Here is a 57238-nt window from a genome sequence, read left to right as displayed (position 1 = left end):
CAGTGCAAGATCGGCGGATGCTCTATCGTTTTTTCATCGCCGCCTTGTTGTCGTTACCGCTCTTACTCAGTATGGTGTCGCACATTCCAAATAGTCCGGTCCATCTGACGTTCCTGATGAATCCGTGGCTCCAGTTCGCACTGGCTACACCCGTTCAATTCATTATCGGGGCGCCATTCTATGTCGGTGCCTATAAGAGTCTCCGGAGCGGTAGTGCCAACATGGATGTCCTCGTCGCACTTGGGACGTCTGCCGCTTACTTTTATTCGGTCGCAGAAATGCTCATCCATCCGGCAATGCCGAACCTTTATTTTGAAACAAGTGCCATCTTAATCACGCTCGTCCTTCTCGGTAAAGTACTCGAAGATCGGGCAAAACAACAAACAACCGGTGCAATCAAAAGTCTCTTGTCCCTGCAGGCAACGGATGCCGTCGTCCTCGACAATGGCACGGAACGAACTGTCGCGATTGATCAGATTCAACCAGGCATGCAGATCGTCGTCAAACCGGGACAGAAAATTCCGATGGACGGGATGATTTTATCCGGTGATGCCTATCTCGATGAATCGATGCTGACCGGTGAACCGCTTCCTGCGCATAAAGGTGCCGATGATACCGTCATTGGTGGAACCTTGAATACGAATGGGAATTTGTTGATTGAAGCAACGAAAGTCGGTCAGGAGACGATGCTTGCGAACATCATCCGCGTCGTTGAACAAGCGCAGACAGAAAAAGCGCCAATCCAACGACAAGCCGACCGGATTTCAGGCATCTTCGTGCCAATCGTCGTCGCCATCGCCCTCATCACACTTGGTGCCTGGTGGTTGACGACTGGATCATTCGCTGAAGCAATTCGTCCTGCAATCGCTGTTCTCGTCATCGCTTGTCCCTGTGCATTAGGACTCGCGACCCCGACATCGATCATGGTCGGAACGGGTAAAGGTGCTGAGCATGGTGTGCTTTTTAAAGGCGGTGCCCAGCTTGAATCGTTACAACATGTCGATGCCGTCGTTTTCGATAAAACAGGTACACTAACCGTCGGACGCCCTGTCGTCGTCGAGACGTTCGGGAACGAACAAGCACTCGACTTCGCAGCAGCCATCGAAAAAAAATCAGAGCATCCGCTCGCTCATGCCATCACGGAAGAACGTGATGTCGTGTTCGATATCGAACAGTTTCAAGTCGATGCCGGTCGTGGTGTCAGCGGGATGATTCTCGGTCGCAACATCCTGGTTGGTTCTGAACGAATGATGCGGGATCAACAGTTCGATGTCCCGGACTGGTCTTCTGCCGGCGCGACATTCGTCTATGTCGCCGTCGACGGGCACGTTGAAGCCGGTTATGCGATTCGCGACGAACTGAAGCCGACGACGAAACACGTCATCACTCAAATTCAACAGACAAAAGCAGTCTATCTCTTGACGGGTGACCGAAAAGACGTTGCCCTCAATCTAGCGACGGAACTCGGTATTCCAACAGACCATGTGTTTGCAGATGTCTTACCCATCGAAAAAGCCGATCACATCAAAGCCCTTCAAGATGCGGGACACCGCGTCGCCATGGTTGGTGACGGAATTAACGATGCGCCAGCGCTTGCGACGGCTGACGTCGGAATCGCTCTTGGTAGCGGGACGGATGTCGCCTTAGAAGCAGCTGACGTCACACTGCTTGGACACGATTTACAACAAGTCGCGACGGCGATTCGGTTGAGTGAACAGACGATGAAGAACATTCGCCAAAATCTCTTTTTCGCACTCGCCTATAATACGATCGGGATCCCCGTTGCTTTTCTCGGACTGCTCGCTCCGTGGCTCGCCGGAGCAGCGATGGCATTTAGCTCTGTTTCCGTCGTCACGAATGCGTTACGCTTAAAACGTACCCCACTCACTAAAGGAGGAACTCACTCATGAAAGAAACGACTTTAAACGTCATCGGTATGACATGTAACCACTGTAAAGCAAGTGTCGAATCGGCACTGAACGAACTGGACGGCGTCACAACGGCGACTGTTTCGCTCCCTGACAATTCAGTCACTGTCGTCCATGAGGATGTCACACAAGAACGTCTCGTCGAAACCATCGAAGAAATCGGCTATGACGTCGCGCCCGCTTAATTTTCTCAAGTCAAACTGTTGCTACCGCACAGTTTGGCTTTTTTAATTGCGGAAAAAGGGGAATGGACTAACAAGGAGGGGTTCGTATGGTACCGAAAATCGAATTCGTACAACACTTCGACGACAACAAAGGAAAACGATTTAAAATCGAACTTTGGAATCTCGGAACCTTCACATTTAGTGCCGAATCAGCCAAAGGCCCCGTCACGCGGTTTAGTTCGATTGATATCCAGTTCATTCAATCGTGCGTTAGCCGGATGCGGGCACTTAACGATGCAAAACAAGCCTTCCAAGAAGATCAACCGGTCTAACTTTCTTTCACTTTCTCTTTAAAAATACATGATGTACGATCGAACACGCTTCCGCTCATGATCCCGGATCATGAGCTTTTTTCGTTTAAGGTCAATATTTTTTAACTTCTAGAGAGTTTCCTTCTAAAAAAGATACTGTTTTTTCCTTTAGCAACCGATAAAGAATAAGACTATTACATTCTTAATTTGAAGAAAATCGGAGGCTTACTGTGCGCAACCCATTTAAAACTAAATCATCAAGCTCAACCTATCAGGCAAAAATCGGATTTCCCGATAAAAAATTCATTACAAAAACAAGTGATCCCACTTTAGCAGGACGCCTTGAATATATGGGCTACACTGAAGAACAATTGCAAACGTTAAAAGCGATGGCTCCTGTCGTCAATTCTGTATTAGACGAAGTCCTCGAACAAGTACTTGACCAACTCCTTCTCCACCCGGAAATGGTGCAGATTGCTGAAAATGCTTCGACACGTCAACGCCTGAAAAAAGTATTTGCCGACTATTTCGGTAGCCTCTTGACCGGAAATATGGACGAGAAGTTTCTTGCGATGCGAAAACGCATGGGTAAAACGCATAACCGGAATTTCGTCCCTGTTACGTGGTTCATCGCTTCTTACGCAGCATTCAACACCTTACTGATTCCTAAAGTCGTCGAGCATTTCCAGGAAGATCCGGAGCAACTTGCAACAGCAATCCTCGCGTTGACTCATGCGATGAACTTGGATGCGCAAATCGTTACAAGTCAGTATGTCGACGCACGATTAGAAGAAGTAGGTGCAGCCAATGAAGCACGCACACGACTTCTGCAAGACGTCGTCCGTGTCAGCCAGGAGGTCGCGAGTACGGTCGAACAAACAGAAGGGGCCATTCTCGAAACGAGTCAACGGGCGACACAAATCTTATCCGAGACGGATCAGACCGAGAAAACAAGTCGCAATCTCGTTGGCTTAACATCAGAAAATGAAGCACAGATGGACAAAATGGAACAACAATTCGTCCAATCGACGGGTCAAGTCAATACATCATTAACAAGCATCCAACAGTTAAAAACGACATCTGACGAAATCGTCAAGATGACACAAGGTATCGAAGACATCGCGAACCAAACGAATCTCTTAGCTTTAAACGCCTCAATCGAAGCAGCACGTGCCGGTGAGCATGGGAAAGGATTCTCTGTCGTCGCAATCGAAGTCCGTAACCTCGCTGAAAATGCGAAATTGTTAAGCAGCAGCATTAATACGCTCATCCAAAAAAATAATGTCAACATTACTCAACTCGTCTCACAGATGGAAGACATCACACGTTCGAACTCCGCCTCTCGGACAGAACTGCAACAAGTGAAGAGTGGGATTCACACAGTGAAAAAAGAGATGGAGAATTACTTGGAGATGTTCGGGCGCAATAAGAACGACTTAGGCCAAATCGTTCAGACGATTCAAGGAATCAGTCAAACGACACAAGGTCTCTCGGCTTTGACAACGAACCTCGTCGCAGCATCGGAATCGAACGCGTAAGTTTTTTTGATTTGTTCAGGTTGAGCTTCATCTAAAAAAAGACCAACCCATGACGGATTGGTCTTTTTTGATTCCGTATTGCTTGTTACTCTTCCACTTGATCGGCGGTTACGACTAACCGTTCATCATACCCTTTTGATTTCGTAAACGTTCCGATACACGAAATCAACGTCAGGCGTTTAGCGACCGTTGCCCCAAAAATCGAACCAACGGGTGCTTCATCTACAGGATAGGAGGTTACGTTTGTCACCACATAAGATATCGTCTGCCCTGCTTTTGATCGTAACTCGATTCGTTGTCCTTGTTTCATCTTTGCTAAATCGTAAAATACAGCGGGACCTTCCGTGTCATCTAAATGACCTGCGAGGATGACATTTCCGGTTTGGTTCGCCTCCGCGCCGTATCGGTACCAACCCACTTGATCGGTTTTTTTCGGAACATCCATCCGCCCTTGCTTGTCTTTCCCCACGATTTCAACCTTTGCTTGCACGTCAATCGCATCAATCGATAGTGTCGCCGGGATAAAACTAGCCGTTTCACGACTTTCTTGTACGGATTCAGGTATTGCTTGCTCGATTGCAGGTGTCGCTTGCTCGACTGGCTTCGAAGGAGGAACAGATTCTTCTGTTCCTCCACATCCAGCGAGAATGAGAAAGATCAGAAAGAAACTGTTACGCGTTTTGTTTACGGCGAATGACATAACTTGTTCCAACTAGGGCCGCTCCAGCAAGTGCTACAAGTGCCCAAGTCGTTGCCATTGAAGATGTGTCTGCTGATCCACCAAGTCCTGTGTCTGGCATCGCAGCCATTTCACCGCCATCTGGAATCAAGAGCACATCAAACGCGGGTTCTCCTTCAAGAAGACCGATTGCAAGCGCTGTATAGTTTTTACCGCTATCTAATTTAACACCGTCGAGTGCTTTGACAACATCCATCGCGCCCGCTGGTCGTACTTCAAGATCATACGTGCCGGCATCGAGTGTTCCATAGTCTGAGACTTTCGAGAATTCAAGGTCACTGAAGAGTGCGTCTCCACCTTTAGGGGCGACATCAACAGCTGGTGCGTCCGGTGCAAAGTGCGCGACACGAACCATTGATTTTCCATCTTCACCTTGACCATTGTCTTCCATGACAGCGAGTTCAATGTCTGCTAATTTACCGATTGCCGCGACTGAGTAAAATTTTCCGGCTTCAATGTTGAGTGTTTGAGAAAGTACAGGATCTTCTGTTGTTCCTGCAGCGAAGACTTCAACTTTATGTTCTCCTGCCGGAAGAGTGAGATAGTCTGTGACAGCTTTGAATTCCGCTCCTGAGACAGCTGTTTCGCCATCGACGGCAATATCAACTGCCGGAGCATCTGGTGAAGCGTGAATTACACGCACCATTGCGTCATCTGCTGCACCTACCGGTAGCACGAATAGTGCAAACAAAAACGCAGCGGTAACGAACGATATGAATTTCTTCATCATTTTTTCCACCTCTCGTGTCATAATGTATTTCGCTTCTCAAGCCAACCTTTCATTCTAGAATAAAATATTTCATTCGCGGTGACATCTTGAATTTAAACTAATTTGCAGTACTTTGTAAATATTCCGATGTGCTGAGAGTAACAGTTGTACGCTATCCCCTTTCGGAGTCTCCAGCATCTCACTACCGTATTCCATTCACCCCACCTTCTTTAACTGAAACTGATAAACTGTACAAATGAAGAAATGTACTGCCCATCCTATGTCTTTTTAGACGCATCATGTTTTTCAGCACCACATGGATCGGTTTATTGATCATATGATTCAAGCGGCAATCTTTCGGGATGTTGTAAAAAAAAACAGGCAGGCGTCTATATGATTACACTACCCTTTGCTAAGCATTTGTAACGTCCGAATGTAGATTCGAGACGGATTGCGCTCTAAACCATCTACATGCCCGGCTTTCCGTCACGATGTTACCTAAAAAGCGTCACGTTTCGTTGACTCCTACGGGAAAAAGTGCGTTTTTAACGCACTTGCAGAGGCAGGCAAGACCCTGCTCATTGTCCGCTAGGATCCAAGGAGCAGCGGCTTGCGCCTCGCCCGAGGAAAGCAACGAAAAAAGACGCTTTATCTCCCAATAGCACGTTGTCTACAGTCTGAAAAAAGTAGCGTACAAGGACAACCCCTTGTACGCTACTTTTTTACATATCCCGCAATCATTTCAGACAAATTTACTTAATGAAACCAATCATCATTTCACGTAAGACTTTCGCAGCGGCAATCGCTGTCATGTCAGACTGATCATATGCCGGGCAGACTTCAACGAGATCGGCTCCGATGACGTCGACGTCAGCACGTGAAATCATGTGGACGACTTCAAGTAACTCTTTTGTTGTCACGCCGCCGATTTCCTGTGTACCTGTTCCTGGTGCAGCAGACGGATCGAGGACGTCGATATCAATCGTCACATAAACTTTTTTACCGGCAAGCTTCGGCAAAACAGTCTTTAACGGTTCAACGATTTCATACTTGAACAAATTGTAACCGGACGTCTTCGCCCACTCGAATTCTTCTTTCATCCCTGAACGGATGCCGAATGAATAGCAGTTTTCCGGTCCAATCAAGTTGGCGATTTTTTTGAGTGGTGTCGAATGCGAGAGCGGTTCACCTTCATACTCGTCACGTAAATCCGTATGTGCGTCAAAATGTAAGACGACGAAATCATCGTAGTGTTTATCAAAGGCTTTAACGACCGGCCACGTCACGAGGTGTTCGCCCCCCATACCGAGCGGGAACTTACCTGCCGTCAGTAACGAATCGACATACTCTTCAATCATGTCGAGTGACTTTTGGGCATTGCCGAACGGCAACGGAATGTCACCCGCGTCAAACAATTTCGCATCGGCGATATCGCCGTCTAAATACGGACTATATTCTTCGAGACCAAGTGATACTTCACGAATCCGCGCCGGGCCAAAACGTGATCCCGGGCGGAAACTGACCGTCCAGTCCATCGGCATGCCGTATAACACACCTTTTGCATCTTCGTGAGTCGGTTGACTCGCGATAAAGACTTTACCTGAATATGCTTCATCAAAACGCATTTCTATTCCTCCAGTCATAGAAAGGAGTGTCCCTGAAAACGGAACACTCCTACTTTGAAATTAAATCGTTAAATCTTTGACGAACTTTGGCAACGCGAACGCTGCTGTATGAAGTTCCGGTGTATAGTACTTCGTTTCGATTTCATGGAAACGCTCTGGTGCGACAGCGAGTGGATCATGTTTTTTCGATCCAATCGTAAATGTCCACAGACCGCTCGGGTACGTCGGAACGTTCGCGATGTATAGTTTTGTGATTGGGAAGATTTCTTTGACGTCACGTTGTACATCACGGATCAAATCTGGTGTAAACCATGGGTTGTCCGATTGTGCGACGAAAATACCGTCTTCTTTTAATGCTTTCGAGATTCCAGAGTAGAATCCTTTTGTGAACAGGTTGACGGCAGGACCGACCGGCTCTGTCGAATCGACCATGATGACATCGTATTCGTTGACCGCTTCCGCGATGTGCATGAATCCGTCACCCACAATGACTTCGACGCGTGCGTCGTCTAAACCACCTGCGATGTTCGGAAGGTATTTCTTCGAGTACTCGATGACCTTGCCATCAATTTCGACGAGAACTGCTTTTTCGACCGATGGGTGTTTTAAGACTTCACGGATGACTCCGCCGTCTCCCCCACCTACGACGAGAACCGATTTCGGGTTCGGGTGTGTGAACAATGGGACGTGTGCGACCATTTCGTGATACACGAACTCATCTCTGTCCGTTGTCATGACCATCCCGTCAAGTAACAACATTGTACCGAACTCGTCCGTCTCAACCATCTCCAGGCGTTGAAACTCCGTTTGTTCGCTCTCATAAACGTGGTTGACACGGAATGTGATACCGTAATCTTCCGTTTGGTGTTCCGTGAACCATAACTTTAATTTTTGTTCCATTTGCGATAGAACCCCTTTCTTTCTCAAGACAAAAGTTGTTCGTATGCGAGTGGCGTTTACGGCGCTTCTTAATCATACAAATGCGAGTATACCGAATTTTGAAAGAAACTTCTATATAATTCGAAAAAAACTATCTGAGTGTTTACTCGACGAAAGTGACGATTTCATCCAAGTCACGGCGTTGTTTCGCACGTTTCGGTTCATCCGCCCGGTAACCGAACGCTACCATGACAGGAACCGTAAATACAGTCCGGTCGAGTAAATCATGGTCGACTAAGATTTTTTCAATCGCCTCTTGATCAAATCCTTCAATCGGACATGAATCGATTCCGATTTGTGCTGCCGTCGACATCATGTTTCCGAGCGCGATATAGGCCTGTTTCGCTGACCAGTCTTCCATCGCTTTTTCATTATTCCCGATTTTAAAGTCTTCTTCGAGGAAAAGACCATACCGCGTCGTCCGCCCTTGTTTTGCCTCGTCTGACAAACCGAGTGCGTCCATCATGTGCGTGACATGCGGACCATCTGGTTGCATTTGCGCACCTGTCCGTGCAAGGAAAATGACATAATGGCTCGCTGTCGGCAATTGTCCTTGGGCACCCCACGAGACGGCACGAAGTTCTTCACGCAATGCTTCATTTTGGATGACGAGCATGTTCCAAGGCTCATAACCAAATGAACTTGGGGAGAGACGCGCGGTTTCTAAAATAAATGCGAAGTCTGCTGGTGTGATCTTTTTCGAAGGATCAAATGCTTTCGTCGCATGACGTGATTGAAAGGCTGCTAAAATAGCTTGTTTTTTCTGTTCGTGACTCATTGTTCGATTCCTCCAGTGATTTTGATCGATTATTTCACAACGATAGCAAATCTGAAATGACCCGTCTGCTATTCTGCTTGATATTAAATGTTACAAATCAATCTTTTCGGGAAATACTAGAGAAACAAAAGAAAAATTAGATTTTTTCATTTTTTTTCAAAAATCGCTATGCAAAGCCAGTTCAAACGACTTTACCACCCTTTTTTTCTAGAAATCCCCATCTTTCATTACCCACAGCATTTGCCATCCTTACTATAAGTTTGTTACGGTAGTAACTTGCGTGATAAGGTTTTGTTTTTGAAGTTACGGGTATTACTAATCGTTGTATAGCAATTTTTCAGTATTTACAACATGAAACAAAACAAACATGTAAAATTCGAAAGAAGGTGTTGACCACGATGGAAAATAATCGAAAAAGCAAGATCACGAACGTCTTTATTGTATCCGTCATTTTCTGTGTGCTCTTTACCATATGGGGAATCTTACCTGAATCACTCATTGGTGCCGCAAATCTTGGCAACGTAACAGCAGTCGCACAAAACTTTGTTACAAATGGCTTCGGCTGGCTCTACTTATTCGGTATGAGCGTCTTTTTATTAGTTGCAATCTTCCTCGTCTTCTCGCGTTTCGGTTCTATCCGACTCGGAAAAGACTCTGATCGCCCTGAATATAACCTGATTTCTTGGTTCGCGATGCTCTTTAGCGCCGGTATGGGGATTGGGCTTGTCTTCTGGGGTGTTTCAGAGCCATTGACACACTTCCATACACCACCGGTTGCGACGAGTGACCCGACTGAAGCAGCACGTCTTGCGATGCGCTATTCATTCTTCCACTGGGGACTTCACCCATGGGCACTTTATGCAATCGTCGCTTTAGCAATCGCTTACTCGACATTCCGTAAAGGACGTCCTGCGACAATCGGCGATACTGTCGCTTCACTTATGAAACCGAAATATGAAGCTGCAGGTAAAGGGACAGTTGAAGTTCTCGCGATCGTCGCAACAGCATTCGGTGTTGCCACTTCACTTGGACTTGGCGCCCAGCAAATCTCGGGCGGTTTACATTTCCTCGTCGGAGGTATTCCAAACTCGTTCATGACCCAGCTCCTGATCATCCTTGTTGTTTCAGTCCTTTATATGATTAGTGCTGCTTCTGGTCTCGACAAAGGTATTGTACGCCTCAGCCACGCGAACCTTGTTCTCGCGGCGCTCTTGATGGTCGGCGTCTTGTTCCTCGGACCATTCAGTTTCATCATGGATTTATTCGTTCAAACAACAGGTGCCTATTTACAAAACCTGCCGATCATGAGTTTCCGTGCCTCAGCCTTCAATCCGGACGAACGTTCATGGATTAACGGCTGGACGATTTTCTACTGGGCATGGTGGATTTCTTGGTCACCATTCGTCGGTACGTTCATCGCACGTGTTTCAAAAGGACGGACGATTCGTGAATTCGTTCTCGGTATCTTGCTCGTCCCAACAATTTTCGGACTGCTCTGGTTCTCTGTTTTCGGTGGATCGGCAATCTGGAACGAACTTTTCAACAGCGTAAACTTAATTGATACAGTTAACGATAAAGGTGTCGAAACAGGTATGTTCGCCTTGTTCGAGACATTTGGTACACTTGGTACGATTCTTAGTATCGTAGCTGTCTTCTTGATTACGACATTCTTCATTACGTCAGCTGACTCAGCAACATACGTACTCGGAATGCTCTCTTCAGGCGGTAGCTTGATGCCAAGCCTTCGAATCAAATTGACATGGGGTGTCATCCAGTCTTCAATCGCAGCTGTTTTACTTTATGCCGGTGGGCTGAGTGCTCTCCAAGCTGCCGCGATTTTAGCCGCCTTCCCGTTCATCTTCGTTGTCGGGATGATGGTCATTGCCTTGTTCATTGATTTGTATAACGAACCTGAAGAAAAGAAAGCATCTGATGATTTAAAAAAAGAAGCATAATCATGTCAGGCACCTCTTCCGCGATGCGGACTGAGGTGCCTTTTTGGTATGCTTAGTGAAGAGAGGAGTGAGGTCTTGCGTGTCAGAAAACGCTGGTTCGTTTCATTAGGGGTTTTTGTCTTAGGCGGTTGGTTTTTATATCAAGAAAATAATGTGATTGAAACGACCGCAATCACGATTGAAACAGAACGACTGCCAAAAGCATTCGATGGCTATACAGTCGTCCAAATCGCTGACTTACATGGGAAATCCTTCGATCCAAAACAAACGAAGCTACTCAAAAAAATTACTCAAGCACAGCCTGACCTCATCGTGATGACCGGGGATTTAATCGACTCTCGCCGAAACGGAGAAGCCGCTGCGCTGACTTTGATGAAACAATTGACTGCGGACTATCCTGTCTATTTCGTCACGGGAAACCATGAAGTTCGTCGCAACTTGACCCTTTTACCGAAACTCGAAGCGATTGGTGTACAAATTTTACGGAATACGGCAGTCCCGCTCGAATATAACGGTGCAAACATTGCTCTACTCGGCATCGACGACCCAACGACGACACGCTGGAGCGAAGGTCTCCAAGAGTCTGACGGAACTCGGAAAAGCCTCGCCTCCGCACAAGAAGCTGTCGATCGATCGACGTTTCAAATCTTACTCGCCCATCGTCCGGAATATGTACCGCTCTATGCGGAGCGGCAAATTGATCTCGTTCTGTCCGGTCATGCTCACGGCGGTCAAATCCGACTTCCCTTCACAGATGGCTTGTATGCACCTGGACAAGGATTTTTCCCGAAACGGACGGCCGGTCAATATACAGTGGATACGACACAACTCATCGTCAGTCGCGGTCTTGGCAACAGTCTCTTCCCGTTTCGGTTGTTCAATCGTCCCGAAATCGTTGTCATCACTTTAAAATCATGATAAAAAATCGCCTCCTCCTAGGAGACGGCGATTTTTTTAGTTATGCGAGTGCATCATGTAACTCAGGCTCTGCGTTCGCCCACATTTCCGGTTTATGTGTCATCAGGAATTCACGAAGCAGTCCTTTTGACGTATCGTCCATCTGATCGACGACGATGCGTCCCTTGAGTGACTTGTCCATCTTATTGACGTGATCGGCTAAGATTTTAAACCCGCGCCGTGTTTCGACATCGACTAATAAATCGCATGCTGCGACGCCTCCATAATAAAACCCTTCTGACTTACGTCCTACCGTGACCCAAACGATCCAGTACAGTTTCCCATTCGGTGCGTCCGCTCGATCCGTCGTGAACTTAATCCGCTTCTCAATTGCTGCTTTCGCATGCATGGCACCCATATCGATGTATGCTTCGCCGTCCTCTGGCGAGATGATGACCGGTGACATACTGTTCAAACTGAGTGTCCCGACGCCAAATCCACCATGTCCGTCTGTTGAATTATCTGAAATGATATTGAAGTTAATCTTCTTTTCCATCTTTACTCGACCCCTTTTACAGCTGTTGCCTCTATCATACCGCATTCAACTGCTGACGCAAGTCCCGCTTAGCGTTTCACTTGTTCCAGCTGTTCTTTCGTCACACGCCGAATCGTCGGCAGACGGAGACATTCAAGTGAGGTCAATTCTTCATGCACAGGTGGATTTGATTCTTCCAAGCGTGTCAATGCCCGGTCGTAAAGTGTCTGTGCCGCACGACCAAACAAAATCACGCGTTCAAGCGACGAGCAACGAGACCGAATCGCCCGCAGTTGTTTAGCAAGCTCCCGGACACGCTCCTCGACTTCTGTTTCAATCTCAGGCGGTAACTTCCGATTTTGGAACAAGGGCTTAAAGCGGTCATCCTCTTCAAGCAACGTCACCATTCCATACCGTTTCGCTTCCGGCGTACCGACGAGTGCCGCTAATTCTTTATCCGTCACAAGTCGACCAAACGGAATGCTTTCATCAAAAATGACTTCTGCGACTTCCAAACCCTTCGTCCCCGATAGTGGATACGTCGTGTCCTCTGGTAATGCCCGGTCGAAAATAAGCAATGTATGAATCTTTTTTCGTATAACAGATTCCATTTCCATTGGTGTCACCTCTTCATCCTAAGTTTTCCTCTCGACTACTTCTCTTTTACATGCCCCCACTCCTGTCTTATACCCGTCTTTTCGTGTTTCGATGTCGCTGTTTGACGGCCCCCCTGCTCCATACGGTATACTGAGGGCGTATTGCCATTATGTTTTTAGGAGGAACGATTTATGCCTTACGTTACCGTTAAAATGCTTTCAGGACGGACTGTCGAACAAAAACGTGCACTGATCGAAAAAGTAACAGAAGCTGTTTCAGAAACAGTCAATGCTCCAAAAGAAAACATTACCGTCTTCATCGAAGAAATGGAAAAGACGGACTATGGACAAGCAGGCGTCATGTTTGCCGATAAATAAGGAACTAAAAAAGGATGGACGATGCGTGTTGCTCGACCATCCTTCCTTCTTATACCTATAACACCATGAACGAGAGAGGATGAATTATGATGGCAACGCTTAGCCTTTTAGGGGCAACGGGACGGACAGGGCGCCCATTGCTCGATTTATTGTTACAAGCCGGTCACAATGTCCGTGCGCTCGTCCGCTCGACCGATCACATGTTACCGGAGCACCCGCAATTGACGATCATTCAAGGAGATGCAACGGAAGTAACAGATTTAGAGAACGTCATTCAAGGTTCATCTGCCGTCTTCAGTTGTCTTGGTACGGATCAGCAACATGTTCTTTCAACAGCGATTCCCCATCTCGTCACGAAAATGAAGGAACAACAGATCGAACGGATCATCTTCATCGGGACGGCTGGCATTCTCGATGCCTCAGAAGAACCCGGGAAGTACCGCTTCCAGTCAAGCGAATCGCGCCGCCGTTCGACAGTGGCTGCTGAAGATCATTTGAAAGCTTATTTGACATTAAAGGATGCTGACGTTGACTTCACTGTCATCTGTCCGACTCAATTGACGGAAGACGATGAAATCAATGATCTCTTAATTGAAGCACCCCGCTTCACACAGGAGACAGGACCGATTCCTCGCCGCAACGTCGCCCGTTTTGCTTTTGAAGCCTATAACGAACATCTCTTCAGTCGTAAGCGCGTGGGGATTGCTTCCCATCAATGATTTCAAAAATCAACATGACGATGAATCCCGTGCGCCGTCAGGCATGCTGGATTCATCGTCATGTTTTAGTTTGCTTACTTTCAATCAAACACTTGTCGTAGTTCAATTTCCCCTTCACCGTGCCCTTGCGGATCCGGCATCCGTAGTGCCCAGTCGATTGCTTCTTTTCGTGACGCGACATCGATCAAAATAAATCCAGCAATCAATTCCTCTATTTGCATGAATGGTCCTTCCGTAACGATCGGTCGATCTCCAGGTCCACGATAAGAAAAGCGCATCCCGTTCGAGCTCGGATAGAGTCCTTTCGCCATCACATGTACCCCTGCATCGCGTAACGCTTGATTGTACTCGGACATCGCTTCCATAAGCTCAGGACTTGGACGCTCACCCGCTTCTGCACGCTTTGATCCTTTAACGATCAACATAAATAGCACGTTCAGCATCTCCCTTTCTCGAAAGTCGCTAAAATGATGTATTAACCAATTCCACCATCCCCTTCTCCGCAAACCAAGATGAGTCTAACCAAATCAATTCTTGTGGCGGATGTTTCCGACATCCTCGCTTTCCAGGTAAGCCTGGAGAGAGCAACGAAAATAGATGACGCTTGTCTGGTCCACAATTTTTTTCTACAATCTAAAATACCCGCCGACAAAAATGTCAGCGGGTAGAAAAACTCTTATGAAGCGCGAACATGCGATATCGAGACAGATTGTACTCTAAACCGTCTTTCCTGATTTCCCACATGGTATTCCCTAAAAAGCGTCACGGTTCGTTGACTCCTACGGGAAAAAGTGCGTTTTTAACGCACTTTCAGAGGCAGGCAAGACCGAGGAAAGCAACGAATAAAAACGCTTGCAGTTCCCAATATCGACTTTTTCCACAATCTAAAATACCCGCCGACAAAGATGTCAGCGGGCATGTTAAGTTCTCATTAGATGATGACACTGACGACGATTGCTGTCAGAACACTGACGAGCGTCGCACCGTACAATAATTTAAGACCGAAGCTCGCAGCGACACTGCCTTGGCGATCGTCGAGTCCTTTAACTGCACCCGCGATGATCCCGATTGACGAGAAGTTCGCGAATGAAATCAAGAAGACCGATACGATTCCGAGTGTACGCTCTGAGAATTCTTTCGTGTACTCAGGAAGACTGAGCATCGCGACGAATTCGTTCGTGATCAATTTCGTTGCCATGATGCTACCAGCACTGACTGCTTCTGCCCATGGAACACCCATGATAAAAGCGAATGGCGCAAAGATGTACCCGAGAATTTCTTGGAACGAGATACCAAGAACCATCAAGAAGATGTCGTTGACCATCCCAATCAATGCGTTGTATCCGATTAACATCGCACCGACGATGATTGCGACTTTAAATCCATCCAAGATGTATTCGCCGAGCATCTCGAAGAACGTTTGTTTCTCTTCGACGATTTCTAAGATATCTTCGTTTGGATCGACCGTATACGGATTGATGATTGAAACAATCATAAATCCACCAAAGAGGTTTAAGACGATGGCCGTAACGACATATTTCGGTTCCACCATTGTCATGTAAGCACCGACGATTGACATTGAAACGGTCGACATCGCCGAAGCACACAATGTATAGAGACGGTTTGCCGGTAATTTACCGATTTGTTTTTTGACTGTGATGAAGACTTCAGATTGACCGATCGCTGCCGAGGCGACGGCGTTGTATGATTCAAGTTGTCCCATGCCGTTAATCTTCGACAAGACAAATCCGATTCCGCGCATTAAGAGCGGGAGGATTTTCGTGAACTGTAAAATTCCGATTAATGCTGAGATAAAGACAATAGGAAGAAGAACGTTGATGAAGAATGGCTGTGCCCCTTCATTCGCAAGTCCACCAAAGACAAAGTTAATTCCGATTGCTGCATAACCAAGTAACTTTTCAAAGACACTCGCTACACCGCGGATGATAATATAACCGAACGACGTGTTCAATAAGATGAATCCGAGAACGAGCTGAAGCACTAGCATGACCGCAAGCGGTTTCAATTTGATACTTTTACGATTGCTGCTGACGAGTAGAGCTAGTCCAAAAACGACGACCAGTCCAAGTAACGCGATTAAATATTTCATGAAGTACCCCTCAATCTATTAGTTGTTTATCAGTTGTACATAAGTACGATGTCTGACGTTTAATCTCTGTCCCAAGTACTAGAATAATCAACATTCGTCAGAACTGCAATAGGTAAAGTTCATTTAGTAACCGCTTTCGTTATTTTCATAAACTTTCAAGACAAAGTTTTCCAGGCGTTTCCGAACATTGTCCTGACTGAGGTTTCGCTTTCCATATGCTTCCCACCCCGGATATACAGTAATTGTTTCGGGTCCAAAATCGAAAACAGCATTTAAGTCCCATCTCCGATCGTAAGTAAGCCCACTCATCGCCTGATAAAATTTTAAAAACCGGTCCGCAACTTCGACGGACTCGAGTAAAGCAAGGTTCAGCCGGCAATGCGCCACGTCTGCTTCAATCGGTCCAACACATGCACTCACCCAATCAACTACGTTATACTTTTCCCCTAAATCGTATAACACATTAACCGGATGGAAATCACGATGGATGAATCGAATCTGTTCACTAGGCGCTGGTGCTGTTGCACTTGCCCAGTCCCAGGCGGCGATTTCGGTTGCCCAGGTCGGAACGACACGGGTTTTACTATAGGGTTTATATACATACGAAGTTTTTGGGACCGGTAAGCGATGAATTGCGACTAACGTCCGTGCCAGTCGCTCCACATACAGATCGTCAAGTGGCGTAAGTTGCACCACCCCTTGGACATACGTCATCTGAAGCCAAGGTGGAATCTCGCCGATCCACGCTTCTTGATACTTGAGGACGCGCGGTGCAAGCGGCCCCGCCGTCTTTAGCGCAAAGACCTCGTGCGCGACGAGGTCCTGTTCTTGTTGCAACCAGTTTGGATTCGTATGGATTCGGATAACACTGTCGCCCGCCCGTACGACGAGCGACGAGGTCGCCCCGGGTAAAACTTCCGTCTCAATTCCGGACAACCCGACCTGTTCTAAAATCTGCTCAATGACTCGTTTCATTTGAGTATCCTCCGAGCAACAGTTGATCAATCTGCATCTTTTCATTAGCGAACTCACGTAAGTCATACAAGATTTCTTGCGGATAAAACAACTTTTCATCCGTCTGTCTTGAATTCGCGATCGCTTCGACGAGTGGGGAGACTTGTGAGATTTCTTTTTTCTGCCCGTCTTTCATTTGGAGCATGATCGGCTGTTTACTGATTTCTCCGTTCTCTCCATATAAATCATACGGAAGGCGACTTAATTTATCTTCTAACAAGTAATATGCCGGATCGAGTCCGATTTTATTGAACAGTTCTGCTAGTTTTTCATGGATTGCTTCCCGCTTTTCTGGTGGGTAGTCGACGTACTTAAATAATTTTCGATTGACGAACCGACGTGACAAGTCACTAAGAATCGCATCGTGTTCTTCCATCCATTGTTGGAAATAGAAATAAACAATCGTTTCATCAAGCGCGAGGTAATTCTTCAACGCCATCGTTTGGTCAAATAACGGAATCAAATGAACCGGATGGATGTCAAACACATAACCCGAGGTATACAGTTCCTTCGCCCGCTCGAGAATCGCTTTTAATAAGTAATCGCTCGATCGTGTGACCGGGTGCAGATAGACTTGCCAGTACATCTGATACCGGCGCATGATGTAGTCTTCAATCGAGTGCATGCCTGATTGTTTGACGACCATCTGATTGTGTGCGGGACGTAAGACACGCAACATGCGTTCTAAATCAAACTTCCCGTAACTGACACCGGCGAAATGGGCGTCACGCAATAAGTAATCCATCCGGTCGACGTCGAGTTGCGAACTGATCATCGTCACGAGCAACTGGTTCGGATGCGTCTTATTGATGACGGAGGCGACTTCTTCCGCAAAGCCTTCGCCAACTTGATCGAGGACTCGTTTGATTTCCGTATCCCCGAGAATGATTCGTTCCGTCCACTCCTCGTGATCGACACCAAAGACATTTTCGAAGGCATGGGAAAAGGGTCCGTGCCCGACGTCATGAAGCAAGGCTGCGACGAGCGTCAGCTCGCGGTATTGGTCATCCCAGTCAGCACGACCGTTAAAGACGTCAATCAGTTGGCGTGTAATCTCATACACACCAAGCGAATGATGAAACCGTGTATGCTCCGCTCCGTGAAACGTCAAAAAGGATGTCCCGAGTTGTTTGACCCTGCGAAGCCGTTGAAACTCCTTTGTTCCAATCAGTTGCCAAATCAATTGGTCGCTGACATAAATATAACGATGAACCGGATCTTTAAAGACCTTAGTTTCTCTTAATTGACCTAGTGACTGATACATGTCATTCTCCCCTTCATCTGGTCGTTCTCTTCGTTGTTTTCAATTTAGGGGCAGTCTGTTCCTGTCAGACTATCCGCTTCTTACATAAAGTTTACACTGGCTATGCTATAATGATGTCGCAAATCTACAAAAAAAGGAACGAGCCAATGGGAATCGAACTCTTAAAACAAGAACAATATCGTATTTTTGATCAAACGTCACTCGGAACGACATTTCATGCCACCCAATCGTTCGCGATGGACGACACGCTTTGTGCCTCCGTCGCAACAGAAGGTGCGGCACTTCGTTCTTGGGTGCACCACGAAACGGTCGTCCTCGGGATTCAAGATGCCCGTCTGCCTCACTTAACAGAAGGAATCGACGTCTTGAATACACACGGCTTTCACCCCGTCGTCCGAAATTCGGGCGGACTCGCGGTCGTCCTCGATGCAGGTGTCTTGAACATTTCGCTTGTCCTACCAGAACGGGGCGGCATTGATATCGACAGCGGCTACGAAGCGATGCTCGCCCTTGTGCAGCACATGTTCAGAGACGAAACCGATGCGATCGTCGCTGGCGAAGTCGTCGGCTCATATTGCCCCGGCTCTTACGACCTTTCGATATTCGGTAAAAAGTTCGCCGGGATTTCGCAACGACGTGTCCGCGGGGGGGTCGCCGTTCAGATTTATTTATGTGTCAACGGAAGCGGGAGTAAGCGCGCAGCACTCGTGCGCGACTTTTATGAAGCCGCCCTGCAAGGCGAGGAAACAAAATTCACGTATCCTGTCATCATTCCGGACACAATGGCCTCTCTTGAGGAGTTACTTCAACTTCCGCTTACGGTCGAACAGTGTTTACTCCGTGCTTACCGTGCCTTGATGGCACTCGGCACAAATTTAGTCCCGTCCGTCCTCGATGAAGTCGAAAATGAACGATTCGGTGTAAACCTGGGCCGGATGCTCGAACGAAACGAAAAAGCCCTAGGTAAGTAAAGGAGAGAACGCAATGGTACGATTCATTACCGATAGTGGTGCCGATGCACCGCAAGAATTATTAGATGCCCATGACATCACAATCATGCCGTTCGGTGTATTGATTGGAGACGACACGTATTTTGACGGCGAAACAATTTCGCCGGAGGAGCTCTATGCTAAAATGCGTGACGGTGCTGCGCCAAAAACTTTCCAAGTCGAGGTCACGCGGATCGCGGAAGTCTTCAAAGCACACTTCGAACAAGGGGAACCGTTCCTCTATCTCGCTTTTTCAAGTGATCTATCCGGCACCTATCAAACGGCAACGATGCTCGCAGAAGAACTCGCCGAACAATATCCCGATGTTCCGTACGCCGTCATTGATACGAAAACAGCATCGACCGGTCAAGGACTCTTCGTCCTCGATGTCGCGACCTTCGCGAAAACACATACGTTTGACGAAACAAAAGCCTATGCAGAACAAAAAGTGAATTCGATCCGTCACTTGTTCACGGTTGAATCACTCGAGTACCTGATGCGTGGTGGTCGTGTGTCACGTGCGAGTGCCTTCATCGGTGGATTATTATCGATTCTGCCGCTCTTGACGGTCGAAGACGGTAAGTTGATCCCGAAAGAAAAGATTCGTGGTCAGAAAAAGGTCATGAACCGGATCGTCGAATGGATGGAAGAAGCGCGTCCGATGATTGACGGACACCGCATCATCATCGGTCACGGTGACTCGATTGAACGGGCCGAGATGCTCAAACAATTGATTAAAGCCCAGTTCTCTCCAAGCGAAGTCTTGATTACGATTGCCGGAGCGGCCATCGGTTCGCACACCGGACCGGGACTGCTTGTCATCGGCTATGATTTGCCGGCCTGACAGCCGCTTGATTTTATCCACACTAAAAAATCCGAATGATTCCCCTCTTCTTTATCAGAAAAGGTTGGATCATCCGGATTTTTTTGTTTTTAAAACCTGTCATTTCACGGTTTCATCGTCTCGATGCATACGGTGTCCGCTCTGTTCTCGGTTCAAAAAGTCCGAGCAACAAAAAGCGGAACAATACATACACAAACAAAAGCAATGTCACCAGTTCAAAGAACAAATAGCCGACATCTTGCAAGGACAGTCCTGTCCGGATTCCGTTCCACAAGTAGGCCAGATCTATTGTCAACAGACCGATTAGACCGGCAGCGAGCGCTTCCGCCCGTGTCAGCGGATGGTGAAGCGAATAGGAAACCCGCTTGACGTTGAAGATGTTCTGGATTCCGTCCTCTGATGTATAGCCTTTATACAGCGCGAACGCCGAACCGATTGCTACGAGGAAAAGTGCCGAAAGCGGGGCAACCAGATTTACGATAACCAGCAGAAACAGCATCGGCAAGACAACGTTCGGTTTCATTCAGACTTCGTTCCCGACGCGACCGGTTCCCCTTGATTCAAGTTGACCGTCAACGGTTTGGCTGTCCCTTTTCCAGAAAAGTTCTCAATCAATTCTTTGACATCGATTCCGGAAGAAGCCTTCAACGTCTCTTGGAGTGACGCCATCAAGTCCGTCGCATAACCCGTCACACGGTTCGCACCGCCACCTTCACCGTTCCCTGTATCGACGACCGTGATCTTGTCGATGTTACCGAGTGGTGCTGCGATTTCTTTCGCATACTCCGGCATCATGCGAATGACCATGTCGAGAATCGCCGCTTGTCCGAATTGTTCGAAGGCTTGGGCAATCTTCTCTTTTGCTTCTGCTTCCGCAAGACCTTTCAGGCGGATGATGTCCGCCTCGGTTTCCCCTTGTGCCCGCTCGGCGTCGGCTTTTGCGAGACCATCAAGGCGAATCCGTTCCGCATCGGCCTTCGCTGACGCTTCAATCCGGTATTTCGTCGCATCGGCTTCTGCATATTGTTTCGCCCGGTCCGCTTGTGCTGCCTGTTCGATCGAGTACCGATCGGCATCGGCACGTTTTTTAACTTCTGCGTCGTACTGTTTCTCGCGACGGAGAATTTCACGTTCTTCGAGTTCGATTTGTTTTTGCCGTTCGATGATTTTGATTTGCATTTGTTGCTCTGTGACTTCTTGTTGCGCGCGTGCATTTTCTAAGTCGTAGGCTTGGTCGGCTTTCGCCTTCGCGATGTCTTGTTCGCGACGATAGTCTGCCATCTTCAGCTGGTTTTCTTTTTCCGCTTCCGCGATTTCAGTTGCGCGCTCGAGCTCTGCTTTTTTCGCATCTTTTGAAGCTTCCGCCCGCTTGATCCGCGTTTCTTTTTCAGCATCCGCCGTCGCGATATCAGCGTCACGGCGTACTTGCGCGATGCGTGGTTTCCCGAGTGATTCGAGATAACCGTTTTTATCGCGGACATCTTTAATCGTGAACGAGACGATGATCAGTCCCATTTTCGCGAGATCTTGTGACGCGACACGTTGCACTTCTTGCGAAAATTTATCGCGGTTCTTATAGATTTCTTCGACCGTCATCGATCCAAGAATCGACCGTAAGTGACCTTCGAGGACTTCCCGCGCCTCACTTTCACGGTCTTCCTTTGATTTCCCGAGGAATTGCTCGGCTGCCGTCGCGATTTCCGAAATCGAGCTGCCGATTTTAATGATTGCCGTTCCGTCCGCCATGACCGGAACACCTTGTTCCGTATAAACTTCAGGCGTTGTTACTTCGAGCTTACTCGACAGTAAACTGAGCGGTGTCGCCTGTTGGAAGACAGGCAAGATGAATGCCCCGCCACCGCGAATGATTTTAACGCGGTTACCGGATTCATCCGTATTGACACTTGGACTATTTCCGAGATAACTCCCCGACACGATTAACGCTTCTTCTGGCCCAACTGTCCGATACTTCGTGATAAATAGAGCAACAAGCGCTAAAATGAGCGCGCCGGCGATAATCGCCACAATAATAACTGGATTCACGTAAACATCTCCTCTTTCCATTGGTTCGGGTAGGTCATGACGTGCGCCACCCCTTGTTTGATTTCAATGATGATGACTTTCGTTCCTTGATCGAGTGGCGGTCCTTCAAATAAAACGGCTGATTTTGAAATCCGTCCGGATACGTCATCGACTAAAATTTCTCCATATCCGTCACTCGGAATCGGTAGGATGACTGTTGCACTTCTTCCTTCTAGCATCTGCTCGGAAAAACCCAGCGACTGCTCGGCTTCGGCAAGCGGTACAAAAATGAACAAGTGCACTAAGGTCGTCAAAATAAGACTGATGAATCCACTGAGCAATAAGATCATCAATGAGCTCATGGCTGTTAAATGCTCAAGTCCGAATCCGAAAGCCGACGTTAAAATGACGAATGATAAAATCAACGTCGGATGAAAAATTTGATCGACGCCCGGAACCAGGTCCGAGAACACGACCGATAACAAAACGCCACATCCTGCTGCTGCCAGTGCATAGAGATACAACGTACTAACGTCCATCTTCTGTCACCTCGATAAAAGCACTCGAGCCATAAAGCTGATGATAAATCCGTTTGTATTCATGCCGGTTTTCTTCATACAGCAGGTGTGCCAGCTTACGCTCACGCGGACTGGTGTCTTCTTGCAAACGCCGTGCATACTTTTTCTGTGCCGCGTAATGACGCGCTAGCAAACTTTCGAGTGCTCCTTGACTTGGCGTGGCCGCGACAGGTTGACGTCGTTTTCTCATCTTCGTGCTCCTTTCCTGTTTAATCCGTTCAGTTTTATGTACGCTAGTTTTTGGAAATGGTTTCAAAAACCAATTTCCTTTTTCCATTTTTCATGCGGATAAACAAAAAAACCGAAGAGCAATGCTCCTCGGTTTTAATCCGTTTACTTTTTCCGTTTAACAATCAAAACATAGTAGATGACGAGTGCTGCACAATCAAGTGTCATGATAATCAACCCCATCGGTAAAGCCGAGTCCTCGCCCATGATTCCGACGAGTGGTGAAACGAGTGAACCGACGAGCATCGGCAAGAGACCGAGCAAAGCAGATGCGCTCCCTGCCGTCTTCCCGTAGTTTTGCATCGCAAGTGTAAAACCAAGCGTCGAAATCAGACCGACGCTCGACACAACGAAGAAAAGTGGAATCATGACAAAAATTAAGGCATCGGATAAGGTCAAGCCGAGGAACAACAAGATGCTTGCCGTCGCAACAATCATTAAGGCAATCCGCATCAATTTCTCACTATCGACGCGACCGGCGAGTCGTCCTGCGATTTGAGCCGCGATGATGATTCCAATCCCGTTCAAGCCGAACAGGAAACTAAACTGTTGCGGACTCGCACCGTAAATATTTTGTAAAACGAACGGCGAACCGGAGATATAGGCGAACATCGCACCCATGACGAACGCTTGTGCAAAGGCGTAACCGATGAACACGCGGTCCGTCAATAAACGACCAAACGTCCGAACCGTCGTCGCGAGATTCCCTTCGACCCGGTGATGCACCGGCAGTGTTTCCGGTAACCGGAAAGCAACGGCAAGCAGCATGATCGTACTTAAGATGGCCAGTAAATAGAACACCACATGCCAATCACCGAACCGTAAAATTTGTCCACCGATGACTGGTGCTAAAATCGGAGCCGTCCCGTTGACGAGAGATAAAGCAGCAAAAAATTTCGTCAATTCCGGTCCTTCAAACAAATCACGGACGATTGCACGCGAGATGACGATGCCGGAAGCACCAGCCGCTCCTTGCACAAAACGAAGTGCAATCAACACCTCGATCGTCGGAGCAAACGCACACGCCAGCGAGGCGAGGAGATAGGCGACGAGTGCGAGCATTAAGGGACGTTTCCGTCCGCGGACATCGCTAAGCGGTCCGACAATCAATTGACCGAGCGCCATGCCAAGCATACATGCCGTCAAACTCAATTGAATCATCGACGCACTCGCCCCGAATGAACGGGACATGTCGGGGAAAGCAGGTAAATACATGTCGATCGAGAGCGGACCGAGTGCTGCCAATGAGCCTAAAATTAAAATCAAGGTAAGTCGTTTCGTTTTCACGAGTGAAACATCTGCCATCCGATTTCCTCCTTAAGTCGTTACGTAATCCAAGTCGTGCAAGACATAGGCGAGGAAAAAGACGACAGATGGATTTTCGTAAGCCGTCTGGACTTTCTTCAGTTGCGCCCGGTAGCCTGTCTCATATTCCACTCCGTTCAACTTGCGTTCCATGTTCATTTTAATCAACGCATCGAGCTTATCGACGACGTCTACCATCTGTCCTTCATACGTATCATCTTTCGCTTCGACGAGAAAACGATAAAATTCTGTTCGCATCACGTCAGGTAATAATCCAATCAACGCCTCCCCTTCTGCCCGTTCATAGGCCTCAAAGGCAGCTGCCGTGACCGGCGTCGCATGTTTGACCGGTCCGAGGACGTCCCCTGTCGTCCCTTCGACTAAATCGTGACAGAGCAAACGCGAAACGACTTCAGCCGTATCGATCGTAACCCCGTACTTTTTCGACTCGATCAGACCGTTGAACAAGCCGAGGGAAGCCGCCCGAAACGCATGTGTCGCGTCATTGTCATCAATCGTATTGAAGCGCCCTTTCCAGCGTCGAATCGTATCCATCATCAATGCATTGTCAATGAAATGTGCCATCTCGTCTTCGGCAAAGACGGATGTCGTCAAGCGACGGATGGCATATAACGGGTGTTCGAGTAAATAGTTTTTCAGTTCAAGCGTTTTTGCTTCAAAGAACGGTGACGCCGTCATCCGTGCTTCCCGTCTTGCGAACAACATCGCGTCGAACGTATCGATCGCTTTAACGATTTGCCCTTCAATCGTGTCATCTTCGGCATGGACGAGATAGTCTGTAAATTCTGTTTGAAGCGATTTTGACAATAAGGCGACGAGTTTCTCACTCGCCTGTTGCTCCATCGCCTGAATGTGATCATGAAGTGTCGGCTCTTTTTTCGTCCGGTGTTTGATTGGACCGGTGATCACTTCGTTCATATCGTGAAACAGTGCCTTTCCTAATAAGCGGAGGCGATCGATTTCAACGGGTTGCTGCTCTTGTTCGATATAGCTCGCCATTAAACTAAATAGAGCGACGCGAAAACTATGACTTGCGGCGTTGTCTTGAAAACGCGGAGCATACTCATCCCAACGTGGTACGTTCTGCATCCGTGTCAGCATTCGAATAAAGTTACCGTTTTGCATGAAATCTCCCCCAAAATCAAAAAGGACAGAGGAGTTGTGACCCTGTCCAATTTTTGTATTATTTTTCTTCTTTGACACCACTTCTAAACCAGCCGATGACAAGAATCAGTCCGAGAACGACCCAGAAAATCGTCTGCCAGAGCGTGCTTTCCGGAAACTCGTGCTTTAAGACATGAATGGTCGGGTGTGCAAGCGTCATGATGACGAGCTTAACCCCGACCCAAGCGACGAGCCAAAATGCTGCTTCTTCAATCCCTGGTCGTTTTTGGAGTAAAACAACGAACCAGCTTGCGAAATATCGCATGATGACAAGTCCGATGATCCCACTGAAGAAGACGACCCAAAATTGTCCCGTGTTCAGTCCACCAATCATCCCGCCGACCATCGGTAATGTCGTCGCCATGGCAACGGCCGCGAGTGTCGAATCGACGGCAAACGCTAAATCAGATAATTCGACCTTGACGACCGTCCACCAAAAATTCGGCGATTCTTTTTTGGATGCCATCGCATCCGGTATTTGATGTTTGTTTGATCGTGCCTCGACGATTCCTTTAAAGGCGACATAAAAGAGGTACGCTGCACCAAGTGCCTGTAACTCCCAAACAGTCGCTAAGTACGACGCAAAGAAAATCGCGATGAAACGAAGGACGAGTGCCCCGATTAGTCCGTAAAACAACGCTTTTTTTCGTTGATCGTCCGGTAAAGGACGAACGAGTACCGCCATGACCATCGCATTATCAGCCGACAGCAATCCTTGTAAGATGATCAGGACGAGCCCGACCGTCGCATACTGCGTAATTAATCCAATATCCATAAAAACGAATCCCCTTTTTGTTCACTAGGTTCATTATAATCTTTGTACCTGTAAAAGAAAAAGACGGAAGCTTGAACCTTGTGTTTCTATCTTCCCCCTTTTTTCGGAGTTCACACTAAAAAAGACCCTCCAGTCGGAGAGCCTTTCGCTTAAAGATGTTGATCCACTTTTTTCTCAGCATCTGGATTTGGTTTTGTTTTCGGTGAAGAGAACCAACCCCAAACTGCGAGACCGACCATGACCGTCCAGAAGAACGCTTGCCATGGCGTACTGTGAGCAAAGCCTTCCGGTAACTTCATCGCTTCAAAGATTGTTCCTTCAATCGATGCGTGATATTTCGGATGCTCAAGGGCAAGAACGGCGAGCTTGACTCCGACCCAAGCGACGATTGCGAATGCCGCTGTTTCAAGTCCAGGACGTTCTGCGAGTAGTCTGACGAAGACGCGCGCTGCGAAACGCATCAAGACGACACCCATCAAACCACCTGTCAGGATGACGACGAAATGTCCGGCATTCAATCCACCAATTTCATTTGTCCCCCAGTCAGGTAATGCGACGGCGAGTGCGACCGCTGCAAGAATCGAATCGACGGCGAATGCAAGATCGGCGAATTCAATTTTAGCGACTGTTTTCCAAAACTCCGCTTTTGAGACGGGCTCATCCGATTTCGGTTCTTGATCGAGCTCACTGTCTGCCCCATGGTTTTCACCGAGCCGTCGTGCCTTGACCGTTTTATAAATATGCCGTAACCCCATGATAAGCAGGTATGCTGCACCAAGTGCTTGAATCTGCCAAATATCAACGAGGAACGAAATCGCGAACAATGCCGCGAAGCGGAGGACGAACGCTCCTGCCAAACCATAAAATAAAGCCTTTTTCTGTTGTTCGCCTGGTAAGTGTTTTACCATGACGGCGAGGACGAGTGCATTATCTGCTGAAAGTAGTCCTTCGAGTGCGATTAAAACGACGACTACCCAGGCATATTGTAGTACTAACTGCCAATCCATCTACTTCATTCCTTCCTATCTTATAAGTTTCACAAAGGCATTAACTAAAAAAAGATTTACGCGTTCATATGAACATATACTATCCGATTCAGTACAGACTTGCAAGTGTCCCTTATGATGAGTTTAGCAAACTGTTGATTCTGAGCCTTGCTAGTTTCGTTTTGCTAGCAGTTCATGATAAAATTCATATCAACAGTTCAACATAGTGCAAACACATTTGCGGAATCATCAGAGTTGCTCGTCTCTAGCATTCCTGTCATGTTATTACTATTGATAAAATACAAAAGGACAAAGGGGCCAATTGAAATGTCTACCTACCCGATTACACTACCAACAAAAGAAGAGCGTCATAAGCTTTTCGGTTCTGTTCCCCCTGTTAAAGGAACAAAACCTACTGAAAAAGATAAAATGGTTGATCTTCAAAATACACCAAAGAATTTCTTGTTTGCACTTGATGCAGTCGGTATTTCAAACGTCAAACATCCTGTCGTCATCCAAGATGGTGACAAAACGCAGGCCACTGTCGCGACGTTCGAGCTTTCGACATCACTCGTTCAAGACCGTAAAGGCATCAACATGAGTCGCTTAACGGAGCAACTCGATCAGTACCATCAAGAAGGATGGGTCGTCACGAACGAATCACTGATTCAGTTCGCGCGCGATTTAGCCGAGCGGATGGAACAGTCTGAAGGTCAATTAACGATTCGCTACCCATGGTTCTTCACGCGTAAAGCACCGGCAACTGGACTCAGCGGTCTGATGAATGCAGAAGTCTGGCAAACGGTCAGTGTCGATACGGAAACGAATGAAGCAACTTTGACGGTCGGGTTAACGATCAATGTCACGACACTCTGCCCATGTTCAAAAGAAATCAGTGAGTACAGTGCCCATAACCAACGTGGTTACGTCACGATGGAAGCATCGCTTCGTGACGAGGCAGATGACTTTGACTGGAAACAAGAATTACTGGATGCGGCTGAATCAAATGCATCAGCACCACTTCACCCGGTCCTCAAACGTCCGGATGAAAAACGTGTTACGGAGATGGCTTACGAAAACCCACGCTTCGTCGAAGATATGGTCCGTTTAATCGCGGCTGATCTCTACGAAATGGATGCGATCGCAACGTTCTTCGTCGAATGCCGAAACGAAGAAACCATTCACCAACATGATGCTATCGCTCGAATCACGTTCGATAAAGACGCACAATAAGTCCTATACCACCCTCGCCCTAGATGACCTCTTCGTTGTCTAGGGCGTTTTTTCATTAACCGGATGCACTTTTTTGAAACGCCTGGAAGCAATGAAGAAGTCGGCATGACTTGAAACAATATTAAAAATGAGAGGAAAGACCTAGTAACGGTCCATCCTCTCATTTTGTTTTTTTACTCGTTTCGGAGCAATAAGTCCGTCGCCCGGATGGTTCCCCATGGCGAAACATCGGCTTTGACTTCTAATTTTTCCGCATCCTCATACCCTTTTCCTGTACCTTGTTCGACATAATATTGAGTCAGCTGAGAAATCGTCACGTATTCATCGTAATACTCACCAGCAACCGAACCGAAAAAGCGGTCATTCGAGATTTTATCAATTCTTGCATATCCATCTTCCCCCGTTATAAACGTAACGTAGACAAGTCCTTGTTTGACAGAAGCATCCGGTTTTAAATCTGGATACTGCAACATGACGTACTCCCCGTAAATCGGATCAAATGGATCAAACGGCTCTGCCCGGAAGCGATAACTCTCTCCGAACCACGAAATCGCATAAAAACTGAGTACGACAAGCAAAACAATCAGTGTCTGAATAAACGCAAACCCGTACTTTTTCATGCCGACTGACCTCCTTCACGACGTCGTTGCATCCACCAGAGCACACCGGCAATCAAGAACACGAGTAAGGCCCCGCCTAGGAAAAAGAGTGACATATTCAGACGATTCCAAGCATAAATGAAGTAAACCGTCAGTTGAACGGTAATGAAATAAACGAACGGAATCAGTAAGCGATGACCGGTTCGTTCTCGCTCAATCAAATAAACGAATGCCATCACTTCAACTAAAATCGCCATCAAGATCGCTTGTTCCTCGAACCATAAGAGTCCGACCAAACCGAGCGGGACGATGAAAAGGAGCGGACGGTAACGTACATAAATCAAACTTCCGACCGCCGCTGCGGCAAGTACAAGTAAAATCGCTTCGACGAGCGAAATCGGAGCAGTTGTCGTTTCTGCGCGGACAGATAGATAGACCAGTGAGTTAATGGCTGCCGTGACTAAATAGAGCGCGTAGAGGAGCAGGCGCTTTTGCTCCTCCCGAACAAGTAACAGTAATGGAACGAGGAAAAATAAAGTCCAAATCGGCCAAAGAATACCTTCGTAGGAAACGAGGAAAAACAATTCCAACCCTGCGAAGTAGAGGAGCAACCAGCTAAAAATCAGTGATGGAAACGTTTGACTGAAATAGAACCAGGCTACGGATATCAGAATCAAACAAACAAATGATGTCCAGTCTAGAAACGTAGCGTACTCGCTCCCGAAGCTGCCGATTCCCGTAAAAATATTCAATCCCGCCAAAAAAGCGACGACAGCGTAGGCAGCGTGACGCCAAACGAAAAAATGACCGAGTGCCATAAGAAAGATTACCCAGGCAATGAATGAGCTTTCAAGCGACATATGAAAACTTTGGACCGTGACAATCAATGCACCGAGCAACGCGAGAATCCCGAGTATCCGGAACGCCACCGGATTCCAAATCGTCCGGCGTTCGGAAATATCAGCTAGCACATAACAACTGATCATGATGACAAGAACGAGTCCGATTTTGACCAATGCCGGAATGACTTGCCAATTGGCCGCTAAAAAACTGAGTAAGGCCAAGCCGACAAACGTCAAGCCGACAATCAACAGTAAGGGCGTCCGCTTTTTGACTTGGTGTTTGTGTTCGTACGCTTCAATCCGATCGACGGTTTCTGCATCAAGCAATCCTGCTTCCTGCCATTCTTTCAACTTTGTCAATCGCGCCATCTTTCCACCTCCTAGGACTCAACACTACATTTATATTTTTCCCGTTTTCCTATCGCTTCAAGCAAATTCACAATAAAAAAAGCGACTACGCCCAGCTCAGTTTCGCTGATGTAGTCGCCTTCATCTGGTTTAAACGCGGAATTGCGTCACCATTTCTTGTAGTTCTTCTGCCATATCCGACAATGCTTTCGCGGATTGCGAAATTTCTTCCATCGAACCGAGCTGTTCTTCCGTCGTCGTCGCAACACGTTCGGATGCTGTCGAATTCTCATCCGCAATATGAGCGATTTCCGTTGCCGAAGCCGACACTTCTTGGACGTTCGCCGCGATTTCTTCGACCGTCGCTGTGACATCTTCGATTCGTGGCGTCATCTCTTGTGTCCGTAACATAATTTTCTTGAAACGTTCCGCTGAATCTTCTGTCGTCTCAAGTCCGGCTTTCGTATGATGCGATACTTCTTTCATCAAGGAAACCGACCGTTCTGTTTCCTGCTTGATGTTTGTAATCAGGCCCGAAATTTGTTTTGTCGACTCTTGTGACTGTTCGGCTAGCTTCCGAACTTCACTCGCGACGACCGCAAATCCTTTGCCATTTTCGCCGGCCCGTGCTGCTTCGATCGCTGCATTCAAGGCAAGCAAGTTCGTTTGGGCTGCAATCCCGTTGATGACATCGACAATCTTTCCGATTTCGTTTGAGCGATGAGCCAAGGATTGAATGACTTCACCGAAGTTTTCGACCGATGCATCAATCGCTTTCATCTGTGTCACATTTTTCCCGACCGCAATCGTTCCGTCTTCTGCTTCGAGTGCTGTTGCCCGTGATAGCTCGGAGACGTTCGTCGAACTCTCTGCGATTCGCATGACACCTGACGTAATCGCTTGGAGTGATACAGCATTTCCTTCGAGTTGACGTTTCGAGTGGTCAGCACCTGCTGCCATCTGTTGGACGGAACCTGCGATTTGCTCGGAAGCTGCTGTCGTTTGCGCTGCGTTCGCCATCAATTCTTCTGAAGACGCCGCAACTTGCCCAATCGATTGATCGAGGTTCGTCACGATCGACCGGAGTGATGTGACCATGACATTAAAACTTTGGGCCACCTGACCGATTTCGTCATTGGATTCGACGATGACTTGCTCCGTCAAATCACCTTCTTTAATCCGATCGGCACTTTCCGTCAAACGACTTAACGGACGGAGGATCGAACGGAGAATAAAGTAGAGTAAGACAGCTGCTAACAAGAACGTTCCAGCGATAACGGCAACTGTTGTCCAAAGAATGCCCGATGTTTCATTTGCAATTTCTTTATCGTACAGTGTTCCGGCGACTTTCCATCCCGTCAGACTGTTCGTCATATAGTCCATTTTCTTTCCTTGATTCTCAAACTCATAAGAAAACTGACCATTTTTTCCGGCATAAAGGGATGTGACCCAGTCTCCAGATGCCTTTTCTCCAGCCTTCTTCGTCGGATGTGTGACGAAATTCTTATCGGAGTCGAGAATCGTGACATAACCTTCTTGACCGATTTTAACTTTTTTAGCAATTTCAGAAATTCGATCGACATCCACGTCGACAGCAATGACGCCACGTCCATTCCCACCTGTTTGTGAAAGGGTGACCATCATCTTCCCTGAAGCTGCGTCGACGTATGGATCAGTAATGACGACTTTCCCACCGGCGTCCTCCGCCGCCTGATACCACGGACGTTCTCGTGGATCATAGTCATCTTCAAATGACTGCTCCGGATAGATAGTCATATCACCTTCCGTCGTCGCGTAATAAATATTTGCCGCTTGCGGATGTATATCGAGATATTCCATCATCTTTTCTTTCAATACTAAATTTTGTTTCCCTTTTTGATAGAGGATTCCATCAATCCGGTCCGCAAAGAACGCGACATCTCGTCGTACGGGATCAATGATATTGGTGATTTCATCGTTCATCCGGTCAACACCGGCATGTGCTGATTGCAGGATTTGATCTGTGATTTTCTGTTTCGCTTGATTGTATGCAACAAAACCAATCAATAACGATGGAATCAATAATAAGAGTAAAGATGTAATAATTAGTTTCTGCTTGATGCTAATCGTTCGTTTTTTTGTCTGTTCCATACATGACTCCTCTTCCCGATATGTAAACTCATTGTTCTAATCTATATATCGGTCAGAACGTGTCATTTTTCACAACTAAATGAAAAAGAAGGTAATCCATTTTCATGAATTACCTTCTTGGACTACCTATAAAGTGATGCGGAATAACTTCGCGAACAGAACGTTTGAGAAAAGAACACTATCGCTTTACGCTTCTTGATCGCCCTTCCAGTTCATCATCCCGCCTTCGACGTTGACGATGTCGTAGCCATACTGTTCGAGGAAACGTCCGACGTTCTCGCTGCGTCCACCTGCTTTGCAAATCAGGTAGTATGTTTCACCTTCTTGCAGCTCTGTATAGCGTTCACCGATTTCAGACATCGGTAAAAAACGGACGTTCGGGATATGACCCGCGTCGTATTCATCCTGCTCGCGCACGTCCACGACGTGAAGTGCTTCACCGGCTTCAAGCTTTTCTTGTAACTCATCGACATGGATTGTTTTCATCGTAAGTTCCTCCTCTTGTTTCATCTTTGTTCAGTGTAGCAAAATTGATGCCGAAACAGAACAAAAGAGACCGGCCGAAGCCGGTCTCCCTGATTCATTCCCCTGATGCCCGGTCGAACGAGCGTCGTGTCTGCTTATGCATCCCCCGCGCATAGTAGACCGCAATCAAAATCACATACCAAAGTGGTCCGACGATGAGCGCAATGCGCGTACTGGCATCAAACGCCATCAAGACGATGACGCCAGCCAGTGCGAGCAAGGCGATGTAGTTCGCGACCGGGAAAAATGGAACGCCGAATTCTGCCGTACCATAGACTTTCCGAGCCCGCATTTGCGAAATCAAAATCATCGCCCATGTCCAGACGGCTCCGAACGTCGCGATACTCGTCACGATCGCAAAAACGTTTTCCGGTAAGAAGTAGTTTAAGGCGACGCCGACGAGCAGCGCGATTCCTGAAAGAATCGTTGCGATTGCTGGGACTCCGTTCTTCGAAATCTTCGCGAACCGTTTTGGTGCTTCTTCATTTTGTGCCAGGTTCATCATCATCCGTGCCGTCGAGAAAATACCCGAGTTACATGACGACAATGCCGCTGTCAGGACAACGAAGTTGATAATGCCGGCAGCTGCCGGAATGCCCAGTTGATCAAATAGTAAGACAAATGGGCTACTGTTATTTTGTCCGACTTGATCCCATGGATAAATCGACAAGATGACGAATAGCGCACCGATGTAGAAAATCAAGATCCGTAAAAAGACGTTGTTGACTGCCTTACGAATCGTTTTCTTCGGATTTTTAGCTTCCCCAGCTGTGACCCCAATCACTTCAATGCCTAAGAACGCAAACATGACCATTTGCATCGCCAGCAGGACTCCCCCGAACCCGTTTGGCAAAAATCCACCATGCGACCAAAGATTAGAAATCCCGACCGGTGTACCCCCGTTGCCAAGTCCGACGACAATCGTCAATGTCCCAAGAATAATCATCGCAACAATCGCGACAATCTTAATCAAGGCGAACCAAAATTCGAATTCGCCATAAAATTTGACGGCAATGAAATTAATGCTCGTCATAAGTAGTAATGCTGCAAGCGCCCAAATCCAGCGTTCCGACTGCGGGAACCATTCCTGCATATAAATTCCGACTGCTGTGATTTCTGCCATACATGTAAAAATCCACAGAAGCCAATAATTCCACCCGGTCAAAAATCCAGCGAGTGGACTGACATATTTCCGGGCGTATTCAGCAAAGCTTCCCGCCACCGGTTCACGTACCGCGAGCTCCCCAAGTGCCCGCATGATGATGAAGATGATGATACCGCCGATTAAATAACCAATCAGAATCCCTGGTCCTGCCAACTGAATGGCTTTTGCCGAGCCTAGGAAAAGTCCAACGCCGATTGCCGCCCCTAGCGACATCAACGTAATATGACGCTCTTCCAGTCCCCGATTTAGCTCTGTCTGTTGCTTCATTTGTACGACGTCCTTCCTGTCTCTCTATCGTTCTTAGCAGTTCCCCAAACCGCTACGTTGTCAGTATAAAGAAGAGGTATCTGATTTGTAAACGTTTTCAAGTGAGATTTACCACTTTCTTCCCATACTCGAAATATTCTGATTTGTGTAACGTTCTCTCATCACAAAAAAGAGACCTCCATCCGAAGATGCAGGTCTGCTCGTAACACAATCGTTCTACTATTTACTCAGCTTTTGCGAATTGTTCGTCTTCTGTACGCTGCTTGCGATCAGCCAAACGGAACAAACCATTGAGAAGCAATGCCGTCAACGAACCGGCGACAATCGGGCTATCCGTCAAGACGCGGATTTGTTCCGGTAAACCGGATACGATCGCTGGGTTCATACTGATGCCGAGTCCGACGCCAAGCGATAAGGCGACTGTCAAGACGTGGTCGTTTTTTGCGAAGTCGACGCGAGACAGAATTCGAATTCCGCTTGCGGCAACCGTCCCAAACATGATGAGCATTGCCCCACCAAGCACTGGTTTCGGAATCAGTGTCGTAAAGGTGGCGACTTTCGGCAAGAAACCGAGAATCACTAAAAACAACCCGGCAAAGATGATGACTTTTCGTGTTTTGACGCCCGTCAGTTGAACAAGCCCTACATTTTGACTGTAGGTCGTGTATGGAAAACTGTTGAAAATCCCGCCGATGATTGTCGCAGCACCCTCTGCCCGGTAACCGCGTGCTAAGTCTTGCTTCGAGAGTTTTTTATCCGTGATTTCACCAAGCGTCAAGAAGACGCCTGTCGATTCAACCATTGAGACGAGACCAACGAGCGTCATCGTCAAAATCGCCGTGATATTAAACGTCGGTGCACCAAAGTAAAACGGTGTAATCATTTGGAACCACGAGGCGTCAGCGACTGGACTAAAATCAATCATCCCCATGCCGAACGCGACAAGTGTTCCGATGAGTACCGCAATCAAGACAGCGGCTGCCTTCGAAAAAACGGTGCCGTAACGATTTAAAATCAAGATTAAAGCAATCGTTAATCCGGCGAGACCGAGGTATCGGAAGTCACCAAAATCTTTAACGCCTTGTCCGCCACCGATATCATTGATGGCTGCCGGAATGAGTGATATTCCGATAATCGTCACGACGGATCCGAGCACGACCGGTGGAAATAAAATCGCAATCCGGCTAAAGAGTCCGGAAATCAATAAAATGATGATGCCGCTTGCGATTAATGCGCCGTAAATCGCCGTGATGCCCTGCATGCTACCGATCGCAATCATCGGTCCGACTGCCGTGAACGTACATCCGAGCACGACCGGCAGTCCGACACCGGTATACTTCGTGACGAAGACTTGGAGTAACGTCGCGATTCCACACATGAATAGGTCAATCGCGACAAGATACGCGAGGCCTTCTCCGGATAGTCCGATTGCACTGCCGACGATCAACGGAACGATGGCTGCTCCTGTATACATGGCAAGGACATGTTGGAGTCCGAGCCCTGCCGCTTTAAAATTCGATAAGGATTTCATACGTTCACCGAGCGGACGAACGTCGCTTTCCTGTTCTCTAATTTTTCAATTCGCGCGAGCGATTCAACACGGAATCCTGCATCAAGTAACTTCTCTCGCCCCGGTTGGAATGATTTTTCGATCACGATTCCGATACCGACGACTTCTGCTCCTGCCTGCTCGACTAATTTAGCAAGACCGAACGCCGCTTCCCCGTTCGCTAAAAAGTCATCGATGATCAGCACACGTTCACCTTGCTGTAAGTATTTTTCAGCGACCGTGATCGTACTCGTCTGCTGTTTCGTAAACGAGTAGACTTCTGCTGAAATCGTTCCTTCGTTTAACGTCAGCGACTTCGTTTTTCGTGCATAGACTATCGGTACACCGAGACGAAGCGCCGTCATCATCGCCGGTGCGATTCCACCTGCTTCAATCGTTAAAATCCGCGTAATGCCTGCGTCTTGAAACCGATGCATGAATTCATAAGCAATTTCCCACATCAATGTCGGATCGACTTGATGGTTAAGAAATGCATCGACTTTCAGGACTTGATCGGACAGGACGATTCCTTCTTTGTTAATCATTTCTTCTAAACGTTTCATAGCTGAGTTCTCCTTTATTGACGAAAAAAAACGTACAGCGCTACCCCCGGGGGCAGCCACTGTACGCCAAAAAAGAGAGCAGTAACTCACCACCCGTAGTCGGATCGTTACGGCGATCCGGTAGAGACTCGTGGGCCAATTCCCACTATTATACGAGCGTTGCTATACGTTTATGATTCGTGCATGATGTGTTTCATTTTACGATGTTCTCTGAAAAAGTAAAGACTTTTCCGTTTTATGCGTTTGCTTCAACTGCTTGAGCTGCCGTGATGATCGCAAGTTTGTAGACATCTTCTTCGTTACATCCACGTGAAAGATCGTTGACCGGTTTGTTGAGACCTTGGAGAATCGGTCCGATCGCTTCGAATCCACCAAGACGTTGTGCGATTTTGTAGCCGATGTTTCCTGACTCAAGGCTTGGGAAGATGAAGACGTTGGCTTGACCGGCAACATCTGATTCTGGTGCTTTTGATTTTGCGACGCTCGGGACGAACGCTGCATCAAATTGTAATTCTCCATCGATTGCAAGTTCAGGCGCACGTTCTTTTGCGAGACGTGTTGCTTCGACGACGCGTTCTGTTTCAGGTGATTTTGCTGAACCTTTTGTCGAGAAGCTGAGCAATGCCACTTTCGGCTCGATGCCGAATGTTTTTGCTGTTTTTGCTGATGCGATTGCATTTTCTGCTAAGTCGTTTGCGTCAGGTGCGATATTGATTGCGCAGTCAGCGAAGACATACTGCTCATCATCACGAACCATGATGAAGACACCCGATGTTTTCTTATAGCCTTCTTGCATTTTGATGATTTGAAGTGCCGGGCGGACTGTATCGCCAGTCGCGTGCATCGCACCCGAGACGAGACCTGCTGCTTTACCTGTATGCACGAGCATCGTTCCGAATGTGTTGACGTCCTTTAAGATGACTTCACGTGCTTGTTCTTCTGTCGCTTTTCCTTTACGGCGCTCGACGAATGAAGCAACAAGTTCTTCCATCGCATCGTACGAAGCCGGGTCGATTGTTTCAAGATCCGTTACGTCGATTCCGTTCGCCGACGCCGTCTCTTCAATCTTCACGCGTGGTCCGATAACGACTGGTGTGACGAGACCATCTTTTTTCAGGCGGACAGCAGCACCAAGAACACGTGCGTCGATTCCTTCTGGGAAAACGATTGATGGTTGGTGTGCTTTTACTTTTGTCTCAAGCATTTCGAATAATTGCATGATTTTCTCTCCTTTTATGTCAATCAAGTGTCGGTTTCTATTCCTTATACATTCCATCGTTCATTATACACAGTTCTGTTTCGTTATTAAAACAATTTGCAAAAAACTTCTTTTACCCATTACACGGAGCGATTTTTTATCACTATTACAGTTATTTCTAGGAATAGTACAGAAGGCGCTTAACGCGTTTTAGCACACCCTTTTACTTCATACCCCGATTCGTGTTACTTCATGTCTCTATCCCTAATGAGAGACGGTTGTTTTGTTGCGATGAACCGTCCGATCTATGATAAGATTAGCAATGGAGAATGTACTTTTCATTATAGATTTCAGGAGGTTTTTTCATGGAACATCGAACATCAGAACCAACTGCTACACAGCAAGCCGCCGAAACTCTCGACGGTTGGTATACATTACATGATTTCCGCCGGATTGACTGGTCGCGCTTAAAACAAGTCGAAACAACTGTCCGGACGAAAATGATCAACGAATTCCAAACGTTCTTAGCTGAGCTCGGACAAGTCGAAGAACAAAAAGAAGGCAGTCATGCCCTCTATACGATCATCGGTCAAAAAGCAGATCTCGTTTTGATGGTCCTTCGTCCGACAATGGAAGACATCCAAGCCGTCGAAGTGAAGATGCAAAAACTCGACTTATATGACTATCTCATCCCGACGTATTCATATGTCTCCGTCGTCGAACTCGGCACATACCGTGGATCTGGCGAAGGGAACCCGTATGAGAACCCGTATGTACGCGACCGTCTCTATCCAATCTTGCCAAAATCGAAGCACATCTGTTTCTATCCGATGAGTAAATCTCGTCGCGATGGCGATAACTGGTACACGCTTTCGATGGAGAAACGGAAAGAGCTCATGTACCGTCATGGTATGATCGGGCGGAGCTACGCTGGGAAGATTCAACAGATTATCGGTGGATCAACTGGCTTTGACGATTGGGAATGGGGCGTCACCTTGTTCGCGAATGATATCCTCCAGTTCAAAAAAATCGTCTATGAAATGCGTTTTGACGAAGTGAGTGCAAAATACGGTGAATTCGGTGAGTTCTTCATCGGCAACCGTCTTGAGTCAAGCGAGCTCGAAACACATTTCGCGCTTTAATATGCTAAAAGACGTTTCATAGAAAAACCCTATGGGAATATACTCTTTGCGGCCATAAAAGATGTACGTTTTATACGTTAAGGAGGAATGATCATGGGGAATGCTATGAACCGGTCAACGCGATCGCGTGAGTTGCAATTCGCTGTGCTTTCAAAAGAGCTAAAGCCAGTCGCACAACGTGTACTGGATCGCTATGAGCAAGCATTATCGAAGCTAAATAAAACACAACCAATAAAGCATTGAGGCAGTTGCTTCAATCGTAATCGGTCAAGAGGCAGTGATGTCTCTTGACCGTTTTTTTTATTTCGATGGCGTAATCGTCGTAAAAAGACAAAAAAAAGAGAGTGGATATACATCCACTCCCAGTGTGTAGACAAACTTTGAACATGCGATATCGGGAGGCAAAACCCTGCTCGTTTTCCGTGAGGATCAAGGAGCAACGGCTTGCGCCTCGCCCGAGGAAAGCAACGAAAAAAGACGCTTTCAACTCCCGCTAGCGCGTTGTCTACATCCTAAGAGAGTAGCTATAAAATCCACTCCCTTACTTTCGTTTAACGACCAACTTTTCAAGTCAGTCGATGGATCATAATCCCTTATACGCACCAATCGCAACAAAAATCCATGCTGCGATGAACAGAACGCCGCCAATCGGTGTGATTGCACCGAGTTTTGTAATCCCTGTCAGCGCCATGACATATAAGCTGCCGGAGAAGAAGACGATTCCGGCGAGCATCAACCAACCTGCAAGCGAAAATTGTGAAATCGAAACTTTCAGTAACATGCCACCGAGTGCCAAAATCCCAAGTGAGTGCACCATCTGATAGAGGACACCCGTCTGCCAGTTCGCAAGCATCCGCTCAGATAACATATCTTTTAGCGCATGCGCTCCGAACGCACCGAGTGCGACCGCTACCATCATCGATAAAGAACCAATCATGATTAATACTTTCATGTCATTCTCCCCCTAAACGTCGTGCCGGTAAATTCCATTCATAATAATAAGATAGCATACGTAAAATCGTAATGAGTCCCAGTAATGTGAACAAATGCAGAGGATTCGTCAGTTGGAACCGATCGATGACGAGCGCGGCCATGACGGCCCACATCGCATAGATTTCCTTATGCAGGACAAGCGGTTTGCGTCCGGCGAGTAAATCCCGGATGACACCACCGCCGACACCCGTTAAAACAGCTGCTGAAATCGTCGCTGAAAGAGGTAAGCCTTTTGCAGATGCCATGAGCGCACCTTGAATCGCAAATGCGGATAAACCGAGTGCATCGGCGAGCACGCCCCACCGTGACCAATGTGGTAAAAATAATTGTGGTAAAACAAAGATTAATAATGCGACTAAAATCGCGATCAAGAACAATCCGCCTTGCGACCAAAGTGCCGAGACGGGTACACCAATCAACAAGTTCCGGATTGCACCGCCTCCGAACGCCGTAATCAATGCCAATAACCAAACCCCAAACAAATCATATTTTTCTTCCATCGCGACGATCGCGCCACTCATCGCAAATGCGACCGTTCCGATGATATTTAATAAGTCCCAGGACATGCACACATTTCACCTTTCCACATTGAAATTCCATTACTTACTATACTCTCTTTTTGCGTCGCGTCCACCTTATTTTTACGATTCTTTTTTCAGCCGTTTGTAAGTGACGTTTTTAGGTAAAGTAACCTATACTGAAACAAACTGTACAGGAAGCTAGGTGACCGTATGAAACGTTGGGCGCTCTACCGGATTTTCGTCATCGTGACGATGTTCGCTCGTTATATTTGGACTATCTATCGATTCACCCGGAAAAACCGACCAGGTACGAATACTGAAGAATTCGAGCGCATCATGATCACGATTGCGCGTGATTATAAGAAGAAAGCACTGCGTCTCGAAGGACTCCTGATTAAACTCGGGCAGTTTTTATCGATTCGTGCCGACTTATTCCCACCAACCGTTTTAATGGAGTTAACTGAACTCGTCGATAAGGTCCCATCGAGCAAACTCGGGGAATCTCGAAAAATCATCGAGGAAGACTGGGGCATGCCGATTGAAGACGTCGTCGATAATATCAGTCCTCGCCCCATCGCATCTGCTTCAATCGGAGAAGTATATAGTGCGACACTCAAATCGAACGGGCGAAAAGTCGCAATCAAAGTCCAGCGTCCTAACATCGAACGAATCATTAAAACGGATTTCCGCGCGATGCGTCTCGTCATCGCGATGCTTCGACGGACGTCACTCAATAAATCGACTGATCTCCAAAGTCTTTATCGCCAAATGGTCTTCGTCATCGGAGATGAACTGAATTATCGGACCGAATTAAAAAATGGTCTCTACTTTAAAAAGATGTATGAAACGAACCCTGTCATCTACATTCCAGACTATTATGAAGAACACTGTACGAATCGCGTCTTGATGATGGAGTGGATTGACGGTACACGGATCACGGACCTCGAGTTTTTAGCAGAACATCAAATCGATCGTGACGAACTCGCGCGTAACCTCTTCCTGAATGCGGGTGAACAGTTGCTGTTCGGCGGGAAATTTCATGCCGATCCCCACCCGGGCAACGTCCTCGTCCAGGCAGACGGAAAAATCGTTCTGCTCGACTTCGGGATGATTGGTGCGACGACCCCGGACGACATGCGGGCGATTCAAGGAATCTTACAGTCGTTCGTCACACTCGATTACGATGCAATCGTCGACGGTCTGGAAGACTTACGTTTCTTATTACCGAACGCCAACAAACAAAATATCCGCCAGGCGATTGAAAAAGCCGTCAACTTTTACCTTGAAAGCGATATGGAGAACGTCGATACGAAATTAATTGAAAAAGTACTGTCTGATATTGAATTACTCGTTCGGAATGAACCGATTCAATTACCGGCCGAGTTTGCCTTTTTCGGTCGTGCCGCTTCAACGATCCTGGGTATCCTGCAAATCCTCTCACCAAAAATCAACTTGCTTGAACTTGCTAAACCGATGGTCCGCCGTTGGCTGGACGAAGAAGGGAAAAATCAGAATCGTTACTTACAGATTGCAGGGTCTTACGGCGCACGTCTTCTCGCCTTTCCTCGCCTAGTCAATGATGCCCTCAGTGAACCAACACGCTGGCGGTTGTTCGAACAGCAAAAATTCTCACGCGTCGCGAATATGGAATCGCTTAAAATTCGTCAGTGGACCAGTTCACTCGTCGGAATCGTCAGCTTACCTGTCAGTTACGGTGGCTATTTCTTAAGTCAGTATGACTTGATGGGGATTTCCTTAACGATTGCTGTCGTCGCCCTCTGGAACGCTCGACGAATCGGACGACACATCGTCCGCATCGCTGACGAACCCTTTAAATAATAATTTTCACGTCCCATTCGTGGGGCGTTTTTTATTTTAAGATAATATTCGTTAGCCATTAGAGGTTTTTCGGCGGGATTCCCGGGGTACATCTTCAAGTAGATAGAACAAATGGAAGAGGTGAATCACTTGATTGATATTTTAATTGCCATCGTTCCTGCATTGATGTGGGGGACGTTGCCTCTCGTCGTTTCAAAAATCGGCGGTTCAACAGAACAACAAATTATCGGGACAACACTCGGTGCGTTAGCATTCGCCCTCGTGACGTTCTTATTTATCAGTCCAGAACTGTCGATGACGGCCTGGATTGCCGGTCTTTTCTCCGGTGCTTTTTGGGCACTTGGTCAAATGAACCAATTTGCTGCTTTTAAACAAATGGGTGTTTCGAAAACGATGCCGATTTCGACCGGGATGCAACTCGTCGGAACATCCTTGTTTGGCGTCCTCGCTTTTGGTGAATGGTCAAATACATCCGCACTTATTCTTGGAATTAGCGCTTTAGTACTGATTGTCGCCGGTGCTGCTTTTACATCGTATAAAGAAGATAAGAGCAAGAAGGATGAAAACATCGGAAAAGGATTGCTTCTACTCGTCATCTCGACGATTGGTTATGTCGGCTATGTCGTCATCGCCCGTTGGTTCAACATCAATGGTTGGGAAGCCGTTTTACCACAAGCAATCGGGATGGTCGTCAGCGCCATTTTACTTTCATTACGCAAAGGGAATTTGTTTGCGAAACAGACGTTCACAAATGGCCTTGCCGGTATCATGTGGGCTGTCGGGAATATTGCCCTATTGCTCGCAACGGCACGTGTCGGCGTCGCAACAAGCTTTTCGTTATCACAAACCGGTGTCGTCATCTCGACAATCGGCGGCGTTCTGTTCTTGAAAGAAGCTAAAACGAAAAAAGAAATGACGTTCGTTATCATCGGCTGTACTCTCGTCGTAGCGGGCGGTATCATGATCGGGTTTACAAAACAATAATCTAAAAGGGAGTCGATTTTCATGTATAATAGTCTAAACGGAAAAGTAGCTATCGTCACAGGCGGTTCAATGGGAATTGGCGAAGCCGTCGTCCGCCGTTACGCGGAAGAAGGTACAAAGGTCGTCATCAACTATCGGAGCCACCCGGAAGAAGCGGATCAGATTGCTGAAGACATCAAGCAAGCCGGTGGAGAAGCCATTACGATTCAAGCTGACGTATCGAAAGAGGACGACATGATTCGTCTTGTTAAAGAAACAGTTGACCACTTTGGTCGACTCGATATCTTCGTCAACAATGCCGGTGTCGAAATGCCATCACCGTCGCACGAAATGTCCCTCGAAGACTGGCAAAAAGTCATTGATGTCAACTTAACCGGTTCATTCCTCGGCGCACGTGAAGCCTTGAAATACTTTGTCGAGAACGACATTAAAGGGAACATCATCAATATGTCGAGCGTTCACGAAATCATTCCATGGCCAACATTTGTTCACTATGCGGCAAGTAAAGGTGGCGTCAAACTGATGACGCAGACGCTCGCGATGGAGTACGCACCAAAAGGCATTCGAATCAATGCGATTGGGCCGGGAGCGATCAACACACCAATCAATGCAGAGAAATTTGAAGACCCGGAACAACGTAAAGAAGTCGAAAGCATGATTCCAATGGGGAACATCGGGAAGCCTGAAGAAATTTCCGCTGTCGCTGCATGGCTTGCTTCTGACGAATCCAGTTACGTGACCGGCATCACACTATTTGCAGACGGTGGCATGTCACTTTATCCATCATTCCAAGCAGGACGCGGTTAATTCCGCTTTCCTGCTTTTTTAAAAGGAGAGGATCACACTATGGCCAACTTTTTCTCACTAATGAGGCGTGGTAACAAATCTGCTTTAGCTGCCGCTATCGTCAATACGATTATTGCCATTATTAAATTCATCGCTTATATCTTAACCGGTAACATCGCCATGTTCGCAGAAATGATGCATACGATCGGTGACGCTGCCAATCAAATGTTCGTTTATGTCGGATCTGCGTTAAGTAAAAAAGCACCAACAAAACGATTCCCGAATGGATTCGGTCGACTCGTCAATCTCGTCCTGCTCGCAGCAATTATCGTCGTCGCCATTTTAGCGTATGAGACGATCCGTGAAGGCGTGTTGCATATTCTACATGCTCCAGGAGAAGAAACAAGCGGACTGTGGATCATCTTAACAGCGCTTGGAATCGGCGTTGTCCTTGAAATGGGTGTCTTTTATAAAGCGATGATTGAAATCGCTCATGAAACCGGTCTGAAATCGCGTGGATTCACGCTCGTTCGCGAAAGTTTCTCGAAGCTTGGACAAGCAAAACCAGCGACGCGACTCGTCTTTATGGAAGACTTAGTTGCGACACTAGGTGGTCTCATCGCCATTATCGCCGTCCTCATTTCGCACTATACATCGTTTTATCAAGCAGAAGGGATTGCTTCTGTTTTAATCGGATTGATGATGTTTTACGTCGTCTATAACGTCTTCATTCAAAATGCAGCCGGTGCGCTCGGTGAAACTGATGAAGTCTTGACGGCAAAAATCGCAGAGATTTTACTCCGTGATAAAGATGTCCGTGATATCGAAAAACTTGAAGTCATCAAAGAGGGCGATCATTTCCACGTTGATCTTGAAATCGAAGTCGACCGTGGCATGACAATCGCGCAAGCCGATGACATCAAAGACCGTCTCGAACTACAAATCCGGATTTTAAAAGGCGTGACCGACGTCACGATTGCCTTTGATGAGGATGATCAAATTCCGCATTATAAACCCTTCCCGCCTTCAGAATAAGAGGGAGTAACCACAAACAGTGGGCACCTGTCAGGGTGTCTCAGACTGTAGACAACGTGCTATCCGGAGATACGCGTGCTTCCCTCGGGCGAGGCGGACATGCAGACCGTTTAGAAAACGCCGATGATTCCATGAAAAACGGGATCATCGGCGTTTCGTGCGTACAGGACGGAACCGTCCGTCATGAGTTTGAGTTTGAAGCGCCTTTAACATCGGCCCCTTCAGACAATAAAGGACAAACTCTCATGGGGCGTGCATCATTAATTCGCAGCGCGTCGAAAACCCGCTTGTTTCGCTTCCTGTTCGCTACAGAACATTTCCTCTGGCTTGACGTCCTCGTATGAACGACCGCCTCTGACATGATAAATCTTATTCCCTTGCCGGTTGATATTTCCTTTGATGTCTTCACACTGACCTTTTGCAGAAGAAGTCGATTCCTTCGTCAAGACCGTTTCGTCAAATCCACGATTCGTCGCATAGCCTTCCGTTTCCCAAATCCCTTTTTTCGCTGCTTTTGCTTCTTGTTCAATGTCTTCGAACGTTTTGACATACCGCGTATCCGGTTCGTACACATAGGCGACACGCGCAAGCCCTTGACGTAACAGCTCTTGATTAACCATCTTGCCATCAATCCAGACGTACGCTAGGAGACGACCGTAACGATCCGTCTTTGAGTGATCTCGCTCGATGACGATTTTGCTCCCTTTCGGTAAGAGGTCTTTCGTAAAGCTTGAAGCTTCCGGTCCGAACGGTTGAACCGGTTTTTCCGGGTTTACCGTTTCTGGCGTATCGATTAACAAAAAACGGACGTCTTCAATCTTCCCATCCGGTAACCGGACTTTAATTGTATCCCCGTCGACGACCCGCTCGACGGTCACTTGTGTGGCCTTTGTATCATCCGGTTGTGCGATACCGAACTTCGTTTCTGTTTCCGGATCTGCCTCTAAGGCATAGCCTGTACTGAATACTAGTCCGACTAGCATCAATGCCTTCATCCAAAACTTCATCATGCTCCTCCTTTTTGTTAGTGAGCCCGTCCATTCAAAAAACGCCGACCTTGCTTGCGTCGGCGCTTCGCTACATATATTAATTGATGGAACACTCCGTCGTACAGCTCATCGGAATGACGCGATTTTTCGCGACTCGGTCATAGAGTGGTGCTCCGATTCGTAAAACAATCGCTAACGAGACCACTGGAGAGGCAGGTAAAAGGACTGGCAAGGTTTTCGTCAACAGACGAATTCCTTCGATTCCCGGGTACCGGACCCCTCGCTCGGTTTCGACATGCATCCGTTCGAGCAATCGCGGTTGTTGTTCCACCGGCATCCGTCGCGCATCGGAAAACGTCAACTGCTGAAAACAATCAATCCGTTCAAGCAGCCGTTTCGATTTTTGACAGAGTGGACAGAGACCATCGTAGTAGACGATTAACTGTTTCATTCTGCAGACAAGACTTTTTCGACATCCGTCCGGTTCGAATACAGTGTGTAGAAGGCTTCAGCGACATTCGCCGGATCGAGCGCCGTCCCCCGCTTCACTTCTCCTGCAATCGTGACCGTCCCGACGTAAACGTTATTTTCTTTTAGCGTGTCATGCAGCATGTGTGTCAATTGACGGACACCCGCTTTTCCAATCGATAGTCCGGGTAATGATTTAATCGCATGAATTCCAGCCCCGCCACCTGTGATTAAGATGGCGCCGTCTTTTCGTTCCACCATATCCGGTGCGACGAGCTGCGCAGCATCGAGTGCCCCGAGGACGTCGATTTCAAATTCTTTCGTGATTTGTTCTGCTGAGACGTCGAGAACCGATGACTGATGCAGAATCGATGCATTGTAGACAAGGACGTCGACTTGTCCGTATTGTTCCTTCGTCCATTCAACAAGGGATGCGATATCCGTTCGGCGTGATGCGTCACACTCGACACCGACTGCTTCGACCCCATGCTCTTTCAATTCCGTGACGACAGCAGCAAGTGTGTCTTGCGTTCGCGCTGCACAAACGATTTGGAAGCCTTCTTTCCCGAATCGTTTACTGATTTCGACACCATTTCCTGGACCTGCTCCAATGATGATTGCTGTTTTCATACTGTTTCCCCCTCTGGCTTGTCTGTCTTTTCTATTCCCAAAAAGTTACGTATCTAGTCAAAAATCAAGCAATGACGGACCTTTTTGTTCATCTTCTTGTGCAACGCCCATGAAGCGTGCGAGCATCGGATCGACGTCCGGTTTTGTTGCCGGAGCTGTCTGTGAACGCACGACGTTTGCTGCCGGTGTGCCCGGTTGCTCAAGCAACAGCTCACAGTATGCTTTCATTGTCGCCAGTTGTTCGACTTGCGCCGTACCGCTCGTCTGCTCGATTTTTGCCATCGTCTGCCGCATTTTTTCAATGACATGTTGTTCTGAAATCATCTTCTTCACCTCACTTGTGCTAAATTGAAGGGACTAACCGAAAAGGAAGTGTCCTTATGATTCGTACTGCTTTAGTTGGATTTGGTCTTGCTGGAGAACACCTGCATGCCCCCTATATTACATCGCCCGATTATCAGCTCATTGCTGTTCAGTCGAGTCGTCCGGATGCAGTTACAAAAAGCTACCCAAACGTGCCTGTATATCCATCGCTCGAAACATTACTCGCCGAGGAAACGATCGATCTCGTCGTTATCGCGACACCGAATTCTGAGCATTATCCTCTCGCACGCCTTGCGTTAGAGGCAGACTGCCATGTTCTCGTCGAAAAACCGTTTACCGTGACGTTCGCTGAAGCAGAACGATTAACTGAACTGTCTCGTCAACAAAATCGCTTACTGACAGTCTATCATAATCGTCGTTACAAAAAAGACTTCGAAACGCTACTGGAACTCGTCCGGACCGATCAGCTCGGCGACGTTCAGACGTTCGAAGCCCATTATGACCGCTACCGTCCGACCGTCCGTGAACGCTGGCGGGAACAGGACGTACCCGGTGCCGGACTCTTGTACGATTTAGGATCGCATTTAATCGATCAGGCTCTGACTTTATTCGGAGAACGACCGGATCGTGTCTTTTGTGACCAAACGATTCAGCGGATCGACGGTCCGGTTGACGATTATACGCACCTCATTCTCGCCTTCGGAACACGGCGTGCGATTCTTCACATCGGTTCGCTCGTTCCGATGTCTGGACGTTCTTTGAGCGTGCACGGAACGAAAGCAAGTTACTTCGTTGACATGGTCGATACGGAGAATGCGACCTATACATTCGGCCTTCCGGAACAACCACCTGAAGAACGCCCTTTCTTAAAGCCGGCTTCTACGTATTACACGGATCTTGCACGGGCAATCCGAAACGAAATTCCGCTCGTCGTGACGACAGAACAAGCGTTATTTGTCATGAAAATCATTGATTATGCTCAAAAGAGTGCAAAAGAGGGTACATGGATATCAGTAGAGTAATTCAATCCAATTCATAACGAACAGGGGGAACTATTCATGTTTTCAAGTACAGAACGCACGGCATGGTTAGAAGAGATGGGACAAGAACTGCTCGATGTATTAGTCATCGGGGGCGGAATCACGGGCGCCGGGATTTTGCTCGACGCACAAAGCCGCGGTATGCGTACCGGTTTAATCGAAATGCAAGACTTTGCTGAAGGCACATCAAGTCGCTCAACGAAACTCGTTCACGGGGGGCTGCGTTACCTCAAACAATTCGAAATCAAGCTCGTCGCAGAAGTCGGAAAAGAGCGGGAAATCGTCTATGAGAATGCGCCCCACGTCACGACACCGGAATGGATGATGTTACCGCTCGTCGAAGGGGGAACATTCGGAAGTTTTTCAACTTCTATCGGTTTACGTGTCTACGACCAACTCGCTGGTGTACGACGCAATGAACGCAGAACGATGTTATCAAAAGAAGAAACACTCGGTTATGAACCACTCCTGCGCTCAGAACACCTCGTCGGTGGCGGGCGCTACGTGGAATACAAAACGGATGATGCCCGCTTGACGATGGAGGTCCTAAAATCCGCTATCAGTTATGGGGGACGTCCCGTCAACTATACGAAAGCAGAATCACTCGTCTATCATAACGGGAAAGCTGTCGGCGTCGAAGTCCGTGACCTCTTAACAGACCGGACGTATACGATTCGGGCGAAAAAAATCATCAATGCGACGGGTCCATGGGTCGATGAATTACGGGAACAAGATGGTTCAAAATCTGGTAAGTCGCTCCATCTGACAAAAGGGATTCACCTTGTCATCGATCAAGCTGATTTCCCGCTCCGTCAAGCCGTTTATTTTGATGTCTCAGACGGACGGATGATCTTCGCGATTCCACGCGAAGGGAAAACCTACGTCGGAACAACCGACACGAACTATAAAGGTGACATTCTCGAGCCTGGTGTCACGGAAGAAGACCGCGACTATATCTTAAAAGCGACAAATGATATGTTCAATATCGAGCTTCGTCCGGAGCACGTCGAGTCGACGTGGTCTGGTCTCCGTCCATTGATTCATGAAGATGGCAAAGATCCGAGTGAACTGTCTCGTAAGGATGAAATCTTCATTTCGAAATCCGGCTTGATGTCGATTGCTGGTGGTAAACTAACCGGTTACCGGAAAATGGCGGAACGCATCATCAATATGGTCGCCGAACAATTCAAAAAAGAAGAAGACCGGATCTATCTTGAATCACGGACGCGTCATATCTTACTTGGCGGCGGACATAAAGATGGTAGTAAAGGATTCGCCCGCTACTTGAAAGAGCAACAACCGAAAGGAGAAGCCCTCGGTCTCTCGCCAGACGAGACGACATGGCTCATCCAACGCTACGGAACGAACGTCGAACGGGTGTATGAACTCATTCGTTCACGTGGCAGTGAAGCGGAACGTTACCAGTTACCACTTCACTGGTTCGGTGCACTGCTTTACGGACTCGAAGCCGAGCTCGTCATGCAACCCGGTGATTTCTTGAATCGCCGTGCGTCCGCCGTCTTCTTCGATTATCCAAATGCCGAGAAATATGCGGACGGCGTACTCGCTCTCATGCGTAGCGAACTCGGTTGGTCGGCTGAAGAAGAAGCAAAAGCCAATGAAAGCATCAAACGTGAGTTTGACGCTGTTCGTGTAAAAAGTTCAGTTCCCTCTTAAATTAAGAAATTAGCCTAAAAAAGGCAGGAGACGCCGAAGTTCAATTCGGTGTTTCCTGCCTTTTTCCGATTCCCAAAAGACCATTTTCTTATCGGTTCGTCATCCAGTTCAAAAACACGTGGAAGTCTAGCTTCGTTCTTTCCGCATAGGCGTTTGACCAGCGTTGAATTTGCTGAAGGAAAACTTGCTCTGACTGTCCGATTGCTTCGATAATCGCGACATCCGCATGATGAGTGAGAACCGTCGCCTTAATTCCTGCATCCATATCGGCTCGCGCATGGATTTTCGCCGTAATCCGACCTTGAAGAGCTAATACATTTTCAAGATCATCCTGGCTTTTAATATGCTTTGCTTTTAATTTCTTTTTGTACGGAGAGCGCTCTCGAATGTAATACTCCTTTTGATGCATCGTCACGTATCCAAGGTGAGGATCTTCATGCGCTTGCATCGCTTTTTGAGACGCGATGACCCGTAATCCTTGATGGACGGTCTCGACATCTTCGCGGTAAACAGGAACGAATAAGGACGGCACAGCCGTTTGTGCTTGTTTCATCTCAAGGATGACGTCCGGCTCTTCCTTCCCTTCCCCATTGATCAAAATGTAATAGCGTTCCAGACCAATCGAGGCGGTTCCGCTATCCAGTTTGTGGACGATGTCCTTGATCGTATAAAACGCGTCGTCTCTTCGATCGTTCTCATCGACTGATGCAATGTAATCCGGCCAGATCGCTTCGATTGCTGCGTACGTCTCTTTTTCGACACGCTTCATATCCGGTAGATCAAGAAACTTCCGGTGTCCATCAATCACAGTAGTTCGTTCACCAAGCAAGTCTGCTTTCTTCTTTTCAGCTTTTTTAATTAATTTTCGAATCGGTCCTTTCGTATTCTTGACCGTAAAACAGATGTCACTCGGATTTTTACCATTCGCGTATTCATGAAGGTCGTGTAAGTAGTTTTCAATGTAGGCTTTAATTGCCGGTTCCGCATCATAAGCGACCTCGTCTGCAAATAGACGGACCGAAACGGCCATCCGGATGACATCGTAAAGATAGGATCCGAGATACCCTTCATCAAAGTCATTAACGTCATAAATGATTTCACCCTTCGCATTTCCATGAACACCGAAGTTCTCAAAGTGGAGATCGCCTTGAATCCATGTCGGTGTCTCAACCGGTGTGTCGAACCCTAATGGAATACGGGTCAAATCATAGTAAAACAGATGGGAACTGCCGCGGAAAAACAGAAACGGACTTTGGCTCATCTTGTCATACTTTTTCCGTCGAGCCGTTTCATCGAGTCCTCGCACTTTATCATCATAAAAATCCAATACTTTGGCAATCGTCATCTGTCGAATGTCATCATAAACTGCTGTAAACAAAACATGACCTCCTTTCGATTCTAAAAAAGGCAGCCAAAACGAATTCGTTTTGCTGCCTTACGATTTGACTTACTCGAAGTGTTTTTTATATTCCCCATATCCGGCAGAGTCAAGCTCTTCTACCGGAATAAATCGAAGAGCAGCGGAATTGATGCAGTAACGCAGACCACCGAGCTCTTTTGGACCATCATCAAAGATATGACCGAGGTGACTATCGGCATCAGCTGAACGAACTTCTGTCCGCGTCATGCCGTGCGTCGTATCAAGATTTACTTCCATCTTGTCTTCTGCGATCGGCTTCGCGAAACTCGGCCATCCACAACTTGAGTTGAACTTGTCTTTTGACGTGAAGAGTGGCGTTCCATCGACGATATCGACATACAGTCCCGGACGTTCTTCATCCCAGTATTCATTTCGGAAAGCCGGTTCTGTCCCGCTCTCCTGTGTCACTTTATACTGGATGGGTGTTAAGCGTTGTTTCAATTCCTGTTCCTTACCGTGATCTTTCCAAGCTTCTTTGACGAACTTGGCACGACCCGATCCGACACTATACATTTGATAGCGGAACGGATTCTTTTTGTAGTAGTCCTGATGGTATTCTTCCGCTGGCCAAAATGGTGCTGCCGGACGGATGTCGACGGCAACCGGTTTTGAAAAACGACCAGAAGCATCAAGCGCTGCCTTTGATTGTTCCGCCGCTTGCTTTTGCGCTTCATCAACATAAAAAATAGCGGGTTCGTACGATTGACCTCGGTCATTAAACTGACCGCCACCGTCCGTTGGATCAATTTGACGCCAAAATACTTCAAGTAATTCTTCATATGTGATGACAGACGGATCATACGTCACCTCGACTGCTTCGAGATGTCCCGTCGTCTCAGAACAAACTTCTTTATAGGTCGGGTTTTCGGTATGACCACCGGTGTAGCCGGAAATCACCTGGTCGACACCATCATACTTATGAAACGGTTTGACCATACACCAGAAACAACCACCTGCAAATATTGCTTTTGCCATCTATCTTCCCCTCCTCTTTCTATCTCTCTAGTCTACTGCTTTTTAAAGCATGCCCCTACTATCTTGCTCACTCAATCTTCTGGATTTGCCTTCAGGCGTCGCATGACAAAATAAATCGCTGCAAAAACTAAAATCAATCCGCCGAGCGAATACCAAATGTTGTTCATGCGATAAATCATTTGATAAATCGCTAATGTAATCAATAAAATCGCAATCGGGATGAATGCCCGTTTAAAGTGGTACCAGTAGTTCACGATGCTCGCCTCCATTTTTCTTTAATCTTAATCGATTTGAGCCGTCAACTGTGAACTTATTCCGCTCGTTTGTACTCTTCCTCGAGATAAGTCGTATACCGCGTATGCCACGACTTCAAGGCAAAGCGCCAGAGGAAGACCGTCCCGACAAGCAAGACAAGCGTGATTGGCCAGAACCAGCCTGAAACGATACCATCCGGATAGGCGAGTCCTATTTTCGAGAAGAGGACATACATCAAGATGATACTCGACACGAGTAAGACCGAGACAGGCATCGCATATTTCCACGGCGTCATCCCCGTCGTACGTACCGGTCGACGACGATTCACCTGCATAACAGGACGATATTTTCCCATGAACCACATGAACAGCACTTCGATCACCAATAAAATACCATAGCCATGGATAAAGCTGATTCCGTGATCGATTCCGAACAACTGTCTGAGTCCGAAAACAAAGAAGTAATAGGCAATGACATGAAAAACAATGACGATTTTGGCAGCAATCGGTGGAATCGTCCGCACGAGCATTCCCATCATGACGATGACGAGAATCGGAATGTTGAAAAATCCTGTGAACTGACGAATCAACGTCCAAAGACCGTCTGGTGCATACATTAAGAATGGAGCGACGACAAATGAAATCAAGGCAACGATCGTTCCGAAGATTTTACTGACACGGATCAACTGCCGATCGGTCGCTTCTTTCGCAAAGACCGGGCGATAAATGTCGAGTACGAACAACGTCGCGATACTATTTAAGAGTGAGTTGAATGAACTAAAGACTGCTCCCAGCAAGACGGCCAAGAAAAATCCCATCAATGAGACAGGGAGCAACTCCGTGATTAATTTCGGATAGGCCAAATCTCCACTTGCTAGATTATCTCCATACAAATGGTACGCAATCACACCCGGAATCAACATGAATACCGGGACGAGTAGTTTCAGGAAGCCTGTCATCAAGACACCCTTTTGTCCCTCTTTTAAGTCCTTTGCTCCAAGCACGCGCTGAATCACATATTGATTGAGTGACCAATAGAAGAGATTCGCAAACAGAATCCCTGTAAAAATCGAAAAGAACGGAACGGCGTCGGTTGACGACCCAATCGCATTCAATTTTTCAGGGTGTGTCGTTGCGAGACGCTTCATTCCGTCGACCATGTTTCCGTCCCCGAGTGCAAAAAAACCAAGAATCGGAACGAGGAAACCGATGATGACAAGGCCGACTCCATTTAATGTATCGGAGACGGCGACAGCCCGTAGTCCTCCGAAAATTGCATAGATGGCCCCGATGATCCCGACAACCCAAATGACAAGCCACAGCGACTGCGTATAACTCAATCCAAATAACTCCGGTACGTTAAACAGCTGTAAGACGGCAATCCCGCCGGAGTAAAGCATCGATGGAATCGTCACGCACATGTAGCCAAGTAAGAATAAGAGCACCGTCATCCGCCGGACCGTTTCATCATAGCGCTGACTTAAAAATTCAGGTAACGTCGAAATCCCCATCCCCAAAAACTTAGGCAACAGGTAGATCGCCATGATGATGGCAGCAAACCCTGCCGTGACTTCCCACGCCATGCTCGACATATTCCCCATGAACGACTGACCGTTCAAACCAATCAGTTGTTCTGCCGAAAGGTTGGTCAGAAGCAAGGAACCGGCAATAAAGATTCCGCTTAGTCCACGTCCTGCCAAAAAATATTCGTCAACTCCCTGTTCCTTGCCTCGTGTCATGCGATAGGATACATAAGCAACGAGCGCCATGAAGAACGCGGCCGAACCCAGTGTCAAAATCAATTCATATGTACTCATTTCACACTTCCTCCATCTCAATCGTTTTAGTAGGTTTACCGTAAAGAATTTATTCCTTATTTTTACTTTATTGAAACAATATTTTTAGATAAAAATAAAATTATTAAAAAGAAATAATCCAATTACGGATTGACATACTTGAAGGGACATATCATGGAAAGAAACTGAAAAAATCTTTCGGGAATTATTCGCTTCTTCTATACAGAAAAACCCTCTCGCAAGTGAGAGGGTTTTGGTGTGTAGACAAACTATTAATAAGCGTAAACATGCGATAACGAGAGACAATCCGTCACGATACTACCTAAAAAGCGTCATGTTTCGTTGACTCCTAAGGGAAAAGTGCGTTTTCAACGCACTGTCAGAGGCAGGCAAGACCCTGCTCATTGTCCGTTAGGATCAAGGAGCAACGGCTTGCGCCTCGCCCGAGGAAAGCAACGAAAAAAGACGCTTGATCTCCCGATTCCCGATAACACTTTGCCTATAGTCTGACCTCTCGTAAGCGAGAGGGTCCTTTAGCTTATACTATTATTTTTTCGGATGCTTCGGAAACTCCATCTCATCATACCGGACAACCGATGTCCGGTGTTTGACTTTATGTCCGAGCCAGAAGACCAAGAATAACGGAATTCCGATATACGTTGCTGCAATCCCAACCCAGTCGATTTGATCAGCGAGGAACGCGGCATAGTTTTGCCCAACGATAACGAGGAAACACAGGCCAAATGCGAATAGCGGACCAAACGGGAACGCCGGTGCAACGTACGGTAAGTCACGTAACGCATGCCCTTGGGCGACGAAACCTTTTCGGAAACGGTAATGGCTGATCGCGATCCCGAGCCACGCGATAAATCCTGTCATTCCGGAAGCATTCAGTAACCAAAGATAAACTTGTCCACCGAACATCGACGTCAAGAAACAAAGCGCACCAATCGCCCCTGTCGCGAGTAACGCATTCCGCGGCACACCGTTTTTTGAGACTTTCGCAAATAGTTTCGGTGCATCACCTTGTCGTGCCAGTGTGTAGAGCATCCGGGTTGAAGCATACATCCCGGAGTTCCCGGCAGACAAGACGGACGTCAAGATGACCGCATTCATCAATGCTGCTGCAAACACGAGTCCTGCTTTTTCGAAGACGAGTGTGAACGGACTGACGGCAACATCCGTAATATCATTTGAGACAAGGCTCGGACTTGTGTATGGAATCAACATTCCGATGACGAAGATCGCAAATACATAAAATAATAAAATGCGCCAAAACACCTGTTTAACTGCTTTCGGGACATTTTTTTCAGGATCTTCCGACTCGCCTGCTGCGATTCCGACGAGCTCCGTCCCTTGAAAGCTAAAACCTGCGACAAGAATGATACCGATGACAGCTGGAATCCCTCCGACAAACGGTGCATCACCTAAGCCAAAGTTTTTGAACCCTGCTGGTGGCTCCGAAGTAAAGATACCAAAAATCATCGCGACTCCTACACCAAGAAACACGATGACCGTGACGACTTTAATCATCGCAAACCAGTACTCGGCTTCACCGAATCCTTTGACCGAAAAATAATTTAATCCAATCATTAAAAGTAAAAACAGCGCGCTAAAATAGACGCCCGGAATGTTCGGGAACCAGTAATGCATGACGATTTGTGCTGCGACGAGCTCGACGGCAATCGTGACGGCCCAGTTGTACCAATAGTTCCATCCTAAGGCGAATCCGAATGAAGGGTCGACGAACTTCGTCCCGTACGTCGAGAATGATCCTGCGACCGGCATATAGGCGGCCATCTCCCCAAGGCTCGTCATCAAGAAGTAGACCATCAATCCGACGATTGTATAAGAAAGTAACGCACCACCCGGTCCTGCCGCTGCAACAGAGGCACCTGACGCGATGAATAAACCGGTCCCAATCGCTCCGCCAATTGCAATCATCGACATATGCCGGGCTTGAAGCCCTCGTTGTAGCCCTTCTGCTGTGGAATCGAGGGGTTGTTGTTGCTGTTGTAAATTGTTCATGTCTGTCGCTTCTCTCTTTTTATAATTTTTGAGAGGGCGTAAAAAAGCGCCCTCACCTTCCAAGAGGAAGATGAGAACGCAACATATCGATGATGCGTCTCATTCTACCGTCGTGAAAGATAGCTCCCCATAAACCGCAAACGGTTCATGACAGTATTAGACCTGTTTGATCTAATCCCAATCGCTGACTTTCAAAGTAGTCTACGATTTCGGCAATTCTTCCTTTTGAGCTATTTCATCTGCCGCTTGACGACATCCGTAACCCGACTCATAAGAATCGCAACCTCCATCCCACTGGTTGAGTGAGAACTAATTAAGTTGATTTACTAATTCATTACTTCGACATAGTACATAATATGTTTCTTGTTTGTCAATTTATATTTTTGAATCCTACCGTGCTCATAGTAAAATTCCGATATTTTTAGTACACTAAATGGTAGAAGGTAGTACAGAAAGGATGTTGCTCAGATGGGACAAGAACAACATGACCAATTGACATATCGATTAGAAGAACAAATGCGCGTGATTCTCCGGACGTTGCGCCGTGAGTTGAATCAACTGTTTGAAGGTACTGCCACGCGAAGTGAATTCTTCATCTTACGTAGCTTATCTGAAAACGGCCCCCAGCGTCCGACATTACTCGCGGAACAGTTCGAACTTGCGACAAGTCAGGTCACCGCTTTGACAGATAAACTTTATAAGACCGGTTTTGTGACACGGACACGTTCGACGGAAGATCGTCGTTCAATCGTCCTTGCCTTGACTGACGAGGGAGAGGCCGCTTTTCGGAATCTCGAAGTCGTCCGT

58 protein-coding genes and 2 riboswitches (2 of these 60 only partly in view) are annotated in these 57238 nt (G+C 47.3%); of the genes, 20 read left to right on the top strand and 38 right to left on the bottom strand.

Annotated features, from left to right (window positions below):
• From KNP94_RS12525 to KNP94_RS16140, 4 genes are all read left to right on the top strand, one after another.
• Positions 1 to 1910, top strand: the 3' portion of a protein-coding gene (locus KNP94_RS12525) for a heavy metal translocating P-type ATPase (RefSeq protein ID WP_214802819.1). Its footprint begins 223 nt before the window's first position; only the last 1910 of its 2133 coding nucleotides appear in the window; its start codon lies off the left edge, out of view; its stop codon occupies positions 1908 to 1910.
• A complete protein-coding gene (locus tag KNP94_RS12520) occupies positions 1907 to 2113 on the top strand; it encodes a cation transporter (protein WP_215115745.1) in 207 nt (68 codons plus the stop codon). The genes KNP94_RS12525 and KNP94_RS12520 overlap by 4 nt, the downstream gene beginning before the upstream one ends.
• A gap of 86 nt (positions 2114 to 2199) precedes the next feature.
• A complete protein-coding gene (locus tag KNP94_RS12515; RefSeq protein ID WP_029332396.1) occupies positions 2200 to 2424 on the top strand; it encodes a hypothetical protein in 225 nt (74 codons plus the stop codon).
• Between the two features lie 209 nt (positions 2425 to 2633).
• The gene (locus KNP94_RS16140; RefSeq protein ID WP_088836105.1) at positions 2634 to 3941 is read left to right on the top strand and encodes a globin-coupled sensor protein; all 1308 of its coding nucleotides are present in this window, start codon (positions 2634 to 2636) and stop codon (positions 3939 to 3941) included.
• A gap of 85 nt (positions 3942 to 4026) precedes the next feature.
• Here KNP94_RS16140 and KNP94_RS12505 read toward each other — a convergent pair whose 3' ends face one another.
• The 5 genes from KNP94_RS12505 to KNP94_RS12485 all read right to left on the bottom strand — a co-directional run bounded on the left by KNP94_RS12505 (position 4027) and on the right by KNP94_RS12485 (position 8731).
• Positions 4027 to 4653, bottom strand: a complete 627-nt coding sequence (locus KNP94_RS12505; RefSeq protein ID WP_239456797.1) for a class F sortase — start codon at positions 4651 to 4653, stop codon at positions 4027 to 4029.
• Positions 4613 to 5407 carry a DUF4397 domain-containing protein gene (locus tag KNP94_RS12500; RefSeq protein ID WP_214808798.1) on the bottom strand — a complete coding sequence of 265 codons (795 nt, stop codon included), beginning with the start codon at positions 5405 to 5407 and terminating at the stop codon, positions 4613 to 4615. Before KNP94_RS12500 ends, KNP94_RS12505 begins: the two co-directional genes overlap by 41 nt.
• A 734-nt stretch (positions 5408 to 6141) precedes the next feature.
• Entirely contained in the window at positions 6142 to 7014 is an 873-nt protein-coding gene (gene speB / locus KNP94_RS12495) for an agmatinase (RefSeq protein WP_214767707.1), read from the bottom strand.
• Positions 7015 to 7074: 60 nt separating this feature from the next.
• On the bottom strand, positions 7075 to 7914 hold the full coding sequence (gene speE, locus KNP94_RS12490; protein WP_014969274.1) for a polyamine aminopropyltransferase: 840 nt from the start codon (positions 7912 to 7914) through the stop codon (positions 7075 to 7077).
• A 142-nt stretch (positions 7915 to 8056) separates the two neighbouring features.
• Positions 8057 to 8731: an NAD(P)H-dependent oxidoreductase gene (locus KNP94_RS12485; protein ID WP_088836102.1), complete on the bottom strand. Its 675-nt coding sequence runs from the start codon at positions 8729 to 8731 to the stop codon at positions 8057 to 8059.
• A 398-nt stretch (positions 8732 to 9129) separates the two neighbouring features.
• On the opposite strand from KNP94_RS12485, the gene KNP94_RS12480 reads away from it, so the two are divergent.
• Both KNP94_RS12480 and KNP94_RS12475 read left to right on the top strand, forming a co-directional pair.
• Complete coding sequence (locus tag KNP94_RS12480) at positions 9130 to 10686, top strand: BCCT family transporter (RefSeq protein ID WP_088836101.1); 1557 nt, start codon at positions 9130 to 9132, stop codon at positions 10684 to 10686.
• 75 nt (positions 10687 to 10761) lie between these two features.
• Positions 10762 to 11604 carry a metallophosphoesterase gene (locus KNP94_RS12475; RefSeq protein WP_251132650.1) on the top strand — a complete coding sequence of 281 codons (843 nt, stop codon included), beginning with the start codon at positions 10762 to 10764 and terminating at the stop codon, positions 11602 to 11604.
• A 40-nt stretch (positions 11605 to 11644) separates the two neighbouring features.
• Here KNP94_RS12475 and KNP94_RS12470 read toward each other — a convergent pair whose 3' ends face one another.
• Positions 11645 to 12139 (bottom strand): YwhD family protein, encoded by a 495-nt coding sequence (locus KNP94_RS12470; RefSeq protein ID WP_214767701.1) that lies wholly within the window; start codon positions 12137 to 12139, stop codon positions 11645 to 11647.
• A 68-nt stretch (positions 12140 to 12207) separates the two neighbouring features.
• On the bottom strand, positions 12208 to 12735 hold the full coding sequence (locus KNP94_RS12465; protein ID WP_214767698.1) for a hypothetical protein: 528 nt from the start codon (positions 12733 to 12735) through the stop codon (positions 12208 to 12210).
• Positions 12736 to 12906: 171 nt separating this feature from the next.
• On the opposite strand from KNP94_RS12465, the gene KNP94_RS12460 reads away from it, so the two are divergent.
• Positions 12907 to 13092 (top strand): 2-hydroxymuconate tautomerase, encoded by a 186-nt coding sequence (locus tag KNP94_RS12460; protein ID WP_029332386.1) that lies wholly within the window; start codon positions 12907 to 12909, stop codon positions 13090 to 13092.
• Between the two features lie 89 nt (positions 13093 to 13181).
• A complete protein-coding gene (locus KNP94_RS12455) occupies positions 13182 to 13811 on the top strand; it encodes an NAD(P)-dependent oxidoreductase (RefSeq protein WP_088836098.1) in 630 nt (209 codons plus the stop codon).
• 80 nt (positions 13812 to 13891) lie between these two features.
• On the opposite strand, the gene KNP94_RS12450 is transcribed toward KNP94_RS12455, so the two are convergent.
• The 4 genes from KNP94_RS12450 to KNP94_RS12435 form a co-directional block, all read right to left on the bottom strand.
• Positions 13892 to 14236 carry a YciI family protein gene (locus KNP94_RS12450; protein WP_251132095.1) on the bottom strand — a complete coding sequence of 115 codons (345 nt, stop codon included), beginning with the start codon at positions 14234 to 14236 and terminating at the stop codon, positions 13892 to 13894.
• A gap of 506 nt (positions 14237 to 14742) precedes the next feature.
• Positions 14743 to 15921 carry a NupC/NupG family nucleoside CNT transporter gene (locus KNP94_RS12445; protein ID WP_029332383.1) on the bottom strand — a complete coding sequence of 393 codons (1179 nt, stop codon included), beginning with the start codon at positions 15919 to 15921 and terminating at the stop codon, positions 14743 to 14745.
• Positions 15922 to 16044: 123 nt separating this feature from the next.
• Positions 16045 to 16896 (bottom strand): phosphotransferase family protein, encoded by an 852-nt coding sequence (locus KNP94_RS12440; RefSeq protein ID WP_088836095.1) that lies wholly within the window; start codon positions 16894 to 16896, stop codon positions 16045 to 16047.
• Entirely contained in the window at positions 16880 to 18199 is a 1320-nt protein-coding gene (locus KNP94_RS12435) for an HD domain-containing protein (protein ID WP_088836094.1), read from the bottom strand. The genes KNP94_RS12440 and KNP94_RS12435 overlap by 17 nt, the downstream gene beginning before the upstream one ends.
• Before the next feature lie 146 nt (positions 18200 to 18345).
• Between KNP94_RS12435 and lipL the strand changes: the two genes are divergently transcribed.
• Both lipL and KNP94_RS12425 read left to right on the top strand, forming a co-directional pair.
• The gene (gene lipL, locus KNP94_RS12430) at positions 18346 to 19170 is read left to right on the top strand and encodes an octanoyl-[GcvH]:protein N-octanoyltransferase (protein ID WP_088836093.1); all 825 of its coding nucleotides are present in this window, start codon (positions 18346 to 18348) and stop codon (positions 19168 to 19170) included.
• A gap of 13 nt (positions 19171 to 19183) precedes the next feature.
• Positions 19184 to 20032: a DegV family protein gene (locus KNP94_RS12425; protein WP_215115743.1), complete on the top strand. Its 849-nt coding sequence runs from the start codon at positions 19184 to 19186 to the stop codon at positions 20030 to 20032.
• Positions 20033 to 20144: 112 nt separating this feature from the next.
• Here KNP94_RS12425 and KNP94_RS12420 read toward each other — a convergent pair whose 3' ends face one another.
• The 8 genes from KNP94_RS12420 to KNP94_RS12385 form a co-directional block, all read right to left on the bottom strand.
• A complete protein-coding gene (locus KNP94_RS12420; protein ID WP_088836091.1) occupies positions 20145 to 20555 on the bottom strand; it encodes a hypothetical protein in 411 nt (136 codons plus the stop codon).
• A complete protein-coding gene (locus KNP94_RS12415; RefSeq protein ID WP_157898459.1) occupies positions 20552 to 22096 on the bottom strand; it encodes a flotillin lipid rafts scaffold protein FloT in 1545 nt (514 codons plus the stop codon). Before KNP94_RS12415 ends, KNP94_RS12420 begins: the two co-directional genes overlap by 4 nt.
• On the bottom strand, positions 22072 to 22593 hold the full coding sequence (locus KNP94_RS12410) for an NfeD family membrane protein (RefSeq protein WP_214846058.1): 522 nt from the start codon (positions 22591 to 22593) through the stop codon (positions 22072 to 22074). The genes KNP94_RS12415 and KNP94_RS12410 overlap by 25 nt, the downstream gene beginning before the upstream one ends.
• Positions 22583 to 22822, bottom strand: coding sequence for a hypothetical protein (locus tag KNP94_RS12405; RefSeq protein WP_215115742.1), 240 nt, complete (start codon positions 22820 to 22822; stop codon positions 22583 to 22585). Before KNP94_RS12405 ends, KNP94_RS12410 begins: the two co-directional genes overlap by 11 nt.
• 143 nt (positions 22823 to 22965) lie before the next feature.
• On the bottom strand, positions 22966 to 24165 hold the full coding sequence (locus tag KNP94_RS12400) for a Bcr/CflA family multidrug efflux MFS transporter (protein ID WP_214802792.1): 1200 nt from the start codon (positions 24163 to 24165) through the stop codon (positions 22966 to 22968).
• A 12-nt stretch (positions 24166 to 24177) separates the two neighbouring features.
• On the bottom strand, positions 24178 to 25311 hold the full coding sequence (locus KNP94_RS12395) for a YfbR-like 5'-deoxynucleotidase (RefSeq protein WP_088836087.1): 1134 nt from the start codon (positions 25309 to 25311) through the stop codon (positions 24178 to 24180).
• A gap of 58 nt (positions 25312 to 25369) precedes the next feature.
• The gene (locus KNP94_RS12390; RefSeq protein ID WP_215115741.1) at positions 25370 to 26125 is read right to left on the bottom strand and encodes a TerC family protein; all 756 of its coding nucleotides are present in this window, start codon (positions 26123 to 26125) and stop codon (positions 25370 to 25372) included.
• Positions 26126 to 26274: 149 nt separating this feature from the next.
• Positions 26275 to 27132, bottom strand: a complete 858-nt coding sequence (locus KNP94_RS12385) for a TerC family protein (RefSeq protein WP_088836085.1) — start codon at positions 27130 to 27132, stop codon at positions 26275 to 26277.
• Positions 27133 to 27438: 306 nt separating this feature from the next.
• On the opposite strand from KNP94_RS12385, the gene folE2 reads away from it, so the two are divergent.
• Positions 27439 to 28344, top strand: a complete 906-nt coding sequence (gene folE2 / locus KNP94_RS12380; protein ID WP_029332371.1) for a GTP cyclohydrolase FolE2 — start codon at positions 27439 to 27441, stop codon at positions 28342 to 28344.
• A 173-nt stretch (positions 28345 to 28517) separates the two neighbouring features.
• On the opposite strand, the gene KNP94_RS12375 is transcribed toward folE2, so the two are convergent.
• The 8 genes from KNP94_RS12375 to pta all read right to left on the bottom strand — a co-directional run bounded on the left by KNP94_RS12375 (position 28518) and on the right by pta (position 37551).
• Positions 28518 to 28964 (bottom strand): GDYXXLXY domain-containing protein, encoded by a 447-nt coding sequence (locus KNP94_RS12375; protein WP_214811435.1) that lies wholly within the window; start codon positions 28962 to 28964, stop codon positions 28518 to 28520.
• Entirely contained in the window at positions 28961 to 30154 is a 1194-nt protein-coding gene (locus KNP94_RS12370) for a DUF2157 domain-containing protein (protein ID WP_088836083.1), read from the bottom strand. Before KNP94_RS12370 ends, KNP94_RS12375 begins: the two co-directional genes overlap by 4 nt.
• 129 nt (positions 30155 to 30283) lie before the next feature.
• Complete coding sequence (locus KNP94_RS12365) at positions 30284 to 32263, bottom strand: methyl-accepting chemotaxis protein (protein WP_215115740.1); 1980 nt, start codon at positions 32261 to 32263, stop codon at positions 30284 to 30286.
• A gap of 186 nt (positions 32264 to 32449) precedes the next feature.
• On the bottom strand, positions 32450 to 32749 hold the full coding sequence (locus tag KNP94_RS12360; protein WP_114597167.1) for a rhodanese-like domain-containing protein: 300 nt from the start codon (positions 32747 to 32749) through the stop codon (positions 32450 to 32452).
• Positions 32750 to 32843: 94 nt separating this feature from the next.
• Positions 32844 to 34220: an amino acid permease gene (locus KNP94_RS12355; protein WP_214808816.1), complete on the bottom strand. Its 1377-nt coding sequence runs from the start codon at positions 34218 to 34220 to the stop codon at positions 32844 to 32846.
• A 223-nt stretch (positions 34221 to 34443) separates the two neighbouring features.
• Complete coding sequence (locus KNP94_RS12350) at positions 34444 to 35751, bottom strand: nucleobase:cation symporter-2 family protein (RefSeq protein ID WP_214811444.1); 1308 nt, start codon at positions 35749 to 35751, stop codon at positions 34444 to 34446.
• Positions 35748 to 36332 (bottom strand): xanthine phosphoribosyltransferase, encoded by a 585-nt coding sequence (locus tag KNP94_RS12345; RefSeq protein ID WP_215115739.1) that lies wholly within the window; start codon positions 36330 to 36332, stop codon positions 35748 to 35750. Before KNP94_RS12345 ends, KNP94_RS12350 begins: the two co-directional genes overlap by 4 nt.
• Positions 36333 to 36408: 76 nt before the next feature.
• A riboswitch (purine riboswitch) is annotated at positions 36409 to 36508 on the bottom strand.
• A 59-nt stretch (positions 36509 to 36567) separates the two neighbouring features.
• Positions 36568 to 37551: a phosphate acetyltransferase gene (gene pta, locus KNP94_RS12340; protein WP_088836077.1), complete on the bottom strand. Its 984-nt coding sequence runs from the start codon at positions 37549 to 37551 to the stop codon at positions 36568 to 36570.
• A gap of 344 nt (positions 37552 to 37895) precedes the next feature.
• On the opposite strand from pta, the gene hemQ reads away from it, so the two are divergent.
• Both hemQ and KNP94_RS12330 read left to right on the top strand, forming a co-directional pair.
• Positions 37896 to 38672, top strand: coding sequence for a hydrogen peroxide-dependent heme synthase (hemQ, locus tag KNP94_RS12335; RefSeq protein ID WP_088836076.1), 777 nt, complete (start codon positions 37896 to 37898; stop codon positions 38670 to 38672).
• 93 nt (positions 38673 to 38765) lie between these two features.
• Entirely contained in the window at positions 38766 to 38915 is a 150-nt protein-coding gene (locus tag KNP94_RS12330) for a hypothetical protein (protein ID WP_204251414.1), read from the top strand.
• Between the two features lie 340 nt (positions 38916 to 39255).
• On the opposite strand, the gene KNP94_RS12325 is transcribed toward KNP94_RS12330, so the two are convergent.
• Both KNP94_RS12325 and KNP94_RS12320 read right to left on the bottom strand, forming a co-directional pair.
• A complete protein-coding gene (locus tag KNP94_RS12325; protein WP_029332361.1) occupies positions 39256 to 39624 on the bottom strand; it encodes a DUF423 domain-containing protein in 369 nt (122 codons plus the stop codon).
• Position 39625: 1 nt separating this feature from the next.
• Positions 39626 to 40231 (bottom strand): trimeric intracellular cation channel family protein, encoded by a 606-nt coding sequence (locus KNP94_RS12320; RefSeq protein WP_029332360.1) that lies wholly within the window; start codon positions 40229 to 40231, stop codon positions 39626 to 39628.
• A gap of 165 nt (positions 40232 to 40396) precedes the next feature.
• Here KNP94_RS12320 and KNP94_RS12315 point away from each other — a divergent pair, with 165 nt between their 5' ends.
• From KNP94_RS12315 to KNP94_RS12300, 4 genes are all read left to right on the top strand, one after another.
• Positions 40397 to 42025, top strand: a complete 1629-nt coding sequence (locus KNP94_RS12315) for an ABC1 kinase family protein (protein ID WP_214767680.1) — start codon at positions 40397 to 40399, stop codon at positions 42023 to 42025.
• A 132-nt stretch (positions 42026 to 42157) separates the two neighbouring features.
• Entirely contained in the window at positions 42158 to 43009 is an 852-nt protein-coding gene (locus KNP94_RS12310; RefSeq protein ID WP_204251427.1) for a GRP family sugar transporter, read from the top strand.
• A gap of 21 nt (positions 43010 to 43030) precedes the next feature.
• The gene (locus KNP94_RS12305; RefSeq protein ID WP_088836073.1) at positions 43031 to 43816 is read left to right on the top strand and encodes a glucose 1-dehydrogenase; all 786 of its coding nucleotides are present in this window, start codon (positions 43031 to 43033) and stop codon (positions 43814 to 43816) included.
• 39 nt (positions 43817 to 43855) lie between these two features.
• Positions 43856 to 44830, top strand: a complete 975-nt coding sequence (locus KNP94_RS12300; RefSeq protein WP_088836072.1) for a cation diffusion facilitator family transporter — start codon at positions 43856 to 43858, stop codon at positions 44828 to 44830.
• Positions 44831 to 45090: 260 nt separating this feature from the next.
• Here the strand turns inward: KNP94_RS12300 and KNP94_RS12295 are convergent, their stop codons facing one another.
• From KNP94_RS12295 to KNP94_RS12280, 4 genes are all read right to left on the bottom strand, one after another.
• Positions 45091 to 45837, bottom strand: coding sequence for a thermonuclease family protein (locus tag KNP94_RS12295; RefSeq protein ID WP_251132649.1), 747 nt, complete (start codon positions 45835 to 45837; stop codon positions 45091 to 45093).
• Positions 45838 to 45916: 79 nt separating this feature from the next.
• Positions 45917 to 46270, bottom strand: coding sequence for a thiol-disulfide oxidoreductase DCC family protein (locus KNP94_RS12290; RefSeq protein WP_214770594.1), 354 nt, complete (start codon positions 46268 to 46270; stop codon positions 45917 to 45919).
• Positions 46267 to 46917 (bottom strand): SDR family NAD(P)-dependent oxidoreductase, encoded by a 651-nt coding sequence (locus KNP94_RS12285; protein WP_214767672.1) that lies wholly within the window; start codon positions 46915 to 46917, stop codon positions 46267 to 46269. The genes KNP94_RS12290 and KNP94_RS12285 overlap by 4 nt, the downstream gene beginning before the upstream one ends.
• 57 nt (positions 46918 to 46974) lie before the next feature.
• On the bottom strand, positions 46975 to 47241 hold the full coding sequence (locus KNP94_RS12280; RefSeq protein WP_215115737.1) for a DUF5327 family protein: 267 nt from the start codon (positions 47239 to 47241) through the stop codon (positions 46975 to 46977).
• A 56-nt stretch (positions 47242 to 47297) separates the two neighbouring features.
• On the opposite strand from KNP94_RS12280, the gene KNP94_RS12275 reads away from it, so the two are divergent.
• Both KNP94_RS12275 and KNP94_RS12270 read left to right on the top strand, forming a co-directional pair.
• A complete protein-coding gene (locus tag KNP94_RS12275) occupies positions 47298 to 48263 on the top strand; it encodes a Gfo/Idh/MocA family oxidoreductase (RefSeq protein WP_215115736.1) in 966 nt (321 codons plus the stop codon).
• A gap of 36 nt (positions 48264 to 48299) precedes the next feature.
• On the top strand, positions 48300 to 49958 hold the full coding sequence (locus KNP94_RS12270; RefSeq protein ID WP_088836066.1) for a glycerol-3-phosphate dehydrogenase/oxidase: 1659 nt from the start codon (positions 48300 to 48302) through the stop codon (positions 49956 to 49958).
• Positions 49959 to 50046: 88 nt separating this feature from the next.
• Here KNP94_RS12270 and KNP94_RS12265 read toward each other — a convergent pair whose 3' ends face one another.
• From KNP94_RS12265 to KNP94_RS12245, 5 genes are all read right to left on the bottom strand, one after another.
• The gene (locus KNP94_RS12265; RefSeq protein WP_088836065.1) at positions 50047 to 51336 is read right to left on the bottom strand and encodes a DUF2252 domain-containing protein; all 1290 of its coding nucleotides are present in this window, start codon (positions 51334 to 51336) and stop codon (positions 50047 to 50049) included.
• Between the two features lie 69 nt (positions 51337 to 51405).
• Positions 51406 to 52353 (bottom strand): peptide-methionine (S)-S-oxide reductase MsrA, encoded by a 948-nt coding sequence (gene msrA, locus KNP94_RS12260; protein WP_029332348.1) that lies wholly within the window; start codon positions 52351 to 52353, stop codon positions 51406 to 51408.
• A 71-nt stretch (positions 52354 to 52424) separates the two neighbouring features.
• Entirely contained in the window at positions 52425 to 52607 is a 183-nt protein-coding gene (locus tag KNP94_RS12255; protein ID WP_029332347.1) for a hypothetical protein, read from the bottom strand.
• A gap of 56 nt (positions 52608 to 52663) precedes the next feature.
• Complete coding sequence (locus KNP94_RS12250; protein ID WP_214805685.1) at positions 52664 to 54424, bottom strand: solute:sodium symporter family transporter; 1761 nt, start codon at positions 54422 to 54424, stop codon at positions 52664 to 52666.
• A gap of 525 nt (positions 54425 to 54949) precedes the next feature.
• Positions 54950 to 56431, bottom strand: a complete 1482-nt coding sequence (locus tag KNP94_RS12245) for an amino acid permease (protein WP_214767664.1) — start codon at positions 56429 to 56431, stop codon at positions 54950 to 54952.
• Between the two features lie 112 nt (positions 56432 to 56543).
• Positions 56544 to 56728, bottom strand: a riboswitch (Lysine riboswitch).
• Between the two features lie 171 nt (positions 56729 to 56899).
• Between KNP94_RS12245 and KNP94_RS12240 the strand changes: the two genes are divergently transcribed.
• Positions 56900 to 57238 carry the 5' portion of a MarR family winged helix-turn-helix transcriptional regulator gene (locus KNP94_RS12240; RefSeq protein ID WP_088836062.1) on the top strand. It continues 117 nt past the right edge of the window, so 339 of the gene's 456 nt are visible here — the first part of the coding sequence; it begins with the start codon at positions 56900 to 56902; the stop codon falls past the right edge of the window.

Origin of the sequence: Exiguobacterium sp. s80 (genome assembly GCF_018618725.1) — a bacterium.
GTDB classification, from domain to species: Bacteria; Bacillota; Bacilli; order Exiguobacteriales; family Exiguobacteriaceae; genus Exiguobacterium_A; species Exiguobacterium_A oxidotolerans.
Note: the sequence above shows the minus strand (reverse complement) of the source record. Positions and strands in the feature narration are given on the sequence as shown.

What these genes read in the sequence shown, in the direction of transcription:
- KNP94_RS12520 (WP_215115745.1), top strand. Translation starts at nt 1,907, where the DNA reads ATGAAAGAAACGACTTTAAACGTCATCGGTATGACATGTAACCACTGT.
- KNP94_RS12515 (WP_029332396.1), top strand. Translation starts at nt 2,200, where the DNA reads ATGGTACCGAAAATCGAATTCGTACAACACTTCGACGACAACAAAGGA.
- KNP94_RS12500 (WP_214808798.1), bottom strand. Translation starts at nt 5,407, where the DNA reads ATGAAGAAATTCATATCGTTCGTTACCGCTGCGTTTTTGTTTGCACTA.
- speB (WP_214767707.1), bottom strand. Translation starts at nt 7,014, where the DNA reads ATGCGTTTTGATGAAGCATATTCAGGTAAAGTCTTTATCGCGAGTCAA.
- speE (WP_014969274.1), bottom strand. Translation starts at nt 7,914, where the DNA reads ATGGAACAAAAATTAAAGTTATGGTTCACGGAACACCAAACGGAAGAT.
- KNP94_RS12485 (WP_088836102.1), bottom strand. Translation starts at nt 8,731, where the DNA reads ATGAGTCACGAACAGAAAAAACAAGCTATTTTAGCAGCCTTTCAATCA.
- KNP94_RS12480 (WP_088836101.1), top strand. Translation starts at nt 9,130, where the DNA reads ATGGAAAATAATCGAAAAAGCAAGATCACGAACGTCTTTATTGTATCC.
- KNP94_RS12470 (WP_214767701.1), bottom strand. Translation starts at nt 12,139, where the DNA reads ATGGAAAAGAAGATTAACTTCAATATCATTTCAGATAATTCAACAGAC.
- KNP94_RS12465 (WP_214767698.1), bottom strand. Translation starts at nt 12,735, where the DNA reads ATGGAAATGGAATCTGTTATACGAAAAAAGATTCATACATTGCTTATT.
- KNP94_RS12460 (WP_029332386.1), top strand. Translation starts at nt 12,907, where the DNA reads ATGCCTTACGTTACCGTTAAAATGCTTTCAGGACGGACTGTCGAACAA.
- KNP94_RS12455 (WP_088836098.1), top strand. Translation starts at nt 13,182, where the DNA reads ATGGCAACGCTTAGCCTTTTAGGGGCAACGGGACGGACAGGGCGCCCA.
- KNP94_RS12450 (WP_251132095.1), bottom strand. Translation starts at nt 14,236, where the DNA reads ATGTTGATCGTTAAAGGATCAAAGCGTGCAGAAGCGGGTGAGCGTCCA.
- KNP94_RS12445 (WP_029332383.1), bottom strand. Translation starts at nt 15,921, where the DNA reads ATGAAATATTTAATCGCGTTACTTGGACTGGTCGTCGTTTTTGGACTA.
- KNP94_RS12440 (WP_088836095.1), bottom strand. Translation starts at nt 16,896, where the DNA reads ATGAAACGAGTCATTGAGCAGATTTTAGAACAGGTCGGGTTGTCCGGA.
- KNP94_RS12435 (WP_088836094.1), bottom strand. Translation starts at nt 18,199, where the DNA reads ATGTATCAGTCACTAGGTCAATTAAGAGAAACTAAGGTCTTTAAAGAT.
- lipL (WP_088836093.1), top strand. Translation starts at nt 18,346, where the DNA reads ATGGGAATCGAACTCTTAAAACAAGAACAATATCGTATTTTTGATCAA.
- KNP94_RS12425 (WP_215115743.1), top strand. Translation starts at nt 19,184, where the DNA reads ATGGTACGATTCATTACCGATAGTGGTGCCGATGCACCGCAAGAATTA.
- KNP94_RS12420 (WP_088836091.1), bottom strand. Translation starts at nt 20,555, where the DNA reads ATGAAACCGAACGTTGTCTTGCCGATGCTGTTTCTGCTGGTTATCGTA.
- KNP94_RS12415 (WP_157898459.1), bottom strand. Translation starts at nt 22,096, where the DNA reads ATGGAAAGAGGAGATGTTTACGTGAATCCAGTTATTATTGTGGCGATT.
- KNP94_RS12410 (WP_214846058.1), bottom strand. Translation starts at nt 22,593, where the DNA reads ATGGACGTTAGTACGTTGTATCTCTATGCACTGGCAGCAGCAGGATGT.
- KNP94_RS12405 (WP_215115742.1), bottom strand. Translation starts at nt 22,822, where the DNA reads ATGAGAAAACGACGTCAACCTGTCGCGGCCACGCCAAGTCAAGGAGCA.
- KNP94_RS12400 (WP_214802792.1), bottom strand. Translation starts at nt 24,165, where the DNA reads ATGGCAGATGTTTCACTCGTGAAAACGAAACGACTTACCTTGATTTTA.
- KNP94_RS12395 (WP_088836087.1), bottom strand. Translation starts at nt 25,311, where the DNA reads ATGCAAAACGGTAACTTTATTCGAATGCTGACACGGATGCAGAACGTA.
- KNP94_RS12390 (WP_215115741.1), bottom strand. Translation starts at nt 26,125, where the DNA reads ATGGATATTGGATTAATTACGCAGTATGCGACGGTCGGGCTCGTCCTG.
- KNP94_RS12385 (WP_088836085.1), bottom strand. Translation starts at nt 27,132, where the DNA reads ATGGATTGGCAGTTAGTACTACAATATGCCTGGGTAGTCGTCGTTTTA.
- folE2 (WP_029332371.1), top strand. Translation starts at nt 27,439, where the DNA reads ATGTCTACCTACCCGATTACACTACCAACAAAAGAAGAGCGTCATAAG.
- KNP94_RS12375 (WP_214811435.1), bottom strand. Translation starts at nt 28,964, where the DNA reads ATGAAAAAGTACGGGTTTGCGTTTATTCAGACACTGATTGTTTTGCTT.
- KNP94_RS12370 (WP_088836083.1), bottom strand. Translation starts at nt 30,154, where the DNA reads ATGGCGCGATTGACAAAGTTGAAAGAATGGCAGGAAGCAGGATTGCTT.
- KNP94_RS12365 (WP_215115740.1), bottom strand. Translation starts at nt 32,263, where the DNA reads ATGGAACAGACAAAAAAACGAACGATTAGCATCAAGCAGAAACTAATT.
- KNP94_RS12360 (WP_114597167.1), bottom strand. Translation starts at nt 32,749, where the DNA reads ATGAAAACAATCCATGTCGATGAGTTACAAGAAAAGCTTGAAGCCGGT.
- KNP94_RS12355 (WP_214808816.1), bottom strand. Translation starts at nt 34,220, where the DNA reads ATGAAGCAACAGACAGAGCTAAATCGGGGACTGGAAGAGCGTCATATT.
- KNP94_RS12350 (WP_214811444.1), bottom strand. Translation starts at nt 35,751, where the DNA reads ATGAAATCCTTATCGAATTTTAAAGCGGCAGGGCTCGGACTCCAACAT.
- KNP94_RS12345 (WP_215115739.1), bottom strand. Translation starts at nt 36,332, where the DNA reads ATGAAACGTTTAGAAGAAATGATTAACAAAGAAGGAATCGTCCTGTCC.
- pta (WP_088836077.1), bottom strand. Translation starts at nt 37,551, where the DNA reads ATGCAATTATTCGAAATGCTTGAGACAAAAGTAAAAGCACACCAACCA.
- hemQ (WP_088836076.1), top strand. Translation starts at nt 37,896, where the DNA reads ATGGAACATCGAACATCAGAACCAACTGCTACACAGCAAGCCGCCGAA.
- KNP94_RS12330 (WP_204251414.1), top strand. Translation starts at nt 38,766, where the DNA reads ATGGGGAATGCTATGAACCGGTCAACGCGATCGCGTGAGTTGCAATTC.
- KNP94_RS12325 (WP_029332361.1), bottom strand. Translation starts at nt 39,624, where the DNA reads ATGAAAGTATTAATCATGATTGGTTCTTTATCGATGATGGTAGCGGTC.
- KNP94_RS12320 (WP_029332360.1), bottom strand. Translation starts at nt 40,231, where the DNA reads ATGTCCTGGGACTTATTAAATATCATCGGAACGGTCGCATTTGCGATG.
- KNP94_RS12315 (WP_214767680.1), top strand. Translation starts at nt 40,397, where the DNA reads ATGAAACGTTGGGCGCTCTACCGGATTTTCGTCATCGTGACGATGTTC.
- KNP94_RS12305 (WP_088836073.1), top strand. Translation starts at nt 43,031, where the DNA reads ATGTATAATAGTCTAAACGGAAAAGTAGCTATCGTCACAGGCGGTTCA.
- KNP94_RS12300 (WP_088836072.1), top strand. Translation starts at nt 43,856, where the DNA reads ATGGCCAACTTTTTCTCACTAATGAGGCGTGGTAACAAATCTGCTTTA.
- KNP94_RS12295 (WP_251132649.1), bottom strand. Translation starts at nt 45,837, where the DNA reads ATGAAGTTTTGGATGAAGGCATTGATGCTAGTCGGACTAGTATTCAGT.
- KNP94_RS12290 (WP_214770594.1), bottom strand. Translation starts at nt 46,270, where the DNA reads ATGAAACAGTTAATCGTCTACTACGATGGTCTCTGTCCACTCTGTCAA.
- KNP94_RS12285 (WP_214767672.1), bottom strand. Translation starts at nt 46,917, where the DNA reads ATGAAAACAGCAATCATCATTGGAGCAGGTCCAGGAAATGGTGTCGAA.
- KNP94_RS12280 (WP_215115737.1), bottom strand. Translation starts at nt 47,241, where the DNA reads ATGATTTCAGAACAACATGTCATTGAAAAAATGCGGCAGACGATGGCA.
- KNP94_RS12275 (WP_215115736.1), top strand. Translation starts at nt 47,298, where the DNA reads ATGATTCGTACTGCTTTAGTTGGATTTGGTCTTGCTGGAGAACACCTG.
- KNP94_RS12270 (WP_088836066.1), top strand. Translation starts at nt 48,300, where the DNA reads ATGTTTTCAAGTACAGAACGCACGGCATGGTTAGAAGAGATGGGACAA.
- msrA (WP_029332348.1), bottom strand. Translation starts at nt 52,353, where the DNA reads ATGGCAAAAGCAATATTTGCAGGTGGTTGTTTCTGGTGTATGGTCAAA.
- KNP94_RS12250 (WP_214805685.1), bottom strand. Translation starts at nt 54,424, where the DNA reads ATGAGTACATATGAATTGATTTTGACACTGGGTTCGGCCGCGTTCTTC.
- KNP94_RS12245 (WP_214767664.1), bottom strand. Translation starts at nt 56,431, where the DNA reads ATGAACAATTTACAACAGCAACAACAACCCCTCGATTCCACAGCAGAA.